The organism is Shewanella sp. NIFS-20-20 (assembly GCF_019209865.1).
GTDB lineage: Bacteria > Pseudomonadota > Gammaproteobacteria > Enterobacterales > Shewanellaceae > Shewanella.
This window is the reverse complement of the sequence record NZ_JAHUTT010000034.1, coordinates 1-41943: the sequence shown is the minus strand read 5'-3', so window position 1 is coordinate 41943 and position 41943 is coordinate 1. Positions and strand designations below refer to the sequence as shown.

The following is a 41943-nucleotide window of genomic DNA, read 5'->3' as shown; positions in this document are numbered from 1 at the left end:
TCTAGCGCGGAACTCATCGTGGAGCGGGTGGTAGCACCTAATGAAGACTCCGAATACATTAGCGCAAACCAACCTCGTTATCGGAAATATCATTTGCAATAACGAGGCGGACCATACATTTTTATGGCTCATTCAATCCCAGTTAGGATTATTTGGCGGCAGCCAGTGCAGCGTTTTTATCCCGCGCCGCAATAAATCCATAAAAGATATAACCGAACAAGGTCACAAGCGTGCCGTAAAATACTGCATCTTGACCACAAGCATAGACGCCATACATGCTATAAACCACGGCTAAGGTACCAATGATGGCGGCATTGAAGTATTCACTGCGGCTCACTTTATTTTCACGCAAAATGATTTCCAAGGCGGTCAATGACAAGATATAAGGCACCATATTGATGAATACCGCTAAGTTTAAGAGCACGTTAAACTGTTTCACTAAGCTAGGTGAAATAGTCATTACCGCTAAACCTAACTCCAAGACCAGCATGATCAACATCCCTTTAATGGGGGCGTTATCTTTAGTGACATCGGCGAAGATTTTAGGAAACAGGCGAATATCTGCTGCGGCTTTAGAAACTTGAGCGTTAGTAAACTGCCAGCCTAACAGCGAACCAATACAAGCAACCACAGCCAACCCAGTCACTATTTTACCGACCGTGTCGTTAAACATATAAGAATACACTAATCCAAATGGCGCATTCGAAGTGGCCAACACCTCATTTGGCACGATACCTTGAATGACCGAGGTGGACGCGATATAGACGATGGCGGTAAAGCTGGTGGCCAATAAGCAAGCTAATGGCACGTTGCGCTTGGGATTGTCAACGGCGCCAGAGTTAGCCCCTGCAGACTCGATCCCCAAGAAAGCCCATAAGGTTAATGCGATACCTGAAGAGATTGCATCACCAGTGCCTAAATGATGGGGATTCCATGCGGCAGAAAAGACGCTAGGATCGAACCAGAACCAGCCAAAGATAGATAAGCCAACCACAGGCAAAATAATCCCCCACACGGTGAAGGTAGAGATTTGGCCGGTGATTTTAGGTCCCTTAAAGTTGGCAAACATGGTGATCATTAGGATCGTAATGACACCGATAAAGGTGTGAATTGGACCTGTTTTTAACCATGGGATAAAGGGTTCAAGGTAACCTACCGCGGAGACGGCAATGGCAACTGCGCTTATCACTAAGCAGACATAATAAGTGTAAGAGGCGATAAAGAATGACGACTTACCATGGGCTTCGGCAGAGTATGCTGACATGCCACCATCTTTATTGCAGTACATACCGCATTTGGCAAATGCATAAGCAATACACATAGCGCCTACGGCCGTGACTAACCAAGAGAGCAATGAGATCCCCCCAGTTTGTGCCAAACTTGCCGGAAGCATAATAATCCCTGACCCCATCATATTAACCGTTACTATGGTTGTCAGGCCTATTAGGCCCATTTTATTTGACTCTGACGCCATAACGTTTCTCCCAAGTCATACGAAATAATAAAATATAAAATCATGATGAAAATAATCGGTGAGCAAAGTGCGTTATTTATTGTGGCTAGTCATCACTCTGCATGAATAGAAAATATTGGCTATAGATAAATAGTGGCTGTATTTGACTGGAATTCATGTTGGCTATCAATAAAAAACACAGGATATTAAGGCATGTTAATCTTATGGTCATGGCACCATAATAAATATTATTTTTTAACGCTGAGATATATTAATTAACCATGGTTAATTATCAGGAAACTGTTGTGTAACTCATTGATATTTAAAAGCTGAAAATATCCGCCTCAACTTAAGTTGTTGAAATTAATGGATTTAAAAATATTTGTTTAAAATATCAATTTGCCCTAGATTGTAGCCATATTACGAACGGATAATCGACTAAATATTTACTGGTAGTGATTAGTTAGTCAATTATCATTTCTGTGTTTATTCATATTTAAAAATCCAATATATATTTTAATTAGTATCATTACGTCGGAGCGTTATATGAGTGGTTACGGCAAAAAATATACCAGCTTAATTTTAGAGGAATCGCCAAAAGAAGGCGTGGTTGGTCACGCTATTTCTCGGTTAGTTGAAGAATTAAAAAATAGTGGCGCCGATGTTATTATTGCCACGAGTTATGATGATTGTTATTCGATTTTAAATGCCAACACTGCCGTCGATTGTTTAATGCTGACATCGATCATGAGCGGTTCTCAGGCCGAAGAAAATACGCGTTTCTTTACTTTGATTGAAAAGCTAAAGCGCCGCCAAGAAAGTGTGCCAGTGTTCCTATTAGCTGAGCGTAAAAAAATCACCTTAACGGTTAACCGTGAACTGATGTCACGGGTCGATGAATTTGCTTGGATCTTGGAAGACACCGCTGATTTTATTGCAGGTCGGGCATTAGCTGCCATGCAGCGCTATCGTGAACGCCAGTTGCCACCATTAATGTCGGCGTTAATGAAGTACGACGATGTTCATGAATATTCATGGGCGGCTCCTGGTCACCAAGGGGGAGTTGGCTTTACCAAAACTCCCGCAGGTCAGCGTTTTTATAGTTACTACGGTGAAGGGCTGTTCCGTACGGATATGGGGATTGAGCGTGGAAATTTAGGCTCGTTGCTTGATCATACCGGTTCATTTGGCGACAGTGAAAAGTATGCGGCTCGTGTGTTTGGTGCCGATCGCTCTTATTCGTTAGTGACAGGTACGTCTGGCTCTAACCGTACTATCATGCAAGCCTGTATGAACGAGGATGATTTGGTGATTGTGGACCGTAATTGCCATAAGTCGATTGAGCAAGGCATCATGTTAACCGGTGCACGACCTGTGTATATGGTTCCTACTCGCAATCGTTATGGCATCATTGGCCCCATCTTCCCAAGCCAAATGACCGCCGCCGCCTTAAAAAGTAACGCTAAGCACAGTGAGTTAACCAAAGATTTTGCTGAGCAAAAACCAGTATATTCAGTATTAACCAACTGTACTTATGACGGTTTATGCTACAACGCTAAACGTGCTCAAGATATTTTGGCCGACAGTTGCGACCGGATCCACTTTGATGAAGCGTGGTTTGGTTATGCCCGTTTCAACCCCATTTATGCTGACCATTTTGCGATGCGCGGTGAGCCTGAAGCCGACTATCAGGGCCCAACCGTGTTTGCGACTCACTCGACTCACAAGTTGTTAAATGCCTTGTCTCAAGCCTCATGGTTACATGTGCGCAATGGTAAAAATGCCATTGATCATCAGAGATTTAATCAGTCTTATATGATGCATGCGACCACATCGCCTCTGTATGCAATTAGCGCTTCCAATGATATTGCCGTCTCGCAAATGGAAGGTAATCGCGGGGTATCGTTGACGACGGAAGTTATTCGTGAAGCCGTCGATTTCCGTCAGGCCATGGCTAAGCTACACAAGGAATACCAAAGCGATAATGATTGGTTCTTCAAACCATGGAATGCCGAAGTCGTTGTCGACCCTGCCACAGCACAGAGCTACGCTTTTGAAGATGCCCCTGCGGAACTCTTGGTGACCAACCAAGATTGCTGGATCATGCATCCACAAGATCAGTGGCATGGATTTGCAGATATGCCAGAGGATTGGTGTATGTTAGATCCCATTAAGGTGTCTATCTTGTCTCCTGGCATGGGTGATGATGGCCAGTTACTGGGCAGTGGTGTGCCTGCCGCACTAGTGACTCAGTATCTCGGTCGCTTTGGTATTGTGCCTACTCGTACGACCGACTTCCAAGTCATGTTCTTGTTCTCCATGGGGATTACTAAAGGCAAATGGGCGACGCTGGTCAACACCTTGTTGTCATTCAAGAAGCACTATGATGCCAATACCCCGTTAAACGAAGTGTTACCAGATCTTGCCAATGGTCACCCTGCGGTTTATGGGGATATGGGGCTGAAGGATTTAGGGGATAAGATGTTCGCTTACCTCAAGCAGCATAACCCCTCAGAAAAGCTCAATGCAGCCTACTCTAACCTGCCAGAAGCCATGATGACACCCAGAGCAGCATTCCAAGCCATTGTGGCTAACAATGTGGAGATGGTGCCATCGAATGAATTGGTCGGTCGTATCTCGGCTAACGCAGTGATCCCTTATCCACCTGGGATCCCTATGCTGATGTCAGGTGAAAACTTTGGTGATGAAACCAGCCCTCAGATCAATTATCTGAAGAGTTTAGAGGTGTGGGATAAAGAGTTCCCAGGCTTTGAGCATGAAACGGAAGGGACTGAAGTCGAAAACGGTATTTATCATGTGATGTGTATTAAGCAGTAATGAGATAATGACGGAAAAAGGTCGCTGCGGCGGCTTTTTTTTTTGGGGTTGGCGAAAATGGCTATTCATGGCTTTACTTACTATTTGAGTCGTGACTGAGAATACCAATATGGACAGTAAAGATATTCATCAAGGCATGCCTTGTTGGAGTGAGCTTGCCGCTCAAGACTGGGCCGAAGCTAAACAATTTTATCAAGCGTTCATGGGCTGGAAAATGGCAGATATGCCGCTGCCTGAAGGCGCCTACACTATGATCTCGCTCGAGGATGTCGATATCGGCGCCCTTTACCCCGTCGAAGATGATCCCTGCAGCCCAATGTTGGGCTGGTGCATATATTTTGCCGTTAATGATATCCATGCCAGCTTAATGGCGGTGCAAGCGGCCGGCGGCGAAGTGCGGCTCGGTCCGCATCAGGTCGGGCAGGCGGGTTTTATGGCGCAGGTAGCCGATCCTGAAGGGGCGGTATTTTGCTTATGGCAAGCCAATGAACACCAAGGCGCTCCCTTTGGCGGGGGTAACCATCATTTATGCTGGGTCGAATTAGCGTGTCAGGATGCCGATAGTTGTCAGCATTTTTATCAGCAAGTGCTCGGCTGGCAGTGCCGAACTTTGCCTATCAATGGTATGGATTACCGAGAATGCTCGGTGGCAGAAACCCCGGTGGCTGGCATATTAGAAATGACCAGTGACTGGGGCGATATGCCCAGTCACTGGATGCTATATTTTCAAGTGGCTGATTGCGATGATAGTGCAAATTTGGCTTTATCGCTCGGTGCCAAGACATGTGTGCCGCCGACCGATATTGCCAATGTTGGCCGTTTTAGCGTGATCAACGATCCCCAAGGTGCCACCTTTTCGATTATCGCATTAGAAGCGACAAACGCAGACGCCGCCGATAAGGATCAGTGATAACCAGGATCATCGATAGTAAATTGGGCTGGGCAGGATCCGGGGTTAATGGGATCTGCCTGCGACAGTAAGCTTGATAATGATCCATTATCCAACGCTTTTGGCAGGCTGATAAGTATTTCTACCAGCATGCCACCTTGACACTGTAGGCTCACTTTATTGGCGGCAGTGCTGCCAAAATCCTCCATAAATGCCTGCATAAACTGCTTGCGACTCATGGTCTTACCCAGATGGTCGCTAAGTGTCTGGCGCACTAAGTGGGAATCGTTGACTGCCTGGGTTAAACGGATGGCCTGCGCAAAATAGCCCTCGGCGCCGTCATCGGTACAGCTGCCATGCTTCCAGTATTCATGGCGTTGTAAACATGTACCAAACTGAGCGCTGGGCATTAATGCTTCTAACTGCTGGCGAGTGGGCGCTGACAAGTGTAGGGCGGGATAATCACAAAAACTTTTTGGCTTAGTCGCTACCGAACCGCAATAGCCGTAGTTAATGCCACAGCCTTGTTTATTGGGCCAAAGACCATGCAGGCTAAACTCCCGATGCGCCGGCAAGCTGGCATCAAAGAGCATGGCTTTGCACTCGGCTTTTTTGCGGCCCTTAAGTTGGCAAAAGGCGTTTTGCCAACTTAAGGCTAATCGATGTGAATCATATTGCTCAGCAGTCGAGCAGGAGTGAGCGTCATTTTTTTGGGGGCTAATGTGTGTGGGCTGGCCACTTATCTTGCCACAACTGGCCTTGACCCAGCGTTGCGGTGACTGTGATGCCGCGGTGCGTAATCTATACCAGCTGGGGTTGTCACGATTGCCTAAAAATTCAATCACCGCATACTCTTGTCCCACCTGAGTGTAATGCTCACCTGGATTGGTTTGTTTATTCTTTGATTGAAACAAGGGGCAGGCGTCAGTCGCCATAAACTGAGCTTGCAGCGGTGCAGCACTCGCCGCCATTGGCGCGGTAAGTAACCATAAGACTATCAAAGGGAAGCGAAGAGCACTCATGATGATTGAGATAAAAACCGTGGCTATTGTTAGGGATACGCCAGCTTAGCATTGCTTGGCATCAAGGCAAAATCAGCCCATAAAAAAGCGGGGGCTAGGCCCCCGACTGTCGGTGTTGTTAAGTGGATTGGGTTAATTTACGGCCGTAGATCAACAGATACAAGGCCGGCAGCACAAAGAGAGATAGTAGGGGGGCGGTGACCATGCCACCGACCATGGGCGCGGCGATTTTTTGCATGACTTCATTACCGCTGCCGGCGCCCCACATAATCGGCAACAAGCCGAAAAAGATGGTGGCTACCGTCATCGCTTTAGGGCGAATACGCATCACCGCGCCTTCCATCAGTGCCGCTTTGAGATCATTGACTGTGTGATAATGACCCGAGGCTTGTTGTTGCTTGATGGCATTATTTAAGTACACCAACATCACCACCCCAAACTCGGCGGCCACCCCCGCGAGGGCTATCATACCTACCGCGACGGCAACTGACATGTTGAAGTCCAATAAGTATAATAACCAACTGCTGCCGACTAAAGCCAATGGCAAACTCAACATAATCATGCTGGCTTGCACGCTCGAGCCGAAGGTCATCATTAATAGAATAAAGATTACCGCTAACGTCATGGGGACCACTTGCTTGAGCTTGGCGTCCACACGCTGCATGTATTCATATTGGCCAGCAAATGCATAACTATAGCGCGGAGGAACTTCAAGTTGGCTATCGAGCGCCAGCTTGGCATTGTCAATGTACTCTCCAATCGACACCCCTTTGATATCAACAAATACCCAAGAAATTAAGCGTCCGTTCTCGCTTTTGAGCATAGGGGCGCCATCGCTGATACTAATGTCGGCTAAATTGCCAAGCGGCAGATAATGTCCGCTCTTAGTGACCACGGGCAGATCTTGGAGTTTTTGGAGGTTATCGCGCAATTCTCGCGGGTATCTCAGGTTAATAGGATAACGCTCGGCCCCTTGAATGGATTCGCCAATTTTCATGCCGCCGATGGCATAACGCACCACGTCCTGAATATCGGTTAAGGTCATGCCATAGCGCGCTGCGACCTCGAGTTTCGGGCTAATATCAAGATAGCGGCCGCCGCTCACACGTTCGGCATACGCCGATTGGGTGCCAGGGACTTGACTTAGAATCGCTTCAATATCGGCGCCGATATTTTGCAAGGTGCTAACATCAGCGCCAGTGATCTTAATACCAACTGGTGTCTTAATCCCGGTCGATAACATATCAATGCGGGTCTTAATCGGCTGCACCCAGGCATTGGTCATCCCCGGTACTTTGACCGTCGCTTGCAATTGTTCAATGATATCGGCCAGTTCAATGCCTGCGCGCCATTGCTCTTTGGGCTTGAGCATAATGGTGGTTTCTAGCATGGTTAATGGGGCTGGGTCGGTGGCTGTTTCGGCGCGACCGACTTTACCAAACACCCTAGCCACTTCCGGCACCGTCTTAATCAGTCGGTCGGTTTGCTGTAAAATTTCGGCCGCTTTACCGGCACTAATCCCCGGCAGTGTGGTTGGCATATACAGCAAATCGCCTTCTTCAAGCTCAGGCATAAACTCTTTGCCCATATGGGATAAAGGGTAGGCGGCGCTAAGCAGGGCCACAACAGCGACGACCAAGGTGGTCTTGGGGAAGTTAAGCACGGCACTTAACGCTGGGCGATACAAGGCAATCAGCCCGCGGCTTATCGGATTGCTACGCTCGCTCGGAATTTTACCGCGAATAAAGTAGCCCATTAACACCGGCACTAAGGTAATCGATAAAATGGCTGCCGCAGCCATGGCAAAGGTTTTGGTGTAGGCCAGTGGCGCGAAAAGACGACCTTCTTGAGCCTCAAGAGTAAAGACAGGTAAAAAGCTTAAGGTAATAATTAATAATGAGAAAAATAAGGCTGGCCCCACTTCAATCGAGGCTTCGGTCACTAACTGCCAATGCTCAGTTGGGTTTGGGCGTCTTTGGTGCTGTTGTTCAAACTGTTCGAGATGCTTGTGCATATTCTCAATCATCACAATCGCACCATCGACCACCGCACCAATCGCAATGGCAATGCCACCAAGACTCATGATATTGGCGTTGACGCCCATGGCATTCATCACCACAAACGCGATTAATATGGCCAGCGGCAGGGTGATCACCGCGACTAAGGTTGAGCGTGCATGCAGTAAAAACAGCAGACACACTAAGCCCACCACCAACATCTCTTCGATGACCTTATTGAATAAGTTATCGACTGAGTTGAGGATCAGTCCCGAACGATCATAAGTGGGAACGATGTCAACGCCCTCGGGCAGTCCAGATTTGAGCTGGGCTAATTTGGCTTTGACTGCTTCTATGGTGGCTAGCGCATTCTCGCCATAGCGCATGACGATAATGCCACCCACGACTTCGCCTTCACCGTCGAGCTCGGCAATACCGCGGCGTGAGGCTGGGCCTTTGCGAATATTGGCCACATCTTTGAGCAATAATGGGGTACCGCTTGGGCTGGCTTTACCGAGGGGAATATTGGCAAAATCATCGATACTCTGGCGATAGCCTTGAGCTCTGACCATATATTCGGCTTCCGCCATTTCCACCACCGAGCCGCCGACCTCGCTGTTCGCCTTATCAATGGCTTGCTTAATGCTAGAAATATCGAGTTGATATACCGCTAATTTTTCTGGTTGCAACACCACCTGATAAGTCTGCTCCATGCCGCCGACGGTGGCGACTTCTGACACCCCTTGCACACTTTGCAGTTCCAGTTTCATATACCAGTCTTGCAAGGATTTCAGTTGCGACAAATCGAGCGCTCCAGAGCGGTCAACCAAGGCGTATTCATAGATCCAGCCAACACCAGAGGCATCGGGGCCGAGTGTGGGCTGCACGCCATTGGGTAAGCGATTACTGACTTGACTTAAGTACTCTAATACGCGCGATCGCGCCCAGTAAATGTCGGTGCCATCTTCAAAGATCACATAAACATAGGAGTCGCCAAAAAACGAATAACCACGCACGGTTTTGGCACCAGGCACAGCCAACATGGCACTCGATAACGGATACGTCACCTGATCTTCCACCAGTTGGGGCGCTTGGCCTGGGTAGCTGGTTTTAATAATCACTTGAACATCCGAGAGATCCGGCAAGGCATCTAATGGAGTTTTTCGTAACTGATCTATGCCAAACACAGTGATCATGATAGCCACAATCAGCACCATCAATCGCTGGCGTAAGCAGGCGTGGATGATTTTCTCTAGCATAATGACGCTCCTAGTGCTGATGACCTTGGCTTAAGCGCAAGATACTGCCTTTTAAGCTGGCTTCTGAATCCAATAAGAACTGTCCTGAGGTCACCACCATGTCACCATCGTTGAGGCCTGAAATAATCTCGCTCTTGCCCTGCGTCTGCATGCCGAGGGTGACATCTTTAGCCACAAAGCTATTGTCATCGAGTTTGACGATGACGCGATTGTGTTTACCGGTTTGGATCAATGCTTCGCTTGGCACATAGAGCGCCTCGCGTTTGGCGCCGCCAAAGAAGGCGACATTGGCCAGCGTTTTAGGCCGTAATTCCGTGTCGAGGTTATCGAGCTCAATCCTGACTCTGAGGCTGCGAGTTACGGGATCTAATTCAGGGTAGATATAGTCGACGCGCCCCTTAATATCACTGATGTTGAGCGCTGGGATACTGACTTCGGCTTCTTGGCCCAATGCCAGCCAAGATTGTTCGTTTTCAAAGACATCGGCTATGACCCACACCTTAGAGAGATCCACTAATGAGATGATTTCGGTTTGAGGTTGTATATACATGCCATCGCGAATATTTAGCGCCTTAACCACCCCTTCTTTTTTGGCGTAAAATGGGACTCTAAACTGAGTTTCCTTGGTGCTGGCTAAGCGTTTAATTTGCGCGCTGGTGAGCCCGAGTAGCTCCAGGCGCATGCCAGCGTTTCGTACCAGCTGCTGATAGTTTTTATTGTTACTATTTTGGCCTAAGGTTTCCATTGCCAACAGGTAATCGTTTTGCGCATTAATGAGCTCAGGGGAGTAGAGCTCATATAGCAGCTCACCTTTGCTGATATGATCGCCTGCCGCCTCAATGTTGAGCTTTTCCACCCAGCCACTGACGCGTGGATGAATATGCTCAATTTGGCTTTCGTCATAATCAACCGAGCCGACGGTACGCACATATTTCCACAAGGTTCCGCGCGTTGCTGGCGCGACCCTGATGGCCAGAGCTTGCTGCATATTGCCGGACACATTCACTTCAATGTCGCTGGCATTGCTAGCCATGTTGATCGGTTCTAAGTCCATACCGCAAATCGGACAACTGCCTTGATCATCACTGATAATATGCGGGTGCATCGGGCACACATATTTGACCTTAGCTTGATTGTTGCTGGTTAAGGGTTTGAGTTCCTGAATCGGGGCCAGCATTGTGGCAGCTTGGCTTGCAGGCGTCGACGAGTGTTGATGTTCTGCACTGGCCTCTTCTTCCTCATCCTTGACTAAAAACATCTTACAAATTGGGCAGCGTCCAGGTTGATCGCTGGTTTCCTGCGGATGCATAGGGCAATAATAATGGCCTTGATGATTTTCGTGAGCCGTGATGCTGACTTGTTCAGTGGCAGGGGATTGCGCCACGGCCAGCGCACTAGGAGCCGCCAAGCCAATGCCGGCACTCAGGCCCAAACCGAGTAATAATTGTGTGGTGCTTGCGTTTAATTTTTTCATGGTAATTCCTCACTCCGCCCAGAGCATTAACCGTGATGCTGATGTTTATGCGACTTAGTCGACTGCTGCGGCTCTAGATCCATGCCGCATTTGGGGCAGCTATCGCCTTTGGTGCCAGTGACTTCTGGGTGCATCGGGCAGTCATAGTGGGTTGCCGCCTTGACGGGTTCTAAGTCCATGCCGCATTTGGGGCAGCTATCGCCTTTAGTGCCAGTGACTTCGGGGTGCATTGGGCAGTCGTATGCCGCGCCATGGTGACCGTGCTTAGCTTGCGGGCATTTGTCGCAATTTTTCTTGCTTGGGCAAGCAGACTTGCCGCTCTTAGCGGCAGGCTCTAAGTCCATGCCGCATTTAGGGCCGCTATCGCCTTTAGTGCCAGTGACTTCGGGGTGCATTGGGCAGTCGTATGCCGCGCCATGGTGACCGTGCTTAGCTTGCGGGCATTTATCGCAGTTTTTCTTGTTTGGGCAAGCAGACTTACTACTTTTAGCCGCCGGCTCTAAGTCCATGCCGCATTTAGGACAACTATCGCCTTTTACCCCGGTGACTTCAGGGTGCATCGGGCAGTCATATGACTGATGTTGAGTCGAGTGAGGGTGCTCGGCAGCAACTGCAGACGGCAAGGAAACGGCAAAGAAAAACGCCAGCAATACAACTTTGGCAACTGATAACATAGTAAAGCTCCATCTATGAGGTAGCCGCATTTCGCCATGACACCGATTGAGGTGTGTCTACAGGCGTGGGCTGAATTTTTTTATTAGGGTAATCTTGTTTGCGTAAAGCAAACCTAGCAGGACTCAGACTATAGGAGGTCTAAGTTCAGTGGGCAGTGCTAGCGAGTGGAGTGAGGGGATAATGGTCGTCAACTTCCCTGAGCCGGCTCTGGAGGTGGGCCATACATGTACATCCAATAAGGTGCCTGCGACAGAGATACTGAGGCAGTGATTACAATCGGATATGCAGGTATCGACGCCATCGCAACAGGATTGATTTTCCAAGTGACTGGCATCATTAGGACAACAAGAGTCACTAATCGCCATGCTTGGGCAATGGGCTTCAAGGGATTGACTATAATCCATAGCAGCATCGGCAGGCATCGCCATTACCTGACCATTGAACGCCATGCTTTGCACTAACAGCGCTAGCATAGTTATCAAGATCAATAATGTATGACGTGATGCAACCAAAATGATGACTCCTAATGAATTCCTTGCAAGTCTAACATAAGTAAAACAATTTGAGGCGAGACATCTCACAAAAGCGTCGCAATTTTTATAGACAGCGATAAGGCGAGAAGGTTGCACCATCAGTCACGGATTATTGGGTCATGGGCCAATGCCGCCATAATTTGCAGCAATAGATAAGCGCAACTCTTTAGCAAAACCTTGGGCTCGCCAGTTGTTATTCCATGGTGGTCGCGTTATTGTGTGAAAAATAACCGGCAAGGTTGTGAATTCAGAAACAAATGAGCAGCTTAGTGAGATGACGATCCCATTTTTACGATTTTAGTTATCTAATTGTGCGATTTTTGGTTCGGAATCAAACTTCTTAAAGTTAAATGAACATAAAATAGAAATATAGATAATTAAAATCCTAACATTGGAGACCGGTGATGAACTTGCGTGCATTATTAAAACCTAGCGCAAAATACTCAATCCTTGCCTTATTAGTGGTCGGTATTGTGATTGGCGCTGTTGGCTTTTTTGCCACCCAACAAACACTGCATGCAACTAGTACAGATGCGTTCTGTATGACTTGTCACGCAGGCCATTCATTACAAGATGAAGTACTGGCGTCACCCCATGGCGACAATAGTGCCGGTATCGTGGTTCAGTGTCAGCAATGTCACATCCCCCAAGAGCCGTTTGCTTATCTGACGAAGAAGATTGTGGTATCAAAAGACATCATTGGTTACTTAACCATTGATGGTTTTGAAACCCAAGAGTGGTTGGAAACCAATCGTAAGCAACAAGCAGAACTGACGCGTGATTACTTACGTTCTATCGATTCTTCTACTTGTCAAAACTGTCATAACCGCATTTATGAAGATCCAGCGCCTAGCATGAAGAAGATGGCAGTTAGAATGCATGAGATGAACTTCAAGAAAGCGCCAGAAGACAGAAAGACCTGTATCGATTGTCACAAAGGCGTAGCTCACCCTTATCCAAAAGGATAACGTTGAGACTAGTGCATAAAAAAAACCCACTGCGAGCGGGTTTTTTTATGGCTAATGTCAGGCAGGCTTATTGCTGGAGTTTGCGGTGATATTGCAACAGGGCAAACGCGCCAAACACAAGGACTTGGCCATAATCGGCTAGGCTTAAAGATAGCCGTGACCCTAGGCTGAAATGCAGAATGGCCACTTGGGCTAGATGCATCGCGGCGGTGGCCATTAACAAACCGAGAAGCACGACGCCAATCATGCCGGCGAAAGGATGCAGGGCATTGGCTATCATCACGGCCCATCCGATTAATGTGACCAGTTTGCCGAGGTTGATGGCTGCTGACATCCGCTACTCCTCGGTGACACGAAAGAGGCGATAGCTAACTTGTCCAGCTTGCTTATGTTTAAGCTCTTGCCAACTAGAAGGTAAGGCCAGCGAGGTTAACTCAGACTCGGTTTCTAAATATACCAACGCTTGATCATTGAGCCACGATGCTTGCTGTAATCGCTCGATGCAAGCTGCGGCAAGTCCTTGGCGAAATGGGGGGTCAATAAACACAATATCGAAGCCTAACGCTGGGCTCGGATCATTTTTGCCGGCCGTCATCTGCGGTGCCTGCTTAAGGAGTTGTAAACTATCCCCGTGGATAACATCCGCCTGCTGGCATTTTAAGGTGACAAGATTAGCCTGTAATTGCTTCGCCGCCTGAGCCTGTAACTCAAACACCCGAGCATAGGATGCGTAACGCGATAGTGCTTCCAGCGCCAAGGCGCCACTGCCACCAAAACAATCGAGCACTCGGCTATCGGTCAATTCGGCCGCCAACCAGTTAAATAAGGTTTCGCGGACTCTATCCGTGGTTGGCCTCAACCCCGCCAAATCTTGGATCGGAAGCTTGCGCGAACGCCACTGACCCGCGATGATCCGCACTTGTCCGCTACCGCCTGGTTGCTTGCTGCTGGCACTTTTTGGTATGGATGTGCCTTTGCTCGCAGATCTGTTCTTGGCCATAGAGCCCCTGTGATTTTGCCTGAAGAAAGAAAGTGGTAGACTATGCCACCTTTAATACAGTGATTTTACCTTAAGTTGGCTGTGTCGGGGGAGTCTTTCGCTTAAGCGGATGCGCACAATTGCACTCAGTCAGACTAAATATGAATCCAGGCATGCCGTTGCAGGCGTGCCAATAGAACTCAAATTCAATGGCTGATTTGGTCAGCCACATAATCAATTACAGGTGTCGGTAGCATTTATGGCTAAGAAAGGTTTTTTTTCCTGGTTCCGCAAAGACAAGTCTCAGGACGAGGCGTTAGCTGCTGAGGCAGAAGCTCAATTAAAGGCGCAAGCCGCAGCTGAGGCGCAAGCACAAGCCGAAGCCGCACAATTTGCCGCAGAAGAGACTGCCAAGAAAGACGCTGCCAAACTAGAAGCCGAGGCCGCTGCGGCACAGTTAGCTGCAGAAGAAGCTGCCAAATTAGAAGTTGAAGCTGCTGCCGCAAAATTAGCAGAAGAGACTGCCAAGCAAGCCGCCGAGGCTGCTGCCGCGCAATTGGCTGCAGAAGAAGCTGCCAAATTAGAAGTTGAAGCTGCTGCCGCAAAATTAGCAGAAGAGACTGCCAAGCAAGCCGCCGAGGCTGCTGCCGCGCAATTGGCTGCAGAAGAAGCCGCCAAACTAGAAGCCGAAGCTGCTGCCGCGCAATTGGCTGCAGAAGAAGCCGCCAAACTAGAAGCCGAGGCTACTGCCGCGCAATTGGCTGCAGAAGAAGCCGCCAAACTAGAAGCTGAAGCTACTGCCGCGCAATTGGCTGCAGAAGAAGCCGCCATACTAGAAGCCGAAGCTGCTGCCGCGCAATTGGCTGCAGAAGAAGCTGCCAAACTAGAAGCCGAAGCTGCTGCCGCGCAATTGGCTGCAGAAGTAGCTGCAAAAGACAGTCAACCCGAACCTCAGCAAAAGCCCGCTAAAGAAGGCTTATTTGCGCGCTTAAAGCGTGGTTTGATGCGCACCAGTGAAAATATTGGTAGCGGTTTTATTGGCTTATTTCGCGGTAAAAAGATCGATGACGATCTGTTTGAAGAACTTGAAGAACAATTATTGATTGCCGATGTGGGTGTTGAAACCACCACTAAACTGATCAATAACCTCACCGACCATGCGAGCCGCAAGCAGCTTAAAGATGCAGAAGCCTTGTATGAGTTACTTCGCAAAGAGTTGCACAACACCATTGAGCCTGTCGCTATTCCGTTAGTCCCAGAAAATGCCGAGGGGCCATTTGTGATCTTAATGGTCGGCGTCAATGGTGTGGGTAAAACCACCACGATTGGCAAGTTAGCAAAGCAGTATCAAAATGAAGGTAAATCTGTAATGCTGGCAGCGGGAGATACGTTTAGAGCCGCGGCAGTTGAACAGTTGCAAGTGTGGGGTCAACGTAACAATATTCCAGTGATCGCCCAGCATACTGGCGCCGATAGCGCGTCGGTGTTGTTCGATGCGTTACAAGCGGCAAAAGCGCGCAAAGTGGATGTACTGATTGCCGATACGGCCGGTCGCTTGCAGAATAAGAGTCACTTGATGGAGGAGCTGAAGAAGGTGGTGCGAGTGATGAAAAAGCTCGACATCGAGGCTCCCCATGAAATTATGCTGACCTTAGATGCGAGCACGGGTCAAAATGCGATTAGTCAGGCGCAACTGTTCCAAGACGCTGTTGGTGTCACCGGCATCAGCATTACTAAGCTCGATGGCACGGCCAAAGGCGGCGTTATTTTTGCGATTGCCGACAAATTTGGTATTCCTATCCGCTACATTGGTGTGGGTGAGCAGATAGATGATCTGCGTCAGTTTAATGCCAACGATTTTATTGAAGCTTTATTCAACCAAGACGGTGACAAGGCTTAAGGACCAAGCATGATACGATTTGAGCAGGTAACTAAGGTCTATTCTGGCGGCCATAAAGCATTGAATGATGTCAGTTTTCATCTTAAAAAAGGTGAAATGGCCTTCTTGACTGGCCACAGTGGTGCCGGCAAAAGTACCTTGCTTAAATTGATCTCTGTGATTGAACGCGCCAGTGCCGGCCGCGTGATGATTAATGGCCATGATATTGCCGGTATTAAGCGTGGTGATGTTCCCTATCTGCGTCGGGATATCGGCATGATCTTCCAGAACCATCACCTACTGATGGATAGAAGCGTGTTTGATAATGTCGCCCTGCCACTGGTGATTGAAGGATTCTCCATTGGCGAGATCCGTAAGCGTGTCGATGGTGCGCTCGATATGGTCGGCCTTTATGGTAAAGATAAGCATAATCCGGTGATGTTATCAGGCGGCGAACAGCAACGAGTGGGGATCGCTCGGGCGATTGTCAATAAGCCACCTTTGTTGTTGGCTGATGAGCCCACCGGTAACTTGGATCCTAAATTATCCATGGATATCTTGCGTTTATTTGAGACCTTTAATGCTGCCGGGACGAGCGTATTGATTGCGACCCACGATTTAGGCTTAATTGCACGGATGAAATACCGGACCTTAACCTTAAAACAGGGGCAGATGTTAGGTGCTCAAGAGCTTTCACAGGCCTAATTAACAACGGGATGTTGCATGTCTTCACAGGTGTCATTGAGTCGCAGTAAATTACCCATTAGCGGCCGCATTATCATGTTTTTTGTGCGCCATATTCAGCAAGCGATGGCGAGTTTAGGGGAATTGTGGCGTAACCCAGTGTCATCACTAATGACCATGGCGGTGTTGGGGGTGAGCTTAAGTTTACCGGCGGCATTGCAGGTATTGGTGAAGAATGCCGAAACCGTCACTGAGTCCTGGGGCAGCGCGGCCGAGATCTCATTGTTTATTGATGAAGGTCGCAGTGAGCAATCCATCCAGAATTTAATGACTCGGATCCAAGTCTACCCCGAAGTCAGCGAGCTCCGTTACATTAGCCGCGCCCAAGCCTTAGAAGAGTTCAAACTCATGTCGGGCTTTGGCGAGGCGCTCGATTACCTCGACAGCAATCCGCTGCCGGCGGTGGTCTTAGTGACTCCAAGTCATATGTACTCCAGTGCCGCTGGTGCGCGCGAGTTGTTAGATAAGCTTCAACAAGAGCCTGAAGTCAGTTTTGGCCGGTTAGATATCGAGTGGCTCGAACGCTTGCAAGCCGTGGTTAACCTACTGCAGAAAACCGTATTGGCGATTGCGGCATTATTAGTGCTGGCGGTAGTCTTGGTGATAGGCAATACCATTCGCTTAGCCATCATGGCGCGTCGTGCCGAAATCGAGGTGATGAAGCTGGTGGGCGCTACCGAAGCCTTTATTCAGCGCCCCTTCTTATATACCGGCATTTGGTATGGGGTGATTGGCGGCATCTTGGCGTGGTTGATTATTAATATTTTGGTGCTGTACTTGGATTCTGCACTGGCAGAATTGCTTGGCCTTTATCAATCGAGCCTAGAGATGCAAACCTTGTCGTTTACTGAGTTGCTGCAATTAATGATGTTGGCCTCTTTTCTGGGCTGGTTGGGTTCATATTTTTCCGTACGCCAGCATTTACGCAATATCGAACCGACCTAACGGTGAACTTTTGTTCACTTGTTTGAGATAAGAAATGGGGCACAATAGGCAGCTATTCTTGTTCAACCTTTCGCATGCAATTGTGCCATTGGGTTGACAGCGAGCGTCGGATATCCGATAGTTCGTCAGGTTGTCGCTCAATCTTGAGTGATAACCACCCCATATAAACCTCGTTAGTCTATGGTTTATTTAAGTTTTAGGAGCGTGAATGACAATGAAATCTTCCTCTATGGCGCTAATGGTTCCCCTGAATAGTGGCAGTCTTGAGGCTTATGTTCACTCAGTTAACAGCACTGCAATGCTGGATGCTGAAACTGAATATGAGCTGGCTAAGCGTCTGCAACAAACGGGTGATCTCCAAGCGGCTAAGCAGCTGATTATGTCGCATTTGCGTTTTGTGGTGCATGTTGCTCGTGGCTATGCCGGTTACGGTTTACCCCAAGCCGATCTTATTCAAGAGGGCAACATAGGTCTGATGAAGGCCGTGAAGCGTTTCGATCCCGATGTCGGTGTACGCTTGGTGTCGTTTGCTGTGCATTGGATTAAAGCCGAAATCCATGAATACGTGTTGAAAAACTGGCGAATTGTGAAAGTTGCCACCACCAAAGCGCAACGTAAGTTATTCTTCAATTTGCGTAAAGCCAAAACCCGTTTAGGTTGGTTTAGCGATGAAGAAGTGAGCATGGTGGCAGAAAATCTTGGTGTCAGTAAGTCTGATGTGACCGAGATGGAGTCGCGGATGGCGGCCCAAGATCCCGCCTTTGATTTAGCCAGCGATAATGATGATGAACAAGATTATGCCCCAGTGCATTTCTTAGAAGATCACTCTTCTGACATCGCTGCGCAAGTGGAAAACGACAATTGGGAAAACGATGCCCAATCGCGTTTATTGGCGGCGATTAAAACCTTGGATGAACGGAGCCAGCATATTTTACAAGCGCGCTGGTTAGATGAAGACAACAAGATCACCCTGCAAGAGTTAGCGGCAGAATATCAAGTGTCGGCAGAGCGAATTCGCCAGCTTGAGAAAAACGCCATGAATAAGCTAAAACTGCAAATGTCGATTTAAGCGCCATCTTGGTGTGACACCTAATGAAAAGCCTGCATCAGCAGGCTTTTTTTGTGGTTGTTAGCGCTTATTTGATCGCGGCGATCACTTGTTGGCGATTGACCTTAATGCCTGTTTGTTGCACCGTTGTCGGCCACTCATAATAATGGCGTGGCCGTTTAAATCGGGCGATATTAGCGGTTAGCTTAGCATCCAGCTCATTGGGGCTCAGGCGTGTAGCGCTCGCCCAACGAATAATGGCGGCGGGTAAATGGCCAAACTCGACATCGGGCTCGGCAAATACGATGGCCGCCTCAATTTCAGCCAGCGCGGTTAACTGGGCTTCAATCTCTTCTGGATGGACATTCTCACCGCCACAAATAAACATATTGTCGACCCGACCTGTTATCTGCAGTTGACCATCCTCGCTCCAATGACCGCAATCGGCGGTGCAAAACCAGCCGTGTTGATCGACTGGCAGTGCTATTCCTTGGGCAGTTAAATACCCCAAGCACAAGGTTGGCCCTTTCACCCAGATCACGCCCTCACGGATCGTTAATTGCCGCTGAGGCAGCAAGCGCCCCGACAAGCCTTGAGTATTGGCCACGCCGGTACAAATTTGCGAGCTCATTTCGGTCATGCCATAGCTACAATAGGCATTGAGTTGGCGCGCAACTAGCTCAGTTTGGAGTGACTTTGACACTGAGCCACCACCGAGTAATACGGCTTTTAGGCTGCTTAGTTGGCATTGCTGCTCGAGCAAGCGCTGTAATTGGGTGGGGACAAGCGACAGGTGCGTTACCTGTGCAATTTGGCTAGCTAAGCTGTGTTGTGGGTCAATTAACTGCACGCAGGCGCCAGCCAGAGCGCAGCGATTAATGATAGCCAAGCCTCCGATATGAAACAGTGGCAGAGATAACCCCCAGCAGTCGCCGGCATTCAACGGGATCATGTGCACCGCCCCTTGGGCGCTGTGAATATGATTCGCTAAGCTGTGGACGGCGGCCTTGGGGCTGCCACTGGAGCCAGAGGTAAAGATAATATTGGCCGGTTTATTTTCATCAATATTGGGCGCCGGCATCGCCAGTTGGCCACTAAACTCTGGCGCGATTAGACTGGCCTCAATGCCGGGCAACGGCTGTTGGCTATAGAGATGATCTATGCCTAAACGCCCTAATAATTGATTTGCTTGTGCCAGTGGGAATCGTGGCGAAATCGGCACAAATAAAATGGACTCATCAATGCAGGCCCAATATAACATCATCATTTCGAGACTGTTGTGGCTAATCACCGCTAAGCGACTGCCCGGCCCTAAGCCCATCTGTCGCAATGAGTGCCCGAGGGCGAGCACCCGCGCACTGAGTTGCCGATAGCTCAGGTTAAGATCGGCGCTACTGACAGCCAGTAAATTAGGGTGTTGCTCGGCGGTGTGGTGCAAGGGTGAGATCATAGGGTTACCCGTTGGCCCAAGGTGAGTACTGGCGTAAGATCGGCGAGCGTTAAGCAAGGCTTAGCGGCGCTAGCGACCAGTAAGTCATGGCTAAATGGCCTTAATGTGTCGACCCCTGGCGCGTCATCTGGCGTTAATTGGGCACTGAGGTCAATTAAATCATGGATCCCCAAAGATGACTCCAGCGCAGAGCTGAGGACGCAGCGCACACCATCTTGTGCCGCGCTGTTAATCATAGTCTGCAACCGCGCCAGATCGCCAATCAGCATAGGTTTTAATACCAGCGCGCTTAGCCCAGCGTATGCTTGATAGTGGTAATTGGGTTGGCATAGGGTTTCATCCAAAGCAAAACCAATGCCCGTGGCTTGATAGACGGTTTGGCTATCGATGGGGTGAGCGCAAGGTTCTTCAATATAATCGATACTGCCATGGGGCAAGCTGGCGCAAAAGTCGATGGCATCTGCCAGCGAATATTGCTGATTAGCATCCAGTCGTAAGCGCAGATGCGGCCGTCGCGCCAGCACTTGATAAATTAATGCTAAATCTTGTGGCCAAGGGCGATGGCCGACCTTAATTTTGAGAAAGTGCCCTGAATAGTGCGCCAAGAATTGGGTCAATCTTTCTTGGACATCAGCGTCGCTCTCGTCGGGTAAACCATAGAATAAGCCGATGCTTTCGGGGGCGATTCTGGCGGGTTGCAGTAGGCCGCTGAGCTTGGCATGCGCGAGACTCAAGCCATAATCTAGGCTAGGATATTGACCGCCAACCTTGTCCAATAAGTTATCGGTTGCTTGATGTAATAGCGTGGGCAATAGTTGCTGGAGCTGCTCTTCTACCTCGGCCAGAGTCTCTCGGCTAAAGCCGCTAAGAGGCTGCTGCTGTTCATCGAGGCCCGATAATGGGGCTATCTCTACCGACGTAGAGGCCGTGGCCGTGGCGAGGTGTAACACCAATCCCTGGCGCTGATCGATGCGCTGGCTCGCCACGGGCAAACTGGGGTGTAATGCAATTTGGTAACGAAATAAGCCAATATATTCCAGCGTCATCGAATTAGCTTCCTTGATAAATATGAGTGAGTACCTTGTGAGCCAGTGCGCGGGGCGCGGCCTGGTGAATATTGTGACCAGCATGGCTAATGAGGTGACATGTCGGGCCCGCCGATTGTTGCCATTGCTGAGCTAAGGCGAGAAACTTGGCGTCATCACTACCGGCATAAAAGTGACAGTCGAGCGAGGCGGGCACTGCTCGCATATTTTGCTGTAGCCCAAGCGAGGTGCTGCAATAACAATGGTGTAGGGCCGCGGCGTCATTCTGACTCCGCTTGGCTATTAATGCTTGGCGCTGGGCAGTGGATAAATCAGTAAATACCGCTTGCTGGTACCAAGCCGCTAAAAAATCGGCTAACGGCTGACTCAATAATTGCTGCGCCCATAGGTGATCCGCCGCCAGTCGGGTTGCGCGCTCATCTGCGCTCAATAGGCCGGGATGGCAAGATTCTAAGTGCAAAGACAGAAGCGCATGCGGGGCGCGCTTGGCGATGTGCAAGGCGACGCGCCCACCAAGTGAGTAACCTTGCAAATGGAAACGTTCAATTCCCAATTGCGCTAACAGGGTCAAAATCAGTTCGGCGCAGGGCATCAACCCTGGGGTTGGGAGCGAGACCGCGCGGCTGCCCCCATGCCCGGGTAAGTCGATACAAATGCAATAGCATTGGTGACTGAGGTAGCCAACATAGTCTTGCCAATCTGCGGCACTGCCTAGAAATCCGTGCAGCAATACCAAAGGCGGCAACGATTTATCCCCATGGCACTGCCAATGCAGGCTATCTGAGATTAGCATGGGCTATGCCGAATAAGCTGGCCAAGGGCGGCAATTTGGTTACTGGCTTGTTCTGGTGCCACAAACACTTCAATCACCGACGCCCCAGGGTGCAGTTGCGCTTGAGCGAGTGCGTGGGTAAAGGCATTAAGATCAAGAACTTTGTGGTATGGCAGGCTAAACATCTGGCTCACCCCGGCAAAGCTCAAGCCGTGACTCAAACGATAATACTGCTGGCGTAATGCCTCGTTAGGAACAGGTAAAAGATTAAAGATATTTCCGCCGTCATTATTCAGGATCACTATCACTAACGGCTCGGATACCTGCTTGGCTAACGCCATTGAATTGAGATCGTGCAATTGAGATAAATCACCGATCAGCAAGCCGGTGATGCCTGGGCTCGCCATCGCAATGCCGCAGGCCGTCGCCAGTAAGCCATCGATACCTGAGGCACCACGATTGGTATAGACAGGCAAAGGGGTGTCGCGACAACGGGCATACATATCAAATAAACGCACCGGTAAACTGTTACCAATGAAGAGTTGGTTTAAGTCTCCATGAGCACTGAAATGGCGTACGACTTGGGCTTCGCCGAATTCCCCTTGGTCGATATGCTCAAGCAATCGCTGCTCTAGCTGTTGCTGGTAAGTCTCCAGCGCCGCGGCCCAATTGTTATGGGGAGAGGGTCCCCAACCTTGTTGGCATAGACTCGTCAATGAACAGTGCAGTACTAATTTCGACTGATGGCTGGGATCGAGCCGTTGCTGAGTCGGCAGCACTTGCCAATAGGCATGCCATGGTTGTTCGGCTAAATATTGAATTAAGCGTTTTGACAATAAGCGGCCACCAAACACCAATACATGTTCAGCCTGTTGCAGCAGGGCGCTAGCTTGGGGGTGCTGTAATAACTGATCAATGTGATGCACAGTGTCATGGTCTTGACGTAATTGACTTTGGGCATCCACCAACAAGGGCCAACCTAGCTGTTTTGCCAGTGCCAGTAGTTGTTGCGGCTGCTGCTGTGGACTTAAGGTGCCAGCCACGATCACCCCTTTGGCGTGACTGAATTCGGCGATTTGCTGGGCACTCGGCAGGGCGTTGGCCTGCCAGCTAGGGTGTTGGCAATAGGGCTGAGATGAGTGATGCCAAGCGCTTACCCCTTGGAGATAGTCACCAACGACTTGGGTGCTGACTTCCTTTGGGTACAAGGGTTCGCGATACATGCAGTTGATGTGCAAGGGCTGTTGTAGGTTGCTGACCGCCTCATCGATTTGGGTCAATAACGCGTGCGGCGGAATTTGCCAATCTGGGGTTGGCAGGTTTATTGGCCGGGCATAGCCCGCGAAAATGCCGGCTTGCACTATGGCTTGATTGGCGCCGCAGTCTAATAATTCAGGGGGTCTGTCGCCTGACAGTACAATCAAAGGCACTTGAGTTAACCATGCTTCGACGATGGCGGGGTATAAGTTGGCGACGGCGGTGCCTGAGGTGGTGATGATAGCGACGGGCGCCCGACTGGCTTTGGCTAAGCCTAAGGCTAAAAAACCGAGACCACGTTCATCAAAGTGCAGATGCTGTTTTAGCTTATCTTGGTTGGCCGCGGCCAATGTTAACGGGGTTGACCGTGAGCCCGGCGCCATACACACATGCTTGACGCCAAGCCGAGCAAGCTCGTCGAGGATCATTGAGCCCCATAACAGGTTGAGTTCGGCTGTGTGTTGAATTTGCATGGCGTGACAATCCTGAATCGCGAGAACAAAAGGCCAATTATCTGAGATTTACCTTAGATAATCAAAACCCAGAGTGTAACCTGAAACGCGAGGTTACGCCTACGATACGGCGCCGGTTTCGGTTTTTTGGGTGACAAAAAAGTGTCGGCTGGATTTTAGATATTTAAAATTATAAAAACGTCAATTTCATGTCAAAACCAAGCTGCTTATCACAATGGCTGCAGGGTTTGCGACCTATACTCTCGCAAAAAAATAATGGGAATAGCTGACATGTTAGATCAAGAGTTGCGAGCATTGTTTGTGTTTACGTCTATTTATGAAACTGGGAGCGCGCGCTTGGTGTCTGAGATGTATCAAATATCTCAATCCAAGGTCAGTCGGTATTTGGCGGTACTACGAGACATCTATGCCGATACCTTATTTATTCGAAAAAAAGCCGGCTTTTTGCCAACGGAAAGAGCCCATCAGCTCTACCCCTTGATTAAGCAAATGACCCAGTTAACAGATCAGTTGATTGAGCTCAATCGGCGCCAAGTGCAAGTGCATGAATGCGTGATTGCCGTGCCGGCCCTATTCTCGGTGGGCTTGCCTGAGTATCTGCAGCGAACCATAGCGTTAAATTACCCCAATATCACCATAGTGATAAAGCCAAGTCGCCGAGCGATTTGTGAGGACGTCATCAAAGGCAATGTTTGTTTAGCGATTACAAGCCGAGATTGCACCCGCACCAGCGACTGCTCAAAGCAAGGCGTCAGCATGGTTGAAGCGGATTATATTGCGCAAAATGAGGTGGTATTCTTGGTTGCCAATGAGCAACACCCCATTTGGGAAACCGACCAAACCATTGAGAACATAGCGAATTACCCATACTTAGTGACACAAACCCCGGGCTTTAACGATCTCCTCGATCCGATGGAAGCTTGTGCTAAAGAGTTAGGTTTCCCCTTGGTGGTCAGTCAGCGTGGCGCCAGCTTGGCAACCTTGGCTGAAGCCATTATTGATGGAGAGAGTACGGCATTATTGGGGGCGCGTTGCGCGGCCGAGTTTATGGCGAAATTTCCAGGGATTAAAATGGCGCCCTTATCAAAGCTTGAGTTTGCGCGCTTGCACCACGTCATGCCCGCGGCGAAATACAGTTGTATTTGTCGTCAAGACCGCCAAGATAAAATTCCTCCACTCTTAGTTTCGGCGATTAAAGACTACTTAGCTAAGCAAATTTGCGAGTAATTTATATTCATAATTGGTTAGTCTTTAGGCTAACCAATTATGAATATTTGCAAAACTTTGAAGTGGGTATCCTTTCTCAGCTGCACAGCGACTAAGTACCGTTAACCTCAGTATTTACATTGACTGAACGATGTTAACTACTTCTTTACATGTGTGTTATTTAAATTTTTACTTTTCAATGATTTACTGTAATTCAATTGCGAGGATTAATGGCGGATATTGTGTGAGCCACCCCCTATATTGAGGCTAATTGTTGACAAGATCCCAGATTTTCATCTACGGAAAATAACAACCCCTATTCTCGAATATTCGTATTTTAAAATACCCAACAAGGAGTACTAAGTACTTCTACTCGCGGGTACATAAAAAATATTGAAAGGCCAGAGAATGATGCAGCGAATAAGCAAGGGCTTAACTCTACACCTTAACGCACTGTTAGCGATGGTAATCACCAGCGCTTTTTGCGTTCAGGCAACCCCCTGGGATGACCTCAGTGGAGAACAACTGGAACAGCAACTGACACAAAAATTTAGTGAGGGTAAATACTCCCCTAAAGGCGCAGATTCTTGCCTGATGTGTCATAAACGCAATGATAAAGTCATGGACATTTTTAGTGGTGTACACGGCGACATTAACTCGTCGAAATCACCGATGGCAGGTTTGCAGTGCGAATCGTGTCATGGCCCTATGGGTAAACACAATCGTGGCGGTAAAGAGCCGATGATTGCGTTTGGTGCAGACTCTAAGCTGCCAGTCGCCAGTCAAAATAGTGTGTGTTTAGGCTGCCATAACGATCCTAAACAAATGTCATGGCACAACAGCACCCACAACTTAGAAGACATCGCCTGCGCTGATTGTCATCAAGTGCATGCCGCAGAGGATCCAGCCTTAGATCGACTCAAGGTCAATGACACCTGCGTTAGTTGCCATACCCAAGCTAAAGCTGACATGCACAAGCGCTCATCGCATCCGCTCAAGTGGGATCAAATGACCTGCACCGACTGTCACAACCCCCATGGCAGCATGACCGAAAGCGCCTTGGTCAAACCTAGCCTCAACGATACCTGTTTTGAGTGTCATGCCGACAAGCGCGGTCCATTTTTATTTGAGCATGCGCCGGTGACCGAAAATTGTGCCAACTGTCACAACGCGCACGGCAGTGTTAATGAAGACTTGCTCAATAAGCGCGTACCGCAACTGTGCCAACAGTGTCATGCCGACGATGGTCACGCCTCCCGTGTGGTACCACAAGATGGCATGAGTTCCTTCGGTGGTGGCAAGAGCTGTTTGAATTGTCACAACCAAATCCACGGTTCCAACCATCCGGGCGGCAGCCTGTTTGGCCGCTAACAAGGAGTGCGAAAGATGCGATTTTCTTTGAATCTGTTGACCCTGGCACTGCTGTCTGCGACCGGTGTTGTCAGCGCGGCCGACTTCGGTGTCCAGCATGCCAGTACCGCTAAAGTGAAGCAGGCTGCTTACCAGTGCAAACAATGCAACATTCCTGCTGTTCATCGTGGCAGTGTCACGGCCAGCTTGGGCTATGTTGATAGCAGCGACAGTCATGCGGGTAACGCGTTTGGTACTAATGATGACGGCATGGCTGCCGGTGTCAGCGCCAATGTCAGTTACCGCAATGCCGAGGGCTACCGCAGTGCGGTGCAGGCCCATCAATTAGGCATGGAAAACGGCTTTGTCTCGGCCCGCAGTGGCAAGTTGGGCGAGTACCAGGTGGCAGTGGATTACCGCAACATCACCACTTGGCAGGATGAGGCTCAAACCCAGCTATGGCATAACGATGGCATGTTGACCCCAAGCGAGACGGTGCGCTTTGTCGACCTCAAGCTTGAGCGTCAGCAGGCCGGACTCGGCTTTGAGTATCAGATCAATGACGATCTAAACACCTATGTCCGTTATGACCGTGAAGACAAAACCGGCAGCAAGAGCGCCAGTCTGATGAGTCCACGCCCAACTAACTTTGTCCAGCCAGTGGATGAAAGCACTGATAAGTTCAGTGCCGGAGTGGTGCTTAGCGGTGCCAACTGGCTGACGGATATCAGTTATCACGGTAGCCAGTACCAGAATAATATCAACCACATAAGCCTGCCATACGCCTATGACGTCTACGCAGCTACGCCAGACAACCAGGCGCACCAACTGGCAGTAGCCGGTCAGTACCGTCTGGACGCCACCGTACTTAATGGCCGGGTGGTGGCGGGTCGTATGATCCAGGACGACAATCTGATCCAGGTGGCCGGAAATCCCCTGCAAAACTGGGACGGTCAGGTCGATACCTTGGATGCCAAGTTGGCCGCCACCTCAATGTTGACCCCGCGTCTGCGTGTGGGCGGCAGTGTGGATTACGCCAAGCGTGACAATGACTCCTCTGTGTATGAGTTTATGCAGCCGCGCCTGAGCTATGATGCCTTGAGCAACTCGTTCAAGCAGAACACCGTGCTGGATATCGAGCGTCAGACCGTCAAGCTCAACACCGCCTATCGTTTGGCTCAAGGCTATCGTCTGCAGGCCGGTTACGACTTCAAGCAGGTTGAACGCAGCTACGGTGAGCGTGAGCAGACCCGTGACAACACCCTGTGGGCTGAGTTGGATATTCGTAAGTTCGACACTGTCAGTTTCGACATCAAGGCCAGTCACGGTATCCGTGGTGGCAGCAGCTATGAAGCCAGCGAGCTGACTTCCAGCGAAGAGCACAACCTGCTGCGTAAGTTCAATCTGGCTGATCGTAATCGCACCGAGCTGGCACTGGTGACTCAGTATACCCCTGCTCAGTGGATGTCATTGGATATGACGGTGCATTACGCCATTGACGACTACACCGACACCCTTATTGGTCTGACCGAGTCCCGTGACTACGGCTACGATCTTAATCTGAGCCTGCTGATGAGCGACAAACTGACGGCCTATGGCTTTGCCGGTCAGCAGTGGATTGACTCCAAACAAGCGGGCGATCAGGCCAATATTTGGTACGCCGACATCAACGATAGCTTTATCAATCTAGGCGCCGGTGTGACCTACAGCGGCCTGCTGGATGACCGCCTGACCTTAGGTGCCGACTACCTGTTTGCCAACTCGAATGGTGAGACGCTTATCGATGCCAATCTTAGCGGCAACACCGCTTATGGCGATTACTTCAGCTTCAACCACAGCGTGGAGCTCTATGGCGAATATGCTCTGAGTGCGTCGATGCAGTTGAAGCTGGCTTATCAGTACGAACGCTTTTATGACACCGACGCCAGCGAAGTGGGTGTTGACGCAATTACCGGTTTAACGACTCTGGGCTTGGGTAACCATAACTACAACGCCCATCAGCTGATGTTGTCCTTCAGCTACATTCTTTGAGGATAAATATAATGGAACGCAGAAGTTTCTTGAAAATGAGTGCCGCCATGGGCTGTGCAGCGACCGTGACCGGTTGTAACTCCAGCTCGAAGGATGCCAATGTCGTGCCACCACGACCTCCGGTAGCTGATGAAAAGGTGAACTGGTCTTCCTGTTTGGTTAACTGTGGTTCTAACTGCCCAATCAAGGTATTCAGCCGTGACGGCGTGATCACCCGGGTAGAAACCGATCACGAAGTCGAAGACGTTTACGGTTTGCATCAGGTTCGCGCCTGTGCCCGTGGTCGTTCTCTGCGTCAGCGCACCTATGCGCCGGATCGTCTGAAAAGACCAATGAAGCGTGTGGGTGAGCGTGGCGAAGGCAAATTTGTACCTATCAGCTGGGATGAAGCGACACAGACTATCGCAGACAACCTGCAGCGCGTGATCAGCCAGTATGGCAACCAGGCAGTATTCCGCAGCTACGGCTCTGGTGCCTACTACGGCTTTGCCTCCAATGCCAACTTCAACCGCTTGTTCAACCTGGTGGGTGGCTGCCTGAATGCTTATGGCAACTACTCCTGGGCCCAGCAAATGGAAGCGGCCAAGCACACCTTTGGTACTGGCAGTACCATGGGATCATCAACCGCAACCATCGAAGCCAGTGATTTCTTCTTAGGGGTAGCTTACAACCCGAGCGAAATTCGTCAATCAGGCTCGGGTGAAGGTTATGACTTCTTGCAAGCACTGCAAAAAAATCAAAACCTGAAAGTGGTGATGATCGACCCGCGTTACACCGACTCTATGTTAGGTAAAGAGTCAATGTGGCTGCCAATTCGTCCGGGAACCGACGCGGCATTTGCCGAGGCGATCGCCTATGAAATGATTAACTCAGGTTGGGTAAATCAACATTCTCTCGATTTTATCAATCAGCATGTCGTCGGTTATGACGCCGCCTCGATTGACGCTCAAAAAGCCGTATTTGCCGCCAGTGGTGATGCGACTAAGCAAGAATATGCCAAGGTGATGGATAGTGCAGACAACTATCACGATTACATCTTAGGTTTGAATAAATTTGCCGGTCAGGCGCGCACCCCAGAGTGGGCCGAGGCTATCACAGGTATTTCGGCAGACAGTCTGCGTGAAATTGCGACTGATTTAATGGCCGCCAGCGCTCCGTATATCGTGGTTGGCGCCGGTGTTAACCGTCAAGCCAACGGTGAGCAGAGCATGCGTGCCCTGTACATGTTGTCCGTACTGACTGGCAAACTCGGGACTCGCGGCGCCTCCAACGGTGAGCTGCCTTATATGAGCGGTATGGGGCGCGCGGGTATTCCTACCGGCAATAACCCAGTTAAAGAGACAATCTCTTTCTTTACTTGGTCTGAAGCCGTTGTCAATGGTAAAGACTTTACTGCCCGCACCCATGGCCTGCGCGGGGTGGACGGTTTAGATACTAAGCTTGGCACTAACATTCACTTTATTTTGTCGGCTTCGGATAGCTCGCTGCTCAACCAGCATGCTGAGGTCAATAACACCGCCGAGATCCTGCGTAACGCAGAAGATTTATTTGTGGTCAGCTGTGATTGCTGGATGACCCCAGGTGCAAAATTTGCCGATATCATCCTGCCTGACACCAGCTGGTTAGAGTCTAACGACTTAGTGGATAACTCTTATGCCGCCGGTGCACTGGGCTATCTGACGGCTATGTCAGCCGCCGTGGAGCCGATGTGGGATTGTAAGTCTATGCATGAAGCGGCCGCCATGATTGCCGACAAGATGGGCGTAGGCGCACAATTTACCGAAGGTAAAACCGAAGCTGATTGGTTAGAAGATCTGTATCAGACCACGCGTACCATGGCCAAAAACCAAGGCGTAGTGCCAGATTTCCCAGCCACCTATAAAGAAGCGCAAGCTCAAGGTGTTTTCCGCAAAGACATGAAGTTAAACCATGTTGCTTTGGCTGATTTCGTCCACCAAGGTAAGGCGCTTAACACCCCATCTGGCAAGATTGAGATTTACTCAGCCGAGCTGGCATGGCGCGCCGCTAACTGGACTCAGGAAGATGTGACCGGCGTGAAAGGTGACACCATTACGGCGATCCCTCAGTACACTGTGACTTGGGACAGTTACGAAGATACCGACACAGCAACCGACTACCCGCTGCAGTTGGCGACATACCACACCAAGGGCCGCACACACTCCAGCTATCACAACGTGCCATGGCTACGTGAAGCGGTGGAAGATGCGCTGTGGATGAACCAGTTTGATGCCGATGCCTATGGCGTGAGCTCTGGTGACAAGGTGGAAGTGTATAACGAGCGTGGCTCGATTGAAGTGCCGGTGAAGATCACCCCGCGCGTCGCGCCAAACGTTGTGGCACTGGGCCAAGGGGCTTGGTATTTGGCCGATGATAAAGGTCGTACTGGCGCTACTGGCAAGGTCATTGATGTGGGGGGGGCTGTCAACACCCTGACCCGTTATCAGCCAAGTCCTGTGGCCAAAGGTAACCCACAGCTCACCATCCGTGTCCAGATCAAGAAAGCTTAAGGGAGCACATGTAAATGACTCAACCAACTCAATATGGTTTCTATGTTGATACCACCAAGTGCACCGGTTGCAAGGCGTGTCATGTGTCTTGTAAAGATCGTCAAGCCGACACTATCCGCGCAACGAATGACCCCATGAACGGCGGCGTACCAAGCCTGACGGGCGTGACCTGGCGCCGGGTGTACGAATATGGCGGTGGGACTTGTTCGATGAACCCAAGCACCAAGGTATTCGAGAACAACGTATTCGCTTACTACATGTCGATTGGCTGTAACCACTGCTCTGAGCCGGTGTGTGTTAAGGCCTGCCCAACCGGCGCCATGCATAAGCGCCGTGAAGATGGTTTAGTGCACGTGGCTGAAGATCTATGTATCGGTTGTGAAAGCTGTGCCCGCGCTTGCCCTTATGATGCGCCACAAATCGACCGTGAACGTAAGGTGATGACCAAATGTGATGGTTGCTATGAACGCATCGCCGAAGGCAAAAAGCCAACGTGTGTCGAGTCTTGCCCACTGCGGGCCTTAGACTTTGACAAGATGGACGTGCTGGAAGAAAAATATGGCAAGGGTGATGGCCATATCGCTCCTCTGCCAAGCGCAGCGATTACCTCGCCAAACTTGATCATTAAGGCCAACCGCCATGGTCAACCCGTTGGCAGCGGTATGGGCCGGATCTTGAACCTGAAAGAAGTCTAAGATTTGTCAGATTCTGAGATATGACAAGCGCCTACGGGCGCTTGTCTTTTTAATAATGAGAGATTTATGACCCACTCTGTATCAATCGATTTTATTGAGTATCAAGGGATTGCCCGGATATTACACCATGTGCTGTGCCAGTATCCGGAGCAGCAACTGTTGGCTGATTTTATTGAACATCAGGTGGCAACCAGTTGGCCCGAATTTCAGCAGCGTCCCGCTAACGATCAAGGTCGGGCAGCGTTGTGTCGCTATCTAAACCAATGGCAACCAAATCAACTGGTTGGTTTGCAACTGGATTATGGTCAATTGTTTTTCGGTCCCGGCGAGCCGAAAGCGATCCCGCAGGGCTCGGTGTATTTGGGTGAGGAGCAGCTGCTCAATGACCGTAGCACCGTGGCGTTAATCGACTTTTATAAAGCGCATGGCGTCTCATTAAGCTTGGCATACTCGCAACCCCTCGATCATATTGGCTTGTTTTTTAGCGTGCTCGATACCGGTTTAGGCCGTCTGGCAGACGAACCCGAAAATCAAGCACTGATCCAATTTGTGCAGGTGTTATTACAGCAACATTTACTGCCATGGTCAGGCCGTTGTTTGGCACTGGCTGCGCAACATGCCCAGACCGATTTTTATTTGGCGATAGCCTTGTTAGCCGATGACTTTTTGAATCAACTTGCCGCTGATTTCCAGGTGGTGCCAATGCCGATGCGACTATTTCGATAAGTGAGTCAGTCACCGCCCTTGCTGTTTGCCCTTGTCAGTCCGGACTAAAGGGCTTAGGCTCGCAACAGCACCCTTTATGAGACGACAGTATGGCAACATTAACACTGGATAAGATCGACCTGCATATTCTTAGGATCATGCAAGAGTATGGCAAGCTATCAAATCAAGAGTTAGCTGAATTGGTGGGGTTATCGGCCTCGCCCTGTTCGCGCCGAGTCAAAGCCCTAGAAGAAGCCGGTTATATTGCTGGCTATGCCACCCTCTTGAGTCCTGAACACTTTAATCTGACGTTGACGGCGTACGTGCAAGTGCGGCTTGATAAGCATAGCAGTGACATTTTGGATGATTTTGAAAGCCAAATAACCGGCTATGATGAAGTACAAGAATGCTGTTTACTCACCGGCAGTGATGCCGACTATCAGCTCAAGGTATTGGTCAGTGATATGGCGCATTATAAAGTGTTTTTATTGGATAAATTGACCAGTATCGACCATGTGGCCGGTGTGCGCTCAAGCTTTGTATTAAAACAGGTGAAAAACCAAACCCGCATCCCGTTACCTCATCGCACGGCACAATAACATCGCGCTATAGTGCGGCGTCGGCGTAATAGTTTGCGCCAGCTCACAAACTCTCCGTTGCGCGTGGCTCACAGATTATTGCGTCCGTCGCCGCTTTTATCTGTACTGCCACAAAACTTTTCTGCTCAGCGTTATTTTGGCGCAAATAAAACGCTTATATTGACATGATTGGTTTATTTTATGAGTAAAATCACCATAAAGTTAAAAATTTATAGCGTTGACATGGCTGGTTAAAGCCATAAGATGCGCGCTCGTTTGAGTGAATGAGAGTACGCATGACAATGGCACAGAGTGGGCAGTTTAGTTCACGCATTGGTTTTATCATGGCCGCCGCAGGTTCTGCGGTTGGGGTGGGTAATATTTGGGGGTTTCCAACCCAAGCGGCAAGTCATGGTGGCGGCGCCTTTTTGTTGGTGTACTTGCTGCTGATCTTAGTGCTGGGTTACCCCATGTTGCTGGCTGAACTGATGATCGGTCGTCATGGCCAAACCAATCCTGCCGATGCTATGGCCAAGGTTGCCCACGGCCGCCGAGGCAAATCCATTGGGACAGCCATTGGCCTATTTTCAATCATTACCGCCAGCTTGATTTGTACTTTTTACAGTATTTTGTCGGGGTGGTTTGTTAGTTTTGCCATGGCTCCTGTGGCGCAGATAGCGGGCTTAGCCTCGCTGAGCGCATGGCTGATGGACTTTTCATTATCGCGCAATCTGGTATTTACCTTGGTGTTTATTGGCTTGGTGATATTAGTGATCCGCCAAGGAGTACAGCAGGGGATTGAGCGCTGGTCAAAGCGACTGATGCCGCTATTGTTGCTGATTTTACTCGCTGGCGTGGGTTATATCTTGACTCAAGAAGGCGCTATGACTGGCTTATCAGTATTGTTGCAGCCTGATTTTTCACGGGTATTGGATGCCGATGTCTTGATCAGTGCGCTTGGGCAAACCTTCTTTTCGTTAACCATAGGTACCGGTGCCATGATGGTGTACGGGGCCTATGTCAGTCAGCGGGAAAACTTAGCATCACTAACCGCCTATGTGACTTTAACTGACACCTGTGTGGCCTTTTTAGCGGCCTTGATGGTGTTGCCGGCCATGTATGTTGCTCAGCAGAATGGAGTACAGATCTTTGCTAGCGATGGCAGTTTGCTCAACGCTGACACCTTAGTGTTTACCGTCTTGCCGGCGTTGTTTACCACCCTCGGTGGCATCAGCCAGTACCTGATCGCGCTGATATTTTTTGTACTAATGACGATAGCAGGATTGACCTCGGCGATTTCAATTGTTGAAGTTCCTACCAGCTATTTGGTTGAGAAAACTCGACTCACTCGCCATCAAGCGACTGGGGTCGTTGGGGTGATTATTGCGGCATTATCAGTGCTGGTCGTGTGCTTTTTTGACCGTCTATTTGGCGCGTTAATCACCTTGACCACCGAGCGAGCGCAACCGCTGATCGCGTTAGCTATTGCTATTTATGTTGGCTGGATCTGGGATAGAAAGCAGTTACTTGCTGAGATTAGCCGCCAAGAGGGTGTCGACACTCAGCACTGGTTTTGGCGCCTTTGGCCAGTCTACGTTCAATATGTTTGTCCGGTATTGATTGTCGTGATTATTGTGCAATTGCTGCAATAAAACTCATGGGCAGGGATGAAACGTTGATTGCAAGTAAATCGAAGGGGCTCCCCTGACGAACAAGGTCCCTGTTTAACGGCCAGCTTGGCTTGACCAGTACAATCCTGTGCTGTACGTTGGGCCTTAAGTGATTGCTGATATGCTGTTGGCTGCGCGTTTTGGGGTCGCCCCTCTGGGGACAGTGACCTTGCCGATGACGCCAGTGTGGCAACCGGCCAGACCTAAACCGTTTGCTTTGACGCTCACAGCAATCCTAGGTGTGGCCTGTTTCACCTTTAGATGACTTGATTTCAGTACGCCGTGGTTCGTGGCGGTAGTGATAACTTGCTTTATTCTCACAGGCCTTGAAGCCGCGTTGGGTTTGGTGGCGACTGTTGGCTCCATGGAAAATGATTTGATTGTGAGTAAAACCTGCTAAATGACTGATATGCAGCCCCCACGCTGAGATCTTGTATTTTACTCGAACTTGTTGTTTCCGCTTGAATGAGGTCAAGTATTGTGCCAATCAACCTTTAACCACAAGGTTTATTAAGGGTGCCTTTCTATGCTTAATGCTCGCCTCTGCTACTGCTGGCTGCTATCGCAGGCTTGCTACTTGGATGTCAACCTAAGGCGCAAGTGCCGATTGATGCTTATCAGCTTGAACCTATTCTTTGCCAAGAGGATGATCTGGGTCAGTCGCAGTGTCTCAATGGTTATCAAGGCCAGCCTTTTACCGGCATAGCAACCTATGGCAGCCCCCAAGGGTTTTATCTCATTACGCAGTACCTTAACGGCAAGGCTCATGGTTATATGTTGGGGTTTATTGATGGTCAACTGTCAAGATTTGGCCAACAAGAGCACGGCCAATTTGTGGGGGAGCGCCTAAGCTATTATGCCCATCTCGGTCAACTTAGAAGCCAAGAATTGTATCAGCAAGGTCAATTGCTTGAGCGCAAGCAATACACTGAAGATGGCATGATTGACCGAAGTTACCACGACCAAGATGGCGAGTTGGTGGAGGAAATTAGTTATATGAAAGGGTTGCCGTGGCGTTATTTCTATAGCATCGATGGTGAGGCGCGTCAGCGCGTGTTAGGTTACTTTGCCAATGGGGTACTTGAAAGTGAGGCTGAATATCTTGCCGAGGATCTCAAAAAACTCAATAGCCGCTCATTTTACTCAAGTGGCCAGCTCAAAACCCGCTTCAGTTATGACCGTAAAAGCGACACGGCGTTATTAGAAAGTTTTTTTACTAATGGTCAAATGCAAACTCGTCAACAATATGGCTTTAATCCGGGCATCAATCGCCATGGCTACTATCAAAAATTTTGCCAAGAAAACGGTCAGCTGCAAGAAACCGTGTATTTTGATATGGGCACTGAGCTTGAATCCTACCAACACTCTCACTGCAATGGCCAGTAAAGCATGCCTACCAGTCTTAACAAAACGTGATAACTGCTGAAGGCATTCGTCGCATTAATGACCCAGGTCAGGGACTGAGAATTTTGTATTATGATAAAAACGGTGAGGTATTTTCCCAAAAGTAATTGATTTACTGAAATATGATCAATTCGATGTTTTTTTAAGCGATCCCTTCATTGGTTTAGCAACAACTTGGCCGCATTTTGATTACATCAGTTAGGCTTGTTTGGGTGGCAAATTGACAATTTTCATTTATTTCATATAGATGCAATTATAGTGTTTAGTTCTAAAATTTCGCTTTGGTTGTGATCATTCTCATAGTTTGAGGTAATTTGTCGATATCGCCGCATTTTTAGGTATTCAAAAAGTAACAACCCCAGTTTGTGCCACTTCCTCTCTTACAATAGACATCACTAATACAGCTTGATTTGACTGCAAAAACTAAATATGGCAATCGATGCCATCGCGGTTGAATCGGTTGTGGTTTTTATTGAGGTCATGAGTGATGGAACGTCGAAGTTTCTTAAAAATGAGTGCTGCTATGGGCTGTGCCGCTACGGTCAGCGCTTGTAATCCAAGCACCAAAACCCCAACGTTCAGCAAGCCGTTGCAACCGACTGCCGCTGAAGTACAGCACTGGTCAGCGTGTTTGGTTAACTGCGGCTCGAACTGCCCTATCAAAGTATTCAGTCGTGATGGGGTGATCACCCGCATCGAAACTGATCATGAGACATCAGATCAGTACGGCGACAACCATCAGATCCGTTGCTGTACCCGTGGCCGCTCACTGCGCCAGCGTACCTATGCACCGGACCGTCTGCGCACCCCAATGAAGCGTATCGGTGCCACCCGCAGTGGTGAAGTTGACCAGTTCGTGGCCATCAGCTGGGAACAGGCATACAAAGAAGTGGGCGAGAAGCTGAATCAAATTCGTGCTGATCACGGCCCTGCATCGACCTATTTCCATTACCGCAGTGGCGCTTACTATGGCTTTGCCGGATACCAGGTGTGGCAGCGTCTGCTGAACAAAACCGGCGGTTATCTGGATCACCACTGGGACTACTCCTGGGCACAGCTGTACTCAGCTGCCGAAGCCACCTTCGGTGATGCCGGCCACGCTTACTACGGCTCCCGTCTGGCTGAAATCGCCAACGCCGACCTGTTTATCGGTGTTGCTTTCAACCCGAATGAAATGCGGATGAGCGGCAGCGGCGAAGGCTATGACTTCGTGCAGGCACTGAACAACCACCCAGGCGATATCAAGGTGTACATGGTTGATACCCGTTACACCGACTCCATGCTGGGTAAAGAGCACCAGTGGCTGCCAATCCGTCCGGGTACCGATGCGGCGCTGGCTGAAGCGGTGGCCTTTGAAATGATCACCTCAGGCTGGATTGATGCCAACTCCAAAGCCTTCTTGGACAAGCACTGTCTGGGATATGATTTTGCCTCGCTGGCAAGCTTCAAGGCCGAGTGGGCAGCATCTGATGATGCCGAGCAGCAGCGTTACGCGGCGCTTATCGATCCCAAAGAGAACTACAAAGATTACATTTTGGGTACCCACACAGGCCTTGCGCGCACCCCAGAGTGGGCGGCGGCACGTTGCGGTATCTCGGCGGCACAAATTCGTGAACTGGCAAACGCCATCATGAACGCCAAGGCGCCATACATCAGCATTGGCGCCGGTGTCAGCCGTCACGCCAACGGCGATCAGGCCGTACGTGCCCTGTACATGCTGTCTATCCTGACCGGTAAGCTGGGTCAGAGCGGTGTGAACACCGGCGGCATGCCAATGAACTATGGTCTGGGCGTAGCCGGTATCGATATCGGTGACAACGCCGTTAAGGCCACCATTCCGGTATTCACCTTCTCTGAAGCCATTGAGCGCGGCAAGGAGTTCACGCCTTACACCCATAACCTCAAGGGTGCAGACACGCTGGATTCTAACATCAAGGCGATCATTAACGTGTCGGGTAACGCCATCGTCAACCAGCACTCAGACATTAACGGCACCACGGCCATTTTGGCTGACACCAGTAAGTGTGAGTTGATCGTGGTGTGTGATTGCTGGATGACCCCATCTGCCCGTTACGCCGACTACATTCTGCCTGCAGCCACCTGGCTGGAGTCTGATGATCTGGCTGGTGACTCTTATGCCTCGGGTCAAATGGGTTACATGACCATGATGAGCACCGGCGTTAAGCCCTTGGGCGAAGCCAAAAACATGTACGACATCTGCTCAGGTCTGGCCAAGGCCATGAACTGCAATGACTACACCGAAGGCAAGACAGTGGCTGACTGGAACAATGAGTTGTACGCGAAGACCCGTGCCAACAACCCGGATATCGGTCTGCCAGCCACTTATGATGAGGCCACCAAGCAAGGCGTGTTCCGCAAGTACATGCCAGAAAGCTTTGTGGTACTGCAGGACTGGATTGAAGGTAAACCAGACGCCTACGGCGTGAAGACCCCTTCCGGCAAGATTGAGATCTACTCGCTGGCCATGGCTGACAAGCGCGCCAACTGGCAGCTGCAGGACTACTGGTCAAGCGAAGAACGTCAGCGTTTCAGCGCCGAGCAGCTGGCTGAACGCTACAAGATCACCCCACTGCCACAGTACGTGGTCACCTGGGATGGTTATGAAGATAAAGAGACTGCGGCTGAGTTCCCGCTGCAGTTGATTGGTTACCACACCAAGGGGCGCGTGCACTCAAGCTACGACAACGTGCCATGGCTGCGTGAAGCGGTTGAAGACGCGGTATGGATGAACCCAATGGACGCCACTGCCCGCAACCTGACGCCTGGCGAAACCGTGCGGGTGTGGAACGACCGCGGTATGACCGAGCTGCCGGTGCGTATCACCCCGCGTATCGCGCCGGGCGTGGTCGCCATGGGTGAAGGTCGCTGGTACAAGCCGGGTGAAGACAAAGACCACAAAGGTCGCCCTGTGGATGTCAATGGTGCCCTAAACGTGCTGACCAAGTACCACCCGACACCGATTGTGAAAGGTAACCCACAACACACCAACCGTGTCCAGCTTGCCGCTAAGAAGGAGGCATAATCCATGAAAGCTCAAGTTCAATATGGTTTTTACCTCGACACCACCAAGTGTACCGGTTGTAAGACCTGCCACGTAGCCTGTAAAGACCGCATGGTCGGCTCTCAGCGCGGCCAGGGCGAAGGTGCTAAAGGCATCTCGGCCATGAAAGGCGTGCTGTGGCGTCGCGTGTACGAGTACGGCGGCGGTGAGTGGACCACCAACGCAGACGGCAGCTTCGAGCAAAACGTCTTTGCTTACTACATGTCTATCGGCTGTAACCACTGCAACGAGCCGGCCTGTGTGAAGTACTGCCCAACCGGCGCCATGCACAAGCGTAAAGAAGATGGTCTGGTGCACGTAAACCAGGAGCTGTGTATTGGCTGTGAAAGCTGTGCCTGTGCCTGTCCATACGACGCGCCGCAGTTGGATCCTGAGCGCAAGGTAATGACCAAGTGTGACGGTTGTTTTGAGCGTCTAGCCGTGGGGCGTCAGCCTATCTGTGTAGAGTCCTGCCCACTGCGTGCCCTGGACTTCGACACCATGGATAAGTTGCAGGCCAAGTATGGAGAAGGCGATGGTCATATTGCGCCGCTGCCATCACCTGAGATCACCAAGCCAAACCTGATCATCAAGGCTAACCGTCACGGTCGTCCGGTCAAAGAAAGCATTGGTATTTGCTACGGTGAACCATGGCCAGTCGGCAGCGAGCCTAAGCTGAACCTGGTTGAGGGCAGTATCCTCAACCCAGCTGAAGTGTAATTTCAGAGGGTTTCACTGCACTTGATACTGTGTTGAGCCGACTCGTCATAGGCCCACTATGACGTTCGTCGACTCGCTAGCCACATGGAGGTGGTGAATGCCATTCACGCACGACTGCATGGATGCAGGAGGTAGAGCAACGCAGGAGCAGTTGCCGGGGAGCGGTTAATGGCCTTGTCTCAACAGCATTGAATTCCCCCTGAGGACGCGACTTAGATACAAAAAGCGCATACAGTTCGTATTCGTTTTATCCAGAGAAGGTGCATAATGCACCTTCTTTTGTGTAAGGTTCGCACCATACCTGACGGTGACACGGGCGATTAGGCAAGCCCCCTCAAAGAGTAAGTAAGATGACCAATATCGATCGCGTTGAACTGCAAGCCATGGCCCAAATTCTTCACAATTTATGGTTCGAGCCGCCGGGCGAAGAGTTGCTGGCGATGGTGGCAGAAATTCCTTTCGTCGAGCAGTGGCCGCTGGGCGACAGTTCGCCAGAAGCAATGCAGGCCTGTGAGCTGATGGATGCTGCCAGTACTACGGTGATTCAGGCCAGCGCAAACCTGAGTGATGAGCAGGCTATCGAAGCCTTGCAGCTGGACTATACCCGTCTGTTTGTCGGCCCAGGTGTGCCACTGTGTCCGCCTTGGGGCAGTATGTACCTGTGTGAGACTGGGTTATTGAATGATGTCAGCACGCAGGCGCTGGTGGCCTTTTACAAAGACTCAGGGCTGGAGCTGGACTCCACCCGCAATGAGCCGGTCGATCATCTGGGCTTGATGCTGGCAGTGATTGCTAACGCGCTGGCCACTGAAGAGGGTACGATCCCCGTCCTTATGGACAGCGATGAGCATGTGGCCTTTAGCCGCGCTTGGCTGGCCCTGTTGCTGCGGGAATATCTGATGCCATTTGCGCCCCAATGCATTGCGCTGCTGGCCGCCAATGCCAAAACAGACTTCTACCGTGCGCTGGCACCTTTGACTCTGAATTATCTGCAGAGCCTGCAATCACAACTGGAAGCAGAGTTGGTCAGCCACAAAAGCGACGCAATGCACTGAACTACGAAAAGCGCAGCGCTTGGTGGCAGACCGCTTGTTGTTTAAAGGCAAAAGCCTGAACCGCGAAGAACACGAAGAAAAGCGAAAGCTTAACGATCTGATCTTCTATTGTTTTTCCTTCGTGTCCTCGGTGTAGTGAGCGAAGTTAGTGCTTCGTGCCAGATCGCTTTTATAGAACCGGACAGTTTGAGGGTAATGTATGAGTGTGATTAAAGCCTTGGGCGATCAGTGGAGTAAGGCTGAGTTTGCCCATCAGCTGGCCTTGGTGCTGGCACAAAAACAGGAAGTCGCCCAGCTATTTGGCGGGGCTACCTCGCTGACTACCGTGTGCAACCTGATTGCCGCCATGAGCTATCAGGCCGACGATGCCCGATTTGCTAAAGACCCCGAGCATTCAGACAGATTCATGTTGACGAACAGCATGTTGATCTCGGTATTCCACGACTGCTTCCGCTTGCTGTTTATCAAAGAAGTACAGTTCGGCGGCCTGAGTCAGGCCGAGCAACTGATCCTAGCACTGGCAAAGCGAATCGCTGTGGATACGGCCATCGAGTCGCTGGATGATGCCGCTGCACTGCAACGTGAGCAGATGATTAAGTTCAGTGAGCAGTTGGAAGGTTTGTATATTCAGAGACGAAGTGCGAGTCGAAACATGGTTTGATGTTTCTGGCTTCGCAAAGGTGGTAGGGCAGAGTGCGACTGCCAGAGTCACTTGCTTGATGTGGCTTGCAGCCACTAAGATTGAATTGTGACGTGCCGTCACAGATGAGAGTTGTCCCTACCGGACATGGTCGCTGACACGACCGGACATCGTGGGCTTCCAGCCCACACCCGGGTCAGGGGTATTGCTCGTCCAATAAATACGTCCATGTAGAAAAGCCAGTTCGGCATCCTTGCCTCTCGCTCATAAGCTTGCTTGCCTTTGAGCAAGCATTCGCCCTGACAACCCCAAGGACGCCCCAACCGGAGTTGTTACTCATCGTGATTAGCTTGCCATGGACGCGATCAGTGTCGATTCAGCGTCCATGGCTCAGCGACACTTACGCTGTCATCCCTGACTGTGCCCGCTATTTCAACCTAATCCCTTCGGCAACTCCGGACGGGGAACAAAGCAGGGCGGGAGCATACTTTGATGGATTTATAACCCAAAGAAGACTCTTGCCCTATAATCATCGTTCCAACCCGCTTTCTTCATCTTCACTTTTTGGCTCGGCGCACCACAGTCGCATTGCTTGAGCA

At 50.1% G+C, this 41943-nt stretch carries 32 protein-coding genes; 20 read left to right on the top strand and 12 right to left on the bottom strand.

Annotated features, from left to right (window positions below):
* Positions 1–148: 148 nt before the first annotated feature.
* Entirely contained in the window at positions 149–1474 is a 1326-nt protein-coding gene (potE, locus tag KU855_RS11785; protein WP_218530486.1) for a putrescine-ornithine antiporter, read from the bottom strand.
* A gap of 525 nt (positions 1475–1999) precedes the next feature.
* Here potE and adiA point away from each other — a divergent pair.
* Together adiA and KU855_RS11775 are read left to right on the top strand one after the other, a co-directional pair.
* On the top strand, positions 2000–4291 hold the full coding sequence (gene adiA, locus KU855_RS11780; protein WP_218530485.1) for an arginine decarboxylase: 2292 nt from the start codon (positions 2000–2002) through the stop codon (positions 4289–4291).
* 91 nt (positions 4292–4382) lie between these two features.
* Positions 4383–5201: a VOC family protein gene (locus tag KU855_RS11775; RefSeq protein ID WP_371316357.1), complete on the top strand. Its 819-nt coding sequence runs from the start codon at positions 4383–4385 to the stop codon at positions 5199–5201.
* Here the strand turns inward: KU855_RS11775 and KU855_RS11770 are convergent.
* From KU855_RS11770 to KU855_RS11750, 5 genes are all read right to left on the bottom strand, one after another.
* Positions 5195–6202 carry a ribonuclease T gene (locus KU855_RS11770; protein WP_218530484.1) on the bottom strand — a complete coding sequence of 336 codons (1008 nt, stop codon included), beginning with the start codon at positions 6200–6202 and terminating at the stop codon, positions 5195–5197. The genes KU855_RS11775 and KU855_RS11770 overlap by 7 nt on opposite strands.
* Before the next feature lie 118 nt (positions 6203–6320).
* The gene (locus KU855_RS11765) at positions 6321–9458 is read right to left on the bottom strand and encodes an efflux RND transporter permease subunit (protein WP_218530483.1); all 3138 of its coding nucleotides are present in this window, start codon (positions 9456–9458) and stop codon (positions 6321–6323) included.
* A 10-nt stretch (positions 9459–9468) separates the two neighbouring features.
* Positions 9469–10932 carry an efflux RND transporter periplasmic adaptor subunit gene (locus tag KU855_RS11760; protein WP_218530482.1) on the bottom strand — a complete coding sequence of 488 codons (1464 nt, stop codon included), beginning with the start codon at positions 10930–10932 and terminating at the stop codon, positions 9469–9471.
* 26 nt (positions 10933–10958) lie between these two features.
* Positions 10959–11606 carry a heavy metal-binding domain-containing protein gene (locus KU855_RS11755; protein WP_218530481.1) on the bottom strand — a complete coding sequence of 216 codons (648 nt, stop codon included), beginning with the start codon at positions 11604–11606 and terminating at the stop codon, positions 10959–10961.
* 123 nt (positions 11607–11729) lie between these two features.
* Complete coding sequence (locus KU855_RS11750) at positions 11730–12080, bottom strand: hypothetical protein (protein WP_218530480.1); 351 nt, start codon at positions 12078–12080, stop codon at positions 11730–11732.
* Between the two features lie 464 nt (positions 12081–12544).
* On the opposite strand from KU855_RS11750, the gene KU855_RS11745 reads away from it, so the two are divergent.
* Positions 12545–13108 carry a NapC/NirT family cytochrome c gene (locus tag KU855_RS11745; RefSeq protein ID WP_218530479.1) on the top strand — a complete coding sequence of 188 codons (564 nt, stop codon included), beginning with the start codon at positions 12545–12547 and terminating at the stop codon, positions 13106–13108.
* 67 nt (positions 13109–13175) lie between these two features.
* Here the strand turns inward: KU855_RS11745 and KU855_RS11740 are convergent, their stop codons facing one another.
* Both KU855_RS11740 and rsmD read right to left on the bottom strand, forming a co-directional pair.
* Positions 13176–13442, bottom strand: coding sequence for a DUF1145 domain-containing protein (locus KU855_RS11740; RefSeq protein WP_218530478.1), 267 nt, complete (start codon positions 13440–13442; stop codon positions 13176–13178).
* A gap of 3 nt (positions 13443–13445) precedes the next feature.
* On the bottom strand, positions 13446–14108 hold the full coding sequence (rsmD, locus tag KU855_RS11735) for a 16S rRNA (guanine(966)-N(2))-methyltransferase RsmD (protein WP_218530477.1): 663 nt from the start codon (positions 14106–14108) through the stop codon (positions 13446–13448).
* Positions 14109–14346: 238 nt separating this feature from the next.
* Here rsmD and ftsY point away from each other — a divergent pair, with 238 nt between their 5' ends.
* The 4 genes from ftsY (at position 14347) to rpoH (ending at position 18724) form a co-directional block, all read left to right on the top strand.
* Positions 14347–15987 (top strand): signal recognition particle-docking protein FtsY, encoded by a 1641-nt coding sequence (ftsY, locus tag KU855_RS11730; RefSeq protein ID WP_218530476.1) that lies wholly within the window; start codon positions 14347–14349, stop codon positions 15985–15987.
* A 9-nt stretch (positions 15988–15996) separates the two neighbouring features.
* A complete protein-coding gene (gene ftsE / locus KU855_RS11725; protein WP_218530475.1) occupies positions 15997–16671 on the top strand; it encodes a cell division ATP-binding protein FtsE in 675 nt (224 codons plus the stop codon).
* A gap of 18 nt (positions 16672–16689) precedes the next feature.
* Positions 16690–17655 (top strand): permease-like cell division protein FtsX, encoded by a 966-nt coding sequence (gene ftsX / locus KU855_RS11720; protein ID WP_218530474.1) that lies wholly within the window; start codon positions 16690–16692, stop codon positions 17653–17655.
* Positions 17656–17863: 208 nt separating this feature from the next.
* Positions 17864–18724 carry an RNA polymerase sigma factor RpoH gene (gene rpoH / locus KU855_RS11715; RefSeq protein WP_218530473.1) on the top strand — a complete coding sequence of 287 codons (861 nt, stop codon included), beginning with the start codon at positions 17864–17866 and terminating at the stop codon, positions 18722–18724.
* A 67-nt stretch (positions 18725–18791) separates the two neighbouring features.
* Here the strand turns inward: rpoH and menE are convergent, their stop codons facing one another.
* Genes menE through menD form a run of 4 tightly spaced genes read right to left on the bottom strand, consistent with a single transcriptional unit; the run spans position 18792 to position 23701 of the window.
* Complete coding sequence (gene menE, locus KU855_RS11710) at positions 18792–20153, bottom strand: o-succinylbenzoate--CoA ligase (RefSeq protein WP_218530472.1); 1362 nt, start codon at positions 20151–20153, stop codon at positions 18792–18794.
* Positions 20150–21199 (bottom strand): o-succinylbenzoate synthase, encoded by a 1050-nt coding sequence (gene menC / locus KU855_RS11705; protein WP_218530471.1) that lies wholly within the window; start codon positions 21197–21199, stop codon positions 20150–20152. The genes menE and menC overlap by 4 nt, the downstream gene beginning before the upstream one ends.
* A 4-nt stretch (positions 21200–21203) precedes the next feature.
* Entirely contained in the window at positions 21204–21992 is a 789-nt protein-coding gene (gene menH, locus KU855_RS11700; protein WP_218530470.1) for a 2-succinyl-6-hydroxy-2,4-cyclohexadiene-1-carboxylate synthase, read from the bottom strand.
* Complete coding sequence (gene menD, locus KU855_RS11695) at positions 21986–23701, bottom strand: 2-succinyl-5-enolpyruvyl-6-hydroxy-3-cyclohexene-1-carboxylic-acid synthase (RefSeq protein WP_218530469.1); 1716 nt, start codon at positions 23699–23701, stop codon at positions 21986–21988. Before menD ends, menH begins: the two co-directional genes overlap by 7 nt.
* A gap of 270 nt (positions 23702–23971) precedes the next feature.
* Here menD and KU855_RS11690 point away from each other — a divergent pair, with 270 nt between their 5' ends.
* The 13 genes from KU855_RS11690 (at position 23972) to KU855_RS11630 (ending at position 41365) form a co-directional block, all read left to right on the top strand.
* Positions 23972–24928, top strand: coding sequence for a LysR family transcriptional regulator (locus tag KU855_RS11690; protein WP_218530468.1), 957 nt, complete (start codon positions 23972–23974; stop codon positions 24926–24928).
* 441 nt (positions 24929–25369) lie between these two features.
* On the top strand, positions 25370–26278 hold the full coding sequence (locus tag KU855_RS11685; RefSeq protein WP_256261001.1) for a DmsE family decaheme c-type cytochrome: 909 nt from the start codon (positions 25370–25372) through the stop codon (positions 26276–26278).
* Between the two features lie 15 nt (positions 26279–26293).
* Positions 26294–28288: an MtrB/PioB family decaheme-associated outer membrane protein gene (locus tag KU855_RS11680; protein ID WP_218530466.1), complete on the top strand. Its 1995-nt coding sequence runs from the start codon at positions 26294–26296 to the stop codon at positions 28286–28288.
* A gap of 11 nt (positions 28289–28299) precedes the next feature.
* Positions 28300–30816 (top strand): DMSO/selenate family reductase complex A subunit, encoded by a 2517-nt coding sequence (locus tag KU855_RS11675; protein ID WP_218530465.1) that lies wholly within the window; start codon positions 28300–28302, stop codon positions 30814–30816.
* A 14-nt stretch (positions 30817–30830) separates the two neighbouring features.
* Positions 30831–31511 carry a 4Fe-4S dicluster domain-containing protein gene (locus tag KU855_RS11670; protein WP_218530464.1) on the top strand — a complete coding sequence of 227 codons (681 nt, stop codon included), beginning with the start codon at positions 30831–30833 and terminating at the stop codon, positions 31509–31511.
* 66 nt (positions 31512–31577) lie between these two features.
* Entirely contained in the window at positions 31578–32237 is a 660-nt protein-coding gene (locus KU855_RS11665) for a molecular chaperone (protein WP_218530463.1), read from the top strand.
* Positions 32238–32326: 89 nt separating this feature from the next.
* Positions 32327–32815, top strand: coding sequence for an Lrp/AsnC family transcriptional regulator (locus tag KU855_RS11660; RefSeq protein WP_218530462.1), 489 nt, complete (start codon positions 32327–32329; stop codon positions 32813–32815).
* A gap of 275 nt (positions 32816–33090) precedes the next feature.
* Positions 33091–34446: a sodium-dependent transporter gene (locus tag KU855_RS11655; RefSeq protein WP_218530461.1), complete on the top strand. Its 1356-nt coding sequence runs from the start codon at positions 33091–33093 to the stop codon at positions 34444–34446.
* 618 nt (positions 34447–35064) lie between these two features.
* Positions 35065–35850 carry a toxin-antitoxin system YwqK family antitoxin gene (locus KU855_RS11650; protein WP_218530460.1) on the top strand — a complete coding sequence of 262 codons (786 nt, stop codon included), beginning with the start codon at positions 35065–35067 and terminating at the stop codon, positions 35848–35850.
* Positions 35851–36355: 505 nt separating this feature from the next.
* Positions 36356–38911, top strand: a complete 2556-nt coding sequence (locus KU855_RS11645) for a DMSO/selenate family reductase complex A subunit (protein WP_218530459.1) — start codon at positions 36356–36358, stop codon at positions 38909–38911.
* Between the two features lie 3 nt (positions 38912–38914).
* A complete protein-coding gene (locus KU855_RS11640) occupies positions 38915–39649 on the top strand; it encodes a DMSO/selenate family reductase complex B subunit (RefSeq protein ID WP_218530458.1) in 735 nt (244 codons plus the stop codon).
* A 350-nt stretch (positions 39650–39999) separates the two neighbouring features.
* Positions 40000–40704 carry a molecular chaperone gene (locus KU855_RS11635; RefSeq protein WP_218530457.1) on the top strand — a complete coding sequence of 235 codons (705 nt, stop codon included), beginning with the start codon at positions 40000–40002 and terminating at the stop codon, positions 40702–40704.
* A gap of 199 nt (positions 40705–40903) precedes the next feature.
* Complete coding sequence (locus tag KU855_RS11630) at positions 40904–41365, top strand: hypothetical protein (RefSeq protein WP_218530456.1); 462 nt, start codon at positions 40904–40906, stop codon at positions 41363–41365.
* Positions 41366–41943 lie beyond the last annotated feature (578 nt).

Bases quoted from the DNA above. Each gene is read 5' to 3' on its own strand.
- potE (WP_218530486.1), bottom strand. From the start codon at position 1,474: ATGGCGTCAGAGTCAAATAAAATGGGCCTAATAGGCCTGACAACCATA.
- adiA (WP_218530485.1), top strand. From the start codon at position 2,000: ATGAGTGGTTACGGCAAAAAATATACCAGCTTAATTTTAGAGGAATCG.
- KU855_RS11770 (WP_218530484.1), bottom strand. From the start codon at position 6,202: ATGAGTGCTCTTCGCTTCCCTTTGATAGTCTTATGGTTACTTACCGCG.
- KU855_RS11765 (WP_218530483.1), bottom strand. From the start codon at position 9,458: ATGCTAGAGAAAATCATCCACGCCTGCTTACGCCAGCGATTGATGGTG.
- KU855_RS11760 (WP_218530482.1), bottom strand. From the start codon at position 10,932: ATGAAAAAATTAAACGCAAGCACCACACAATTATTACTCGGTTTGGGC.
- KU855_RS11755 (WP_218530481.1), bottom strand. From the start codon at position 11,606: ATGTTATCAGTTGCCAAAGTTGTATTGCTGGCGTTTTTCTTTGCCGTT.
- KU855_RS11750 (WP_218530480.1), bottom strand. From the start codon at position 12,080: ATGCTAGCGCTGTTAGTGCAAAGCATGGCGTTCAATGGTCAGGTAATG.
- KU855_RS11745 (WP_218530479.1), top strand. From the start codon at position 12,545: ATGAACTTGCGTGCATTATTAAAACCTAGCGCAAAATACTCAATCCTT.
- KU855_RS11740 (WP_218530478.1), bottom strand. From the start codon at position 13,442: ATGTCAGCAGCCATCAACCTCGGCAAACTGGTCACATTAATCGGATGG.
- rsmD (WP_218530477.1), bottom strand. From the start codon at position 14,108: ATGGCCAAGAACAGATCTGCGAGCAAAGGCACATCCATACCAAAAAGT.
- ftsY (WP_218530476.1), top strand. From the start codon at position 14,347: ATGGCTAAGAAAGGTTTTTTTTCCTGGTTCCGCAAAGACAAGTCTCAG.
- ftsE (WP_218530475.1), top strand. From the start codon at position 15,997: ATGATACGATTTGAGCAGGTAACTAAGGTCTATTCTGGCGGCCATAAA.
- ftsX (WP_218530474.1), top strand. From the start codon at position 16,690: ATGTCTTCACAGGTGTCATTGAGTCGCAGTAAATTACCCATTAGCGGC.
- rpoH (WP_218530473.1), top strand. From the start codon at position 17,864: ATGACAATGAAATCTTCCTCTATGGCGCTAATGGTTCCCCTGAATAGT.
- menE (WP_218530472.1), bottom strand. From the start codon at position 20,153: ATGATCTCACCCTTGCACCACACCGCCGAGCAACACCCTAATTTACTG.
- menC (WP_218530471.1), bottom strand. From the start codon at position 21,199: ATGACGCTGGAATATATTGGCTTATTTCGTTACCAAATTGCATTACAC.
- menH (WP_218530470.1), bottom strand. From the start codon at position 21,992: ATGCTAATCTCAGATAGCCTGCATTGGCAGTGCCATGGGGATAAATCG.
- menD (WP_218530469.1), bottom strand. From the start codon at position 23,701: ATGCAAATTCAACACACAGCCGAACTCAACCTGTTATGGGGCTCAATG.
- KU855_RS11690 (WP_218530468.1), top strand. From the start codon at position 23,972: ATGTTAGATCAAGAGTTGCGAGCATTGTTTGTGTTTACGTCTATTTAT.
- KU855_RS11685 (WP_256261001.1), top strand. From the start codon at position 25,370: ATGGTAATCACCAGCGCTTTTTGCGTTCAGGCAACCCCCTGGGATGAC.
- KU855_RS11680 (WP_218530466.1), top strand. From the start codon at position 26,294: ATGCGATTTTCTTTGAATCTGTTGACCCTGGCACTGCTGTCTGCGACC.
- KU855_RS11675 (WP_218530465.1), top strand. From the start codon at position 28,300: ATGGAACGCAGAAGTTTCTTGAAAATGAGTGCCGCCATGGGCTGTGCA.
- KU855_RS11670 (WP_218530464.1), top strand. From the start codon at position 30,831: ATGACTCAACCAACTCAATATGGTTTCTATGTTGATACCACCAAGTGC.
- KU855_RS11665 (WP_218530463.1), top strand. From the start codon at position 31,578: ATGACCCACTCTGTATCAATCGATTTTATTGAGTATCAAGGGATTGCC.
- KU855_RS11660 (WP_218530462.1), top strand. From the start codon at position 32,327: ATGGCAACATTAACACTGGATAAGATCGACCTGCATATTCTTAGGATC.
- KU855_RS11655 (WP_218530461.1), top strand. From the start codon at position 33,091: ATGACAATGGCACAGAGTGGGCAGTTTAGTTCACGCATTGGTTTTATC.
- KU855_RS11645 (WP_218530459.1), top strand. From the start codon at position 36,356: ATGGAACGTCGAAGTTTCTTAAAAATGAGTGCTGCTATGGGCTGTGCC.
- KU855_RS11640 (WP_218530458.1), top strand. From the start codon at position 38,915: ATGAAAGCTCAAGTTCAATATGGTTTTTACCTCGACACCACCAAGTGT.
- KU855_RS11635 (WP_218530457.1), top strand. From the start codon at position 40,000: ATGACCAATATCGATCGCGTTGAACTGCAAGCCATGGCCCAAATTCTT.
- KU855_RS11630 (WP_218530456.1), top strand. From the start codon at position 40,904: ATGAGTGTGATTAAAGCCTTGGGCGATCAGTGGAGTAAGGCTGAGTTT.